Below are 42065 nucleotides of genomic sequence, written 5' to 3' on the forward strand. Positions count from 1 at the left end.
GCGGCAGCTCCTACACCGATCTCTGTAGGAGCTGCCGCAGGCTGCGATCTTTTGCTTTTTAAAGGGCGAAAGGCAACGGCGTATTGACCGTCTGCCGCTGCGCCAGGCGCAGCTGGAATTCCATCGGATCGTGAATCAACACGTCCTGCCCGGCGAACGACTCCGCCGCGATCAAGCGTGACAACCAGAACCGTACGCAAGCCACCCGCAGCATGGTCGGCCACAACTCGGCTTCAGCAGCGGTGAACGGTCGCAGGGTGGCATAAGCGCCCAGCAAGGCCCGTGCTCGCGGTCCATCGATCACGCCTTCGTCGTCCGAGCACCAGTCGTTCAAGGCAATTGCCACGTCGTAGAGCATCGGCCCGGAGCAAGCATTGTAGAAGTCGATCAGTCCGGTCAGGTGGGTGCCTTCGAACATCGCGTTGTCGCGGAACAGGTCGGCGTGAATGTTCGCCCGCGGCAGAGCGAGGATTTTTTCTTTCTGTCGGGTGATTTCTTCCAGCGCCCGTTGCAGCAGGTCTTTCTGTTCGGCACCGAGGTGCGACAGGAACTGCGTGCCCTCTTCCAGCATCCAGTCCAGGCCGCGATCGGTTTTGCGCTTGATCATGTTGGCCTGGGTCGCCAGGTGTAGATGGCCGAGCAACTCACCGACCTGTGCGCAATGTTGCGCGTTGGCTTGCTTGATGTGCTTGCCGGCCAGGCGTGGTTGCAGCAAAGCAGGTTTGCCCGCCAGTTCGCGCAAGGCCACGCCGTCGGTGGTGCGCAGGGCATAAGGCACTGGCAGGTCGGCGCCGTGCAGCACGTCGAGCAGTTCGATGAAAAACGGCATTTCCTGAACCGGACCGCGTTCGACCAGGGTCAGGACAAATTCGCCCTGCTCCAGGCTGATAAAGAAATTGGTGTTTTCGCTACCGGCGGCAATCCCCTGGAAATCAAGCAGGCGGCCAAGGCCATAAGGGGCGAGAAAAGCTTCCAGCTCGGGCCGAGCCAGGGGGGTGAACACAGACATGTTTAAACTGCCAGTACGGGCGCCGCTGTTGAGCCAGCGCCGATTAAAGTTAAGGACGACTTACCACTTAAAAATTTCCCACGCCGGAATCAGCATATCCGGGTAATCAGAGCGGATGAAGTTACCTTCTGATCCGTCGGCGCGTACCAGGAAATACGGCTTGCCGCCTTTGGGCGTGACTTTGATCGCATACAGAAAACCGTTTTGGCGGTATTCCTGGATGACCTTGTCCCCTTCCGTGCGGATCGTGACATCTGGCTCCGGTGTCGGCGCATCGTCCGCTGCCATGACGGCCAGTGGTGTGATTGCAAACAAGCCAGCCAGCAACAGGCGATTTAGTGTGCGCATGATAACCTTGTCCCTTTGTCGTCAACGGTCCCGCTATTCTAGCGCCGGACCCGCCGAAAAGGTTGATCCTGCACATGAGCCAAGCCCCCCTCGTCCTGGTGGACGGTTCTTCTTACCTGTACCGCGCCTTTCACGCGCTGCCACCGCTGACCACGTCCAAAGGCCTGCCGACCGGTGCGGTCAAGGGCGTGTTGAACATGCTCAAGAGCCTGCGCAAGCAATATCCGAACAGTCCGTTCGCCGTGGTGTTCGACGCCAAGGGTGGGACTTTTCGCGATGACATGTACGCCGAGTACAAGGCCAACCGTCCGAGTATGCCTGACGACATGCGCGTGCAGATCGAGCCGCTGCACCAGAGCGTGATCGCCCTGGGCTTCCCGCTGCTGTGCGTCGAAGGCGTCGAGGCCGATGACGTGATCGGCACCCTGGCCCGCAGCAGCGCGGCGGCGGATCGTCCGGTGATCATCTCCACGGGCGACAAGGATATGGCGCAACTGGTCGATGGTCACATTACCTTGGTCAACACCATGACCGGTAGCAGCATGGACGTGGAGGGCGTGAAGGAGAAATTCGGCGTCGCTCCGGAGCAGATCATCGATTATCTGGCGCTCATGGGCGATTCTTCCGACAACATTCCGGGCGTTCCGGGCATCGGTCCGAAGACCGCTTCCGGCCTGCTGGTCGGTGTGAACGGCGGCCTGACCGAACTCTATGCGCAGCTCGACATCGTGCCGACCCTGCCGATTCGCGGTGCCAAGACCCTGCCGGCCAAGCTCGAAGAGCACAAGGAAATGGCCTTCCTGTCCTATCAGTTGGCGACCATCAAGGTCGACGTGCCGCTGGACATTGGCCTCGACGACTTGCAAATGGGTGCGGAAGATCCGGCGAAACTCTACGAGTTGTACAGCCTGCTGGAGTTCAAGAGCTGGCTGAACGACCTTGATCGCGACGCCAAACGCCTGGAACTGAGCGCTGCCGCCGAGCCTGCACCGGCTGCCGATCTGTTCAGTGAACCAGAGGCCGAAGCACCGGCCGTCACTGCTGAAGCCGCCTACGAAACCATCCTCGATCAGGCGCGTTTCGATGCCTGGCTGGAAAAACTGCACAACGCCAAGCTGTTCGCCTTCGACACTGAAACCACCGGCATCGACGCGCAGCAGGCGCAACTGGTGGGTTTGTCGTTCGCGGTTCAGGCTAACGAAGCGGCCTACATCCCGTTGACCCATTCCTACATCGGCGTGCCGCAGCAGCTGGACCGCGACACGGTCCTGCGCGCGCTCAAGCCGATTCTGGAGGACCCGAACAAGCTCAAGGTCGGGCAGCACGCCAAGTTCGACATGAACATCCTGGCCAACTGCGCCATCGGCGGCGTACAGGACAACGGCATCACCGTGCGCGGCATAGCCTTCGACACCATGCTTGAGTCCTACGTGCTCAACTCCACGGCCACGCGCCATGACATGGACAGCCTGGCGCAGAAGTATCTGGACCACACCACAGTGAGTTTCCAGGACATCGCCGGCAAAGGCGTGAAACAGCTGACGTTCGATCAGATCGCCCTTGAGCAGGCCGGGCCTTATGCCGCCGAAGATGCGGACATCACCCTGCGTCTGCACCAGGCCCTGTTCGAGAAGCTCTCGGCCATTCCGAGCCTGGCCAGCGTGCTGACCGACATCGAAATCCCGTTGGTGCCGGTGCTGGCGCGCATCGAGCGCCAGGGTGCATTCGTCGACGCCGCCCTGCTGGGTGTGCAAAGCATCGAACTGGGCGACAAGATGGTCGCACTTGAGCGCGAAGCCTTCGAGATTGCCGGCGAGGAATTCAACCTCGGTTCGCCCAAGCAGCTCGGCGTGATCCTTTACGAGAAACTCGGCCTGCCGGTGCTGAAAAAGACTGCCAAGGGCCAGCCGTCCACGGCCGAAGAGGTGCTGGCCAAATTGGCGGAAGACGACTATCGATTGCCGAAAGTGCTCATGGAATATCGCTCCATGAGCAAGCTGAAAAGCACCTACACCGATCGTTTGCCGGAACAGATCAACCCTCGCACCGGGCGGATCCATACGTCGTACCACCAGGCTGTCGCCTCCACCGGGCGCCTGTCCTCCAGCGATCCGAACCTGCAGAACATCCCGGTGCGCACCGCCGAAGGGCGTCGTATCCGCCAGGCCTTCGTGGCCCCGACCGGTTACAAGCTGCTGGCGGCGGACTACTCGCAGATCGAGTTGCGGATCATGGCGCACCTGTCACGGGATGAAGGGCTGATGAATGCCTTCCGCCACAATCTGGACGTGCACACCGCGACCGCCGCCGAAGTGTTCAAGGTCGAACTCGCCGATGTCACTTCCGACCAGCGCCGCAGCGCCAAGGCGATCAACTTCGGCCTGATCTACGGCATGGGGGCGCAGAAGCTCGGCAAGGACATTGGCGTCGACACCAAGACCGCCAAGGCCTACATCGATACCTACTTCGCCCGATACCCCGGTGTACGCCAATACATGGACCGCACGCGGGCCCAGGCCGCCGAGCAAGGTTATGTCGAGACGTTCTTCGGTCGTCGCCTGTACCTGCCGGACATCAACTCCAACAAGCCGCAGGAGCGCGCCGCCGCCGAACGCACGGCGATCAACGCACCGATGCAAGGCACCGCTGCGGACATCATCAAGAAAGCCATGGTTGCCGTGGATAACTGGCTGACCGCGTCCGGCCTCGACGCCAAAGTCATCTTGCAGGTGCACGACGAACTGGTGCTGGAGGTGCGTGAAGACCTGGTCGACCAGGTTCGCGATGAGATTCGCGTACACATGAGCGAAGCCGCGAAACTGGATGTGCCGTTGCTGGTCGAAGTGGGTGTTGGAAACAACTGGGATGAGGCTCACTGAGCCTTCCTGTAGGAGCGAGCTTGCTCCGGGCGGCGTTCCGACGATGGAGTGTCAGGTACATCGATTTCGACTGAAATTCCATCGCTAGCAAGCTCGCTCCTACAGAAAAGAGTCGTGTTCTGCTGCGGCATGGTGCCGCGGCAGAAGGGCGCAAACAACTTAGTCCGCAAGGCTATCGGAGTTATTTCAAAGCTATTTGAAAAAAATCTGAACTAATCTTGCGAAGCACCACTCAGAGGTACTGAATGGCTGGTGAAGCCCTTCGATGCTCCTATGTTGTGTTAAGTGTTGGCAGATATCTGGACCCCGCCCTAGCGGTCTAGAGCTTGAACCCCGGAACTTCTCCCTCCCCATATGAAGTCCGGGGTTTTTTTTGCCTGAAAACTGCCTGTGGCACGCTCATGCTGCGTTAAAAGCGCGGCTCGAAATGCTCATTTAGGCCCCTAAAGTCGAGCGCGCCCCCGGCCGTTTCGAGCCGCGCTTTTGCCTTGCCTGAGCGCACCACAAACAGTTTTCGATTTTTATTGGGCTTCTGCCTCGACACCCTTGTCCGCCAGCTCCATCCAGCCTGCCAGTACGGTATAGGCTTCTTCCAGGCCCATGCGTTTCGGGGCCGAGAACAGCTGAATCGTCACCAGATCGCCCCAGCCCTTGCGGATTTCCGCCTGAACCTTGAGCAGTGTGTTCTTGGCCGCGCCATAGGTCAGCTTGTCCGCTTTGGTCAGCAGAATGTGCATCGGCATGCCGGCAGCCACGGCCCAATCGAGCATCAGCAGGTCGAAATCGGTCATCGGATGGCGGATGTCCATCATCAGGATCAGGCCTTTCAAACTCTCGCGGCCACCCAGGTACGCTTCCAGGTGACGCTGCCAGTGTTGCTTGAGTGGGATCGGTACTTTTGCATAACCGTAGCCCGGCAGGTCGACCAGACGGCGTTCATCGTCTAGCTTGAAGAAATTCAACAGTTGCGTGCGCCCCGGGGTTTTCGAGGTGCGCGCCAGGCTGGCGTGGGTCAGGGTGTTCAGGGCACTCGACTTGCCGGCGTTGGAACGCCCGGCGAAGGCGACTTCGAAGCCCTCGTCATCCGGACATTGGTCGACTTTGGCGGCGCTGAGCATGAAGGTGGACTGTTGGCACAGACCGAGGATGGGATTCTTGAGTTGCATGGGATTTCCGATGTGGGCGGCGCCAGGAATGGGTGCGGCAAGCAGTGTCGCTTCCGTTTCAGTGACGCCAGTATATAATGCCGCAGATTTTGTGTGCGCTTTGTCCCAGCGTAGGATGAAGTTCACGAGAGCGACAGACCTTGATTGCGCACTAGAACGCAGCACGCTCTCAACCCTGAAAAGGTCGTTTTATGACGAAATGGCTGCTAGCTGCCGGTGTCTTGATACCGCTTTACAGCGCTCAGGCTACACAGGATCCGGAAGCTGTGTACAACCGTGTTTGTGGTGCCTGTCATTCCGGCCAATTACCCATGGCGCCAAAAAAAGGCGATCAGGATGCTTGGACGCCGAGGTTGGCGAAAGGTATGGAGACGCTGGTGCAACACGTGACCCAGGGTTTCAAGGCGATGCCGCCGCGTGGTTTGTGCATGGACTGCAGTGCCGAGGATTACCAAGCCATCATCCATTGGATGAGCGAGTAAGCCCGGTCCATAACTCTTAACCCTTAGCCGTAGTTGGATTAGCTGATGAAGAAATTGATCGTGAGTCTGCTGTTGACCGTGGGCATCTCCGGCATAGCCCATGCTGCAGGTGAGGCAGTACAACCGGGTGATGCTAAAGCTGGCCAGGCCAAAGCCGCCGTCTGTGGCGCCTGCCACGGCCCGGATGGCAACAGCATGGCGCCAAACTTTCCAAAACTGGCGGGTCAGGGTGAACGCTACCTGACCAAGCAATTGCACGACATCAAGTCGGGCAAGCGCACCGTTCTGGAAATGACCGGCCTGCTGACCAACCTGAGCGATCAGGACCTGGCGGACATCGCCGCCTACTTCGCCAGCCAGAAAGGCAGCGTCGGTGCCGCCGATCCTAAAGTCGTCGCTCGCGGTGAAGCCTTGTTCCGCGGCGGTGACCTGGCCAAGGGCCTGCCATCCTGCACCGGCTGCCACTCGCCAAATGGCGCAGGTAACGCCCCGGCGGGCTTCCCGCACCTGGGTGGCCAGCACGCTCAATACATCGCCAAGCAACTGACCGATTTCCGCAAGGAAGACGGCGGCCGTACCAACGACGGCGATACCAAACCTATGCAGAGTATTGCCAAGAAGCTGAGCGACGAAGACATCGCCGCTGTGTCCAGCTACATCCAGGGCCTGCACTAAGGCCGGCGGATCGGGCGTTGAACGGGGGTACATATCGCCTGCAACGTTAACGCTCGATTAATCCGTTGCAACGAGTATAAAAAGGGTGGCTTTGGCCGCCCTTTTTTGTGGCCGCTGCCGTTACACTACAGAACTCAAGCCCGCCAGGACCTGTCTGAAAACACGTCGCGCGAGGCGAAAAATTTGTCCAGGAGTGAAGCATGCGTAATCTGATCATCAGCGCCGTTTTTGCCGCTGCCAGCCTGTTCGGCATGACTGCCCAGGCTGCTGAAGCCCCCGCCGCACCTTATGTCGAACTGAGCAATCCGGTTCCGGTCGCCGTGCCTGGCAAGATCGAAGTGGTAGAGCTGTTCTGGTACGGCTGCCCGCACTGCTACGCCTTCGAACCCGTGATCAACCCCTGGGCCGAGAAGCTGCCTTCGGACGTGAACTTCGTGCGCATTCCAGCCATGTTCGGTGGCCCGTGGGATGCTCACGGCCAGATGTTCCTGACCCTTGAAGCCATGGGTGTCGAGCACAACGTTCACGCCGCGGTGTTCAATGCGATTCAGAAAGAACACAAGAAACTGACCGACAAGGACGACATGGCCGACTTCCTCGCTACCCAAGGCGTGGACAAGGACAAGTTCCTCGCGACTTTCGACTCTTTCGCTATCAAGGGCCAGATCGTCAAGGCTCGAGAGCTGGCCAAGAAGTATGAAATCTCCGGCGTTCCAACCATGATCGTCAACGGCAAGTACCGCTTTGACGTAGGCTCCGCCGGCGGTGCCGAACAGGCCCTGCAACTGGCCGACAAACTGATCGACAAAGAGCGAGCGGCTAACAAGGCTGCCGCCAACTAAGGGCAGTCACTGCCATGCGCCGATGGGGTACTGAACGCATCGTTGGCCTGCATGATCCGCGGGTCAACGAGCATCATCTGGAATCCACGGGCCTGCCCGCAGACAGTCGTCTGCGCTTGCTCAGTTTCAATATCCAGGTCGGCATCAGCACCGAGCGCTACCGGCATTACCTGACCCGGGGCTGGCAGCATCTGCTGCCGCACACCGGGCGTGCCGACAATCTGCAGAAAATCGGCAATCTGCTGGGCGACTTCGATCTGGTCGCCTTGCAGGAGGCCGATGGTGGCAGCCTGCGTTCAGGCTACGTCAATCAGGTTGAGCATCTGGCCCAGCTCGGTGCCTTCCCCTACTGGTATCAACAACTCAATCGCAATCTCGGTCGCCTGGCCCAGCACAGCAATGGCGTGCTCAGCCGATTGCGCCCGTGGGCCATTGAAGATCATCCGTTGCCGGGCCCAAAGGGGCGCGGAGCCATCCTGGTACGGTTCGGTGAAGGCCCGGAAGCACTGGTGGTTGTCATGATGCACCTGGCGCTGGGCGCCCGGGCGCGCAGCCTGCAACTGGCCTACATCCGCGATCTGATTGGCGACTACAAGCATCAGGTACTGATGGGCGACATGAACACCCATGCCAGTGACCTGCTGCAAAATTCCGCGTTGCGCGATCTCGGCCTGCTCGCGCCGCAACTGGAAGCAACGTTCCCCAGCTGGCGCCCCCAGCGCTGCCTGGACCATATCCTGCTGAGCCCGAGCCTGACCCTGGAAAAGGTCGAGGTGCTGGCACAGCCCATTTCCGATCACCTGCCGGTCGCGGTAGAGATTCGTCTGCCGGGTTCGCTCACGGCCGATGCATTGCCCGCGTTGAGTCCTGCCCCCTCGCGGAACCCATGAATGAGCGACGAAGCACAGCGCTGGAAAGAGAAATACCTCCAAAGCATCGAACAACAGGAAAAGCTCGAACGTCGCTGGGACGCGCGGCTCGACTTGCTGCGCCGAGGGCTGGTGCGCAGCACCCTGGCGGCGGAAGGTACTGACCGCGCGGTTGACCAATGCATGAAGGAAATGCGCGAGGTTGTGCGCACCGATGACATGGACGCCGGCCTGGCCGCGCTGATTCCTCGCCTGGAAAAAGCCGTGCTCGACTCCGAACAGCGTCGGGAAACCCGGATCAACCAGACCAGTGCCGCCCTGACTGCACTGGTCACTCAACTGCAAACATTGCCGCTGCCACGGGATGTGAGCCGGCCACTCAAGAGTTTCGCCAAGCAACTGGATGCGCGGGTCAGTCAGGCGCGTGAGATGCCCTTGTTGCTCAGCGAGCTGAGTGGCTTGCAAGGCAAGGCCCTGAGCCAGCTGGAGACCCCGACGGAACCTGATCGGCCGGGCTTGCTGCAGCGATTGTTCGGCGGTCGTGAAGCAGAAGAGCTGGTGGCATCAACGACTGCTTCTCCTGCGCCGGCGGCCCCCGTAGCCGAGAGCCCTGCGGCGATTATCGAGTCGGCCCCGGTCGCGCTTGAGACGGCAATCTGCGAAGCGCCCATGGCCAAGCGAGTTGCAGAGGAGTCCGCGTCGACCGGGCCAGTCGAGGCTTCCCCTGCTCCGGCAGTCGTGGCCCTGGCACCTGCCGTCGCGCAGCCTCAGCCCGCCATGGCAGGCGCGGCAGAAACCAGGTCGGCCGAGAAGCCGACGCCGGAAACACCTCTTGAGTCGCAAGTGAACCCCGACGAGCTGACCGTGCCAGCATCGCCGGATAGCCAGGTGTTGCTTGCGATTCCGACAGCGGAGGTGGCCGCCGCAGATCAGCCGCTATCCGGGCACGACACTTTCTACGCACTCCCGGATTCCCCAGAGCCCTCCTACAGCTCGGTGGCCAGCCACATCGAACACACGCTACTGGGGCTGCTCGAAGACCTGACATTGCCCGAGCGTCATCGCCCGCAAGCCGAATCCATGCGCGATCGTCTGAAAAACGGTTTGAACTGGTACGAACTGCTACCGATTCTCGACGACTTCGCCACATTGATGCTGGCCATTACCGACAGCGGCCAGCATGAGTTCGAAGCCTACCTGCAACGACTGAACGAGCGCCTCGAATCGTTCCAGAGCAACTTGCAGGCCGCCACCGCAGGACACGCCGACAACCGTTCGGCTGCGCGGCAGATGGACACGCAGATCCGCGAACAGGTTGATGGCTTGCAAAGCAGCATGCAGGAAGCCGCGGACCTGGAAGATCTCAAGCACGTTCTGGAAAACCATCTCGAAGGCTTGCTGGGCACCATGGACCAGCACCAGAAGCAACGCGATGAGCGCGAGCAAGAGGTCGCTGCGCGCCTGCACAGCCTGGCCGAGCGCGTCGCCCATATGGAGCAGGAGGCCCAGGGTTACCGCGAGCATCTTGAAGAGCAACGGCAGAAGGCATTGGTCGACCCGTTGACCGGCCTGCCCAACCGCGCAGCCTGGAGTGAGCGCCTGGACCATGAAGTCAAACAATGGCAGCAACATGGCAATACGCTTTTGCTGGCCATGCTCGACCTCGATCACTTCAAACGTATCAACGATAACTACGGGCACCTGGCCGGTGACAAAGTGCTGAAGATCATTGCCAGCGTGTTGCGCAAGCGTCTTCGCGGAACGGACTTCATTGCCCGGTTCGGTGGCGAAGAGTTTGTTCTGTTAATGCCATCCACGGTGCCGGCGGCGGGGCTGAAGTTGCTGGAAAGCCTGCGTGCCGCCATCGAGGCCTGTCCGTTCCACTTCAAGGGAGAGCCGGTGACCATTACCGTGTCTGCCGGAATGTCGGCGTTCAGGCCCGGTGAGCACAGCGATCAGGTGCTTAAAAGAGCCGATCAGGCGCTGTACCGTGCAAAAAATGCCGGACGCAACCGCGTGGAGCCGGGCTGAGCATTATTTGCTCCATTTTGTTTAATTCGCGGCGATTGCCGTCAGCCCGCAAGGCATTACGTTACACTGTTGCATTATTGTCTTGTGTGTACTGCCTTTCGCCATGAAATATCTTGCTCTGATCGTCTCACTTGCTCTGCTGGCCGGCTGCGCCAGCGGTCCCCGTTTTGACACCAGCCATCCTTCAACCAATTACGACAGCCGTGTGCAGTTCGTGGTGGTGCATTACACCAACGCCTCGCTGGAGCGTTCGCTGCAACTGCTGACCCACGGCGAGGTCAGCAGTCATTACCTGATCGGTGACGACAAGGGCGCCACCATCTACAAGCTGATGGATGAAAACGTTCGCGCCTGGCACGCCGGGGAGAGCGAATGGGATGGCCGGACCTGGCTGAATTCCAGTTCCATTGGTATCGAAATCGTCAACCCGGGGTTCAAGGACACTCCAACCGGGCGCGTGTGGTACCCCTACAGCGAAGATCAGGTTCAGTCCTTGATCGTATTGCTCAAGGACATCAGCAAGCGTCAGGGCATCAAGCCTCGCGACATCATCGGCCATAGCGATATTGCACCGTTTCGCAAACTGGACCCGGGGCCGCTGTTCCCCTGGAAGCGTCTGGCTGCCGAAGGTCTGGGTATCTGGCCGAACGAACAGGCGGTCGCGCGCCAGCAAATGCTGTTCGCCGATCAGTTGCCGAGCATCAGCTGGTTTCAGGCGCAATTGGCCCGCCTGGGTTATGCCGCGCCACAAACCGGCGAGCTCGATGTCGCGACACGACATGTGATAGCGGCCTTCCAGATGCACTTCCGCCCGGCGCGCTTCGATGGCACTCCGGATGCGCAAACAGCCGCGCTGCTTTTGGTGTTGAATCAGACAAAATAATGGCGCCCGCCCGGCGGTCAGGGCTTTTTCCCAATCAGCAGCTATAACTCATTGGTAATCCATCGGATATTGCGCAATGACTGCTGCTCGAGAGACCTTCCGTAGTTGGTTCCATCGCCCCTGGTTCCTGGGGCTGATGTCGGCTGTCTTGAGCGCAACGTTATTGATGGCCGGCAGCCTGTTTGTCGCCATTCATCAGGTCGAGCAAAACGAAAGCGAAGAAATGAATGCTCAGGGTGAGCGCTTTCTCGCCCGCCTGGAGCAGCTCTTCGGGCAACTGCGTGAAAGCCTGGACGACCTTGAAGCGCAACCGTTGCGCGGTTGCGATGCTGAAATGATCGCGACCTTGCAACAGGTTACGTTCAATTATCGCTTTGTCTACGAAGCCGCCTACATGGACTCCTCGCGAATCTGCTCCAATCGCCCTCGCCAGGAAGGGCTGTCGCTGATTCGATCGCCAGACATCAAGGGCCCGACCTACAGCTATTGGCTCAATACCACCACCGAACCCGATGAAAACCGCGCCGCCCTGATGCTGGGGCGCGGGAATTTCCGGGTCGCGACCTCTCGCGGGCATTTGACCGATATGGTCGACCTGTCGCCGGGCAGCAGCCTGCTGGTAGTCCTGGACCATGGTACGCGCGCGATTCCGGTATTGGGCTCTTCCCAGATCTGGCCGCCGGTCGAGGCCTGGCCGCCGAAAAACCGCGATGCGCTGCAGATCACCCAGACACGCCTGATTTACCGCATGCCCACCGACAACCCGGAGTATCAGTTGGTGTTGATCAGCCTGCGTACGGGCATGCATATCCCGTCGGTCTGGTGGTGGCTGCTGCCGGCCAGCCTGGCGCTGGGCATATGCGTCGGGTTCCTGGTGTTCCTGCTGGTACAACAGCGACAGTCGCTGGATGCCGAGCTGGCCGGGGCGATTCGCCGGGGCGAGTTGCAGGTGCTGTATCAACCGATCTTCGACCTCGATAGCCGCAACTGTGTCGGGGCTGAAGCGCTGCTGCGCTGGCGCAGGCCGGACGGTACCCTGACCAGTCCCGACCTGTTCATTCCGATGGCGGAGGACACCGGGCAGATTCGCCAGATGACGGATTTCGTCTTGCAGCGCTTGCTCGAGCAACTCGGCCAGCTGCTGCGTGCCAACCCGCAGTTGTACATCTCGGTCAATCTCGCGGCGTGTGATGTGATGGTTCCGCGAATCGGCCAGGTCATGGCGAGGCTGCTGACCCTGCACCGCGTTGCTGCGCGGCAAATTGCCTTCGAGGTCACCGAGCGTGGGCTGGTCGATGTGGTGGTGGCCCGGGAAAACCTGCAATCGCTGCGGGATGTCGGGCACCAGGTGTTGATCGACGATTTTGGCACCGGCTACTGTAGCCTCGCCTATTTGCAAACCCTGCCGGTGGACTGCCTGAAAATCGACAAGGCGTTCATTGATGCGTTGGGCCATGACGCCGCCAGCAGCGGTGTGGCCCCGCACATCATTCACATGGCCCAGTCGCTGCATTTGAAGGTGATTGCCGAGGGCATCGAACATGAGGCCCAGGCCGAGTTCCTGAGCAGTGAAGGCGTGAAGTTCGGCCAGGGTTGGCTGTTCGCCCACGCACTGAGCGCGGTTCAGTTCATTGAATTGATCACCCGGGGCCGACGTCGGGCCGGCCGGCGGCTGGATGACGAAGCGTGACCGCGATTTAAACCGTCAGCGCCATGTAGAACTGAGTGCCCTGCCCCGGCCGTGAATAGACGCCCATCCGCCCGCCATGCAATTGCACGATTTCCTTGCACAATGCCAGGCCGAGACCGGCTCCGCCTTTCTTGCGTCCGACCTGCACGAACGGCTCGAAGATCCTCCCCTGTTGACCATAGGCAATGCCTTCGCCGTTATCCTCGACACTGATGATGACCCGGTCGCCGTGGCGCCGGGCGTGCAGGCGTATCCGCCCGCCGGGACCGGTGTGACGCAAGGCGTTGTCGAGCAAATTATCGAGTACCCGCTCCAGTTGTGGCTGATCGGCCTGCAAGCGCGGCAAAGGCCCCTGCACTTCCACCAGCAGACTGATTTCCTTCTCGGCGGCCGATGCGGCAAAGCGTGACTGAGCCTGTTCCAGCAGCACCTCGATGGAACACGGCGCCAGGGTGAGTTTTTGCAAACCGTTCTGGTAACGGGAGAAATTCAGCAGGTCATTGATCAGCTGCATCAGCCGCTGCATCTCTTCATTCACGGTATCGAGCAGGTCGGCTTCCCGGGAGTCCGGGGCAAAGTGCGCGCGCTCGCGGAATAATCCGAAGGCCATGTGCATGCCGGTGACTGGTGTGCGCAATTCATGGGAGGCGCGCAATACAAACTCGCTGCGTACCCGTTCGAAGGCACGCTGCTCCGTGACGTCATGCAGCACCATCACGGCGCCGAGAATATGGCCCTGGGTGTGGCTGACCGGAGTCAGGCTATAGGTCAGCAGTCGCGACTCGCCGTCGACTTCGACACTCAAGTCCTCCGGTGCCCGCTCCAGGGTGCCGCCGCGCAGCACCAGTTGCAGCTGCTCATCGAGTTCAGGGCGCTCCAACGCTGTGCCCAATCCCTGTCCCAGGCGATCGGACTCCCAGCCCAACTGACGCTGGGCCACAGGGTTAAGGTGTTCCAGATGGCCCTGACGATCGATCATCAGCAGCCCGTCGTCGATGCTGTCGAGCACGGCCTGCAAACGTTGCTGGCCGGCCAGCAACTCATCGACGTTGGTGGCCTGATGTTCACGCAGCGCCTGGGCCATGATCCCGAAACGCCGGGTCAGCTGGTTGAGTTCCACTGCCGAGGAGATCGGCAGGGTGACATCGAAATTGCCTTGGCCGATATTGTCCGCTGCCTTGGCCAAGGCTTCGATGGGCGCCCCGAAACGCCGGGCAATGGCCTGTGCGGTCACGAAGCCAATGACCAGCACCGCCAGTCCCACCAGGGCAAGTAATCCTGCAATCAGCAGTGCCCGCTCCCGGGCCTGGCGCTCGGTATCGTTGATGTTATCCAGCGCGCGCTTGTGCTCGGCGATCAGGCCATTGCGCAGTGCGTTGAATTTTTCCGTCAGGTTGTCATGACTGCTGAGCACAGTCGAAGGGTCCGGGGACGCCTCATAAGCTTCGATAAAGCGCTCGTAGTCAGCCTTGGCTTTTCTGAAGCCGTACTCGCTTGTGTTCTGTGCGGGCTCCTGGGCGATGCCTTCCTCCAGCAATTGGAAGTAACGCTGCTTCGAGGCGGCGAAAGCGGCGGAGTCAGGCTTCTCGCTGAGCATGATGATCAGCTGATCACCCAAGGTCTGGCGCAGCTTGAGTCCCAGGTCCAGGGTGATGAAGTTACTGCGGGTCAGTGCTTCCTGGCTGCCGGCCATCTGCATCACGCTGACCAGCCCGAGCAGGAGCCCGAGCAAGGCGACGGTGATCAGTGCGGAGATACTCAGGAAAAGCCGAGTCTGCAATTTCATCGCCAGTTTCATCGGCTATTGCTCACAAGTTGTACTGCTTGCGTTTGCGGTACAGCGTCGAGGCATCGATACCCAGGGTTTTGGCCGCTTGATCCAGCGTGTCGGCAGTGGCGAGGACCGCGCCGATGTGGGCTTTTTCCAGCTCGTCCAGGCTCAGCGCCGCGCCGATGCGCGGTGCATTGTTGACCGCGGTTTCGGCCATGCCCAGATGACTGATCTCGACCCGCTCCTGCGGACAGATGATGCTTGCGCGCTCGATCACGTTGCGCAGCTCGCGGATGTTGCCCGGCCAGCGATAGCCCAGCAACGCTTCCCGGGCCTCGTCGCTCAACGCGCGCGCGGGACGGGCATACTCCTTGACGAAACGCGCCAGGAAACGATCGGCCAGGTTGAGAATATCTTCACGGCGTTCGCGTAGCGGTGGCAGGTGCAGGGTAATGACATTCAGGCGATAGAGCAGGTCTTCACGGAAACGACCATCGCGGACCATGTCCTCGAGGTTGAGGTTGGTGGCTGCAAGGATGCGCACATCGGCACGGCGGGTCACCGGATCACCGACGCGCTCATATTCTTTGTCCTGAATGAAACGCAGCAACTTCGGTTGCAATGTCAGCGGAAAATCGCCGATTTCGTCGAGAAACAGCGTCCCGCCGTCCGCCTGGTTGACTCGGCCCAGGGTGCTTTCGCTGGCGCCGGTGAAGGCGCCACGACTGTGGCCGAAGAGTTCGCTTTCCATAAGCTCGGCGGTCAGCGACGGGCAGTTGATCGTGACGCAGGATTTCTTCGCGCGTTTGCTCCAGCCGTGAATGGCTTGGGACAGTTCGCCCTTGCCGGTGCCGGATTCACCGAGAATCAGGATATTGGCATCGGTCGTGGCCACCTGGCGTGCGGTTTCGAGGACCACTTTCATGGCCGGGCTGTGGGAGTCCAGACCATCCTTGGGTTTGCGCACTTCACCTTCCAGGGCTTCCAGCCGCGCCGACAGCTGCCGCACTTCCAGTTGCTTGGCGGTTGCCAACCGCAGTTGATCGGGGCTGCACGGCTTGACCAGATAGTCGGCGGCACCGGCCTGAATCGCATCCACCGCCGTGTCGACGGCTGAGTGCGCAGTGACGATCACCACCCGCATCCAGGGCGCCTGGATACGCATCTGGGCCAGCACATCGAGGCCGTTGTCTTCACCCAGGCGCAAATCGAGGAAGCACAGGTCGAAGACCTGGCGCTGCAATAGGGCTTCTGCCTGCGCGGCGCTGGTGGCGGTGGCCACGCTGTAGCCTTCATCTTCGAGGCAGTAACGGAAAGTACGCAGGATGGCGGACTCATCATCCACCAGCAGAATGCGGCCTTGGTGCTCAGTGGCTGATTCCATTTTCCTACGCTCCTTAATGAATGATCTTGATTTAGTCCCGGAGAAATCGGGCAAGTTGCATGATTGATTCTGAGCCATTCCTGTCATGGCAGGGTAGCTTTCATCCGATGTATCGGTTTGCCGGCTGATGTAGCGGGTCTTTTAATAGATGCCCGGTTTCCGACAGCGGCCAGCGTGTATTTCTGACATCCGCGTCCTCCTCTCAATTCAAAAAATTTACGCCTTCCTTCAAATGAATCGTGCAATACGCACGACCGCACAGGTGGCATCGTGCAGGATGCGTACGACGTGATTTCTTTGTTGATCTTAAGATATTGATATTAAAGGGAATTAATTCAATTCAATGCTGGCATGCAGGCTGCAATTGTCTGGTTAACCAGGGCATTCAAAAACAAACGCCCGCTATCGAATACCGACTCGAGTGGTAGGAGCTCCAGGATGAACCGTCAACGTGCCGCCCACCTGCACCTCTCGCCTGTGCACATTCAGCAAGGACTGTTTGCTGTTCTGGCGCTGTTGCTCACCCTTATCGGCGGCCAACAGTTTCTGCGCTGGGAGCAGAGTCAGCAGCCGCAAGCGCCACAACTGTCGATTCAGCCTCCGACCCAAACTCATTTCAGCGCTGTCGGCAGCCTTCAGGCCGATAGCACCCCGATGCGCATGATGGACGTCGACCAAGCCGGGTCTGCAGGTGAGATACGTCATCAGGAGCGCTGGGTGTTCTAGGTAATAAATTTCCGCCGCAGCGATGTGCCGGGAAACGCAACACCTCTAAATAGAAGCGTAAGGAGAATCACCATGTTGAGCTGGGCAATCACATTCCTGATCATTGCCATCATCGCCGCAGTACTGGGCTTCGGTGGTATCGCGGGCACCGCCACGGGTATCGCCAAGATTCTGTTTGTCGTGTTCCTGGTGATGTTCATTGCTTCCTTCTTCTTTGGCCGTCGCGGTCGAGGCTGACATGAACGGTTTGTTCAAGACGCTGGCAGCCGCCCTGCTATCGGGGCGGTAGTGCCATGGCATGCGGGCTGAGGATTCCCCGGCCTGCCTGAGGCCCTCATGCAGGGCTTGTCGATGGAACAGAATTTGTACACGAAGGAGGTCACAGCGCCTCTTTCTATCTGCGTCACCTGAGGAAGGCTGGCGCATGACCAAGGGGTCGGGACGTTCTGCCTGTTTCAGGGGCGGAGTGACCTACGGGTACAGGGAGTACCTGCGTAAGGGCCGGGTCAGGAAAAGCTGCTGCGCAAGTTCGCCGGACCCCCATGGCTCGACGAGCTTGCGAAGGGCTGGATCACGCAACACGTTGAAATAGAGCGCTCGTCTCGATTTCATCACTGTTATCGCGTCCTTGTCCCTGTTACGTCGGAAATTACTTTTCCCGGTGTTTCACAGGCGACCGTATATCGAGAAAAATCCCTTTTTTTTGGCCGCGATTTTTCGCTTTGTCCTACGGGATTCTGCTTAAAAATCAACGCTCGGTCACTGCTCAAAAAACATTCAATCTGCTCTGTGATGACCGGTTCACGGCACTTATGCCCGCCGAAATGTCGCATTCGAACCGATTGCGACGTCGCATTCAGTGAAAAAACCTCATGCCGATTCGGCATAGGGTAGGCGTTTACGGCATTAGACGGCGCTTCCTTGCATCGGAATAGTTGCGCCTTTTTTCGCCTGCCAGAGAGCCGCAAACACGCGCTTCGGGGCACCTTATACGGGGGGTAGATGCACTAGACTTTTTCGCCACGAGCGTTCCAGTTCGCGCATCTCCCTGAGTCAAACGCAAGTAAGGGTAAAGATATGAAGAAGGCAAAGCTCAGCCTCGCCTGGCAGATCCTCATCGGTCTGGTATTGGGGATAGCAATCGGTGCGCTGCTCAACCATTTCAGTGCCGAAAAAGCCTGGTGGATCAGCAACGTCCTGCAACCGGCAGGCGATATCTTTATCCGTCTGATCAAGATGATCGTGATCCCGATCGTCATCTCCTCTTTGATCGTCGGCATTGCCGGCGTCGGTGACGCCAAGAAGCTGGGCCGCATCGGCTTCAAGACCATCATCTACTTCGAAATCGTCACGACCATCGCCATCGTGGTCGGTCTGCTGCTGGCCAACCTGTTCCATCCGGGTGCCGGCATCGACATGAGCACCCTGGGCACTGTGGACATTTCCAAGTACCAGGCGACGGCGGCCGAGGTCCAGCATGAACACGCGTTCATCGAAACCATCCTCAACCTGATCCCGTCCAACATCTTCGCGGCCATGGTTCGCGGCGAAATGCTGCCGATCATCTTCTTCTCCGTATTGTTCGGTCTCGGGCTGTCGAGCCTGCAGGCGGACCTGCGCGAGCCGCTGGTGAAGATGTTCCAGGGCGTGTCGGAAAGCATGTTCAAGGTCACTCACATGATCATGAACTACGCCCCGATCGGCGTGTTTGCACTGATCGCGGTGACCGTGGCCAACTTCGGCTTTGCGTCGTTGATACCGCTGGCCAAACTGGTGATCCTGGTTTACGTCGCCATCGCCTTCTTCGCGTTCGTGATCCTGGGCCTGATCGCTCGCCTGTTCGGCTTCTCGGTGATCAAGCTGATGCGCATCTTCAAGGATGAGCTGGTACTGGCCTACTCCACCGCGAGCTCCGAAACCGTGCTGCCGCGCGTGATCGAGAAGATGGAAGCCTACGGCGCGCCGAAAGCCATTTGCAGCTTCGTGGTCCCGACCGGTTACTCGTTCAACCTCGACGGTTCGACCCTGTACCAAAGCATTGCAGCGATCTTCATTGCCCAGTTGTACGGCATCGACCTGTCGATCAGCCAGCAACTGCTGCTGGTCCTGACGTTGATGGTCACCTCCAAAGGCATCGCCGGCGTACCGGGCGTGTCCTTCGTGGTCCTGCTGGCTACCCTCGGCAGCGTCGGTATTCCTCTGGAAGGCCTGGCGTTCATCGCCGGTGTCGACCGCGTCATGGACATGGCCCGTACCGCACTGAACGTGATCGGCAACGCCCTGGCTGTTCTGGTGATCGCTCGTTGGGAAGGCATGTACGACGACGCCAAGGGCCAGCGTTACTGGAACTCCCTGCCGCACTGGCGTAGCAAGGAAAAGCTGCCAGCGGGCGAGATTTCCAAGAACTGATGCAATACCCCTTGTAGGAGCGAGCCTGCTCGCGATGGTGGCAGGAGCACCGCGCTTATCCAGAATGCCCGCGTCATCGTTGGCGTCCATCGCGAGCAAGCTCGCTGCTACGACAAACCCCGGAGAAATCCGGGGTTTGTCGTTTCTGGCCACCCCGCTATCATTCGCGGATCTTTTGGGGGATTTGACTGATGCTCAATGGCCTGTGGCTTGGCTTCTTCATCGTGGCAGCCGTTTCGGCGCTGGCGCAGTGGCTGATTGGTGGCAACGCCGGGATATTCGCGGCGATGGTGGAGAGCATTTTTGCCATGGCCAAGCTGTCGGTCGAGGTCATGGTGCTGCTGTTCGGCACCCTCACCCTCTGGCTGGGTTTTCTGCGCATTGCCGAGAAGGCCGGCATCGTCGAATGGTTGGCCAGGGCCTTGGGGCCATTGTTTTTGCGCCTGATGCCTGAAGTCCCGCCTGGTCATCCGGCCATCGGCCTGATCACCCTGAACTTCGCCGCCAACGGCCTCGGTCTGGACAACGCCGCCACGCCTATCGGCCTCAAGGCCATGAAAGCACTGCAAGAACTCAACCCCAGCGCTACCGTTGCCAGCAACGCACAGATCCTGTTCCTGGTGCTCAACGCCTCTTCGCTGACCCTGCTGCCGGTGACCATCTTCATGTATCGCGCCCAGCAAGGCGCGCCTGACCCGACGCTGGTGTTCCTGCCGATCCTGCTGGCAACCAGTTGCTCGACCATTGTCGGCTTCCTGTCGGTGGCGTTCATGCAGCGCCTGCGCGTCTGGGACCCGGTGGTGCTGGCCTACCTGATCCCCGGCGCCCTCGCCCTCGGTGGTTTCATGGCGTTGCTGGCGACCCTTTCAGCGACCGCGCTGGCGGGCTTGTCATCGATCCTCGGCAACCTGACGCTGTTTGGCCTGATCATGCTGTTCCTGCTGATCGGCGCGCTGCGCCAAGTGAAGGTCTACGAGGCCTTTGTTGAAGGTGCCAAAGAAGGTTTCGACGTCGCCAAGAACCTGCTGCCCTATCTGGTGGCGATGCTCTGCGCGGTGGGTGTCCTGCGGGCCTCCGGGGCACTGGACTTCGGCCTGGACGGGATTCGTCATCTGGTGGCGTGGGCCGGTTGGGACACGCGCTTCGTCGATGCGCTGCCGACGGCGATGGTCAAACCCTTCTCCGGCAGTGCCGCCCGGGCGATGCTGATTGAAACCATGAAGACCTCGGGCGTGGACAGCTTCCCGGCGCTGGTCGCGGCGACAATCCAGGGCAGTACCGAAACGACGTTCTATGTGCTTGCGGTGTACTTCGGTGCCGTGGGCATCCAGCGTGCACGCCATGCGGTTGGCTGCGCATTGCTGGCGGAGCTTGCCGGGGTGCTGGGTGCAATCGGCGTTTGCTACTGGTTCTTTGGTTGATCGGTGCCGTCAGCCAGCGTCTTGAGCGCGGCCTTGCGCTCTTCCGTCGGCAAGCCACCGAGCTTTTCCACGGCGACATAGAACCTGGGCCAATCGCCATCCACCTGATGGAACAGCGCATCAAATGCCGGTACCCACTGGTCGTACAAGCCAAACGGCAATAGCCGGGCATTGTTCATGGGGGCATGGATCCAGGCGTCGTAGCGTTTGTCTCCAGCCCACTGGCTGTCGCGCAGTTGCCGGTATTCGTTGCGCAGTCGCTCGAACTCGGCCGCTTTGCGCTGGCGCATCTGTTCGGTTGGCAACGGCAAGGCGTAGAGCTTTTCCAGCCGGGCGCGGGTTTCCAGCACCAACGCCGTGAACTGGTCGCGCTGACGCGCCTGCGCATTGTTATCCGGTGGCAGGTGGCGATAGGCCCGCCATTGGCGGGTACCTTCCTGCTCGACGAAGGTGGCAAAGGACTCGTTGAACTCGGTGTCGTCCTTCACATAGACGCGCTGGTGGGCCAGTTCGTGAAAGATCAGCGTGGCCAGTCGCTCATCCCCCCAGCCCATCATCGAACTGATGATCGGGTCGTTGAACCAGCCGAGTGTCGAATAGGCCTCGACGCCGCCAATCGACACGTCCATGCCCTGCAAGCGTTGCAAGGCTGCTTCACCGCGAGCTGCGCTCTGAGTGTAGTACCCGCGATAGGCCACGCAGCCGGCGATGGGAAAGCAGTGGTTTACAGGCTTGAGGGAAAATTCTGGCGTGACGAAGACATTCCAGACGACGAAGGGACGGCCAATGTCCGCGTACAAGCGGTAACTTTGGTTCTCCGGCAGGTGCAATTGCCGGCTGGCGAACGTTCGAGCCTTTTGTGATTGCTCCAGGTGCATACGCAGTTTTTGCTCGCGCGCCGGGTCGGCAATCACGCTGGAAACCGGTTCCCTGGCCTGCAGCAACTGCATTTGGCCGCTGGCCAGTTGGCTGTAATAGCTGATGCTGGTGCAACCGTTGAGCAACAAAAACAACACGCCCGGAAACAAAACGCGAAAAACGCGATCAAGTAACCCAAGGCTAGGAAGCGGCCTGATCACAATAATTCTTCCTTGGAGAGTCTTCCCGCAAGACTATCCCGCCTCACTGGAGCTCCGCTATGCGCACGATGATACTGACAGGAAGTCTGCTGTTGCTGGCCGGCTGTGCCGGATTCGGATTACCCCGCCATGATCCTGCGCAAGCCTGGATCGACCTGGACTCGAAGCAGGAAGATACGGCGTTGCAGGCATTGGAGGTCGATGACAAGGCCACCGACGACAAGCGCTACTTCGAGGTTCAGCCCGGTAGCCATGAATTGACAGTCCGCTACCAGTTTCCGGTGCAGCCCACCAACATCGGCCCCGACGCCGAGCCTTTGTGGCGCGATTGTCAGTTGAACGTGAAATTCAAGGATTTCAACGCCGGCGAACGTTATCAACTGCAAGCGGGCAATATCGGTTTTCGGCCGTGGGCCAAACTCTATGATCAGCAGCGAAAAGTGATCGGCCATGGCACCCCTGCGGGCTGCCAACGAACCTGATCGGCGTTATGCTGGATGAATATCCCCTGGGACATCCATCATGCGCAGGTTGATGCTGTTACTCGCCGTCGGTGTCGTCGCGGGCTGTCAAAGCCCGATGCCGACACCTGATCCAAAAATGGCCTGGGTTGATTTTTCGACGCCCTTCCCCAACGACAAGTTGTTGATGGCTGAACGCCTGGACAAACAACGATTGCGCGATGGGCGTTATTTCGAAGTGACGCCCGGCAGCCACGAACTGATCGTGCGTTTCGACTTTGAAGTCCCCGGCGGCGGTGGCTTGAGTATGATGAGCGGGCCCTCTGAGCGGCTGTGCTACCTGACCATCCGTTATGATCATTTCGAAGCCGGTCAGCGTTATGTACTCGAAGGCCGCTCCATAGCGTTTACCCCCGGCGCCCGTCTGTACAACGCCAAGCGCGAGATCGTCGCTGAAGACCGGGAAGCCTACTGCCTGATGTGAGATGTCAGCGGTCGTTCTTCTGGTAGATGATTTTTTTGGTGCCGTTTTCGCACGAGCCAACGACCATGTTCTGGTCGTGCACTTCGTCGTTGGTGACGATTTCAAGCGTGTAGGAAGTGACGCCACTGGCCTGGATCTTGGCTTCGATCTCGGCCTTGAGCTCTTCGCAGGGCTTCGGTGCTGCAAGGGCCGACGTGGCCAGCGCGCAACAGATAACCGCCAGGGCAAAACGTTTCATGGTTGAAGCTCCTTTGAGGCAGCACGCCTATTCACAGGTTTTCGCTGCTGTCATTTATTCGACCATATTATTAGCGGGCAAATCTGTCACGACGCAAAAAAGATCGCAGCCTTGGGCTCCTCTTGCCGAATGATCCCGGCAAGTTGCGCAAGGCTGCGAACTTTTCTTTTCAAAAATGAAGATCTAGCTGACCAATGTTGCCTCCAGGCTGATCTTGGCATTCAGCACTTTGGACACCGGGCAGCCCTCTTTGGCCTTGTTGCTGAGTTCTTCGAACTGCACCTGGCTTGCTCCGGGGATTTTCGCCTGCAGAATCAATTTCACTGCGGTGATAGCAAAACCGCCGTCCATTTGATCCAGAGTGACTTCCGCCTGGGTATCGATGCTATCGGCCTTCAGGCCGGCGTCACCGAGAATCATGGAGAACGCCATGGAGAAACAACCGGCGTGGGCAGCGCCGATCAACTCTTCCGGGTTGGTGCCCCGGCCGCCTTCGAAGCGCGCCTTGAAGCCGTAGGGGGCTTCCCGGAGCACGCCGGTTTCTGTGGAAATCGAGCCGATGCCGGTTTTCAGATCACCTTCCCAATGGGCCGATGCTTTCTTGACGATAGCCATGCCAGTCTCCTGAAGGTCGGCGCGAAAGGTCGCGCCTGTGGGGTTTTCGGTTGCCAGGGTTGTGAGGATAGACGAAGGGGCAAAGTTCACTTCGTCCGATCAATCTGCTTTTTTCGCGGGATTTTTTACCGGGCTATTGAAACTCGGGTATATGCCCACATTGCATGAACACGCTTTTGGATTCGGCAGGTTTGCGTTCGCAAGAACAAACCTGCGCCCTCAATTGGAGAAGCAGGTTTATGAAACGACTGTCCGATATCAAGTTCTCTACCCTCGATCTGGTGCCGGTGCGCGAGAACGGCAGCGCGGCCCAGTCGCTGCGCAACTCGCTTGACTTGGCGCAGCATGTCGAGAAGTTCGGTTACAACCGCTTCTGGGTGGCTGAGCACCACAACATGGACGGCATCGCCAGTTCCGCGACTTCGGTTCTGCTCGGTTATCTGGCCGGTGGTACATCGACCATTCGAGTCGGTTCAGGCGGGGTGATGCTGCCCAACCATGCCCCCTTGGTGATTGCCGAGCAGTTCGGCACCCTGGAAAGCCTTTATCCGGGCCGGATTGATCTGGGCCTGGGGCGCGCGCCCGGTTCCGACCAGATGACCGCACGTGCCTTGCGCCGCGAGCGCTCCGGCAGCGCCGACGACTTCCCGGAAGATGTGGCGGAACTGGTGCGCTACCTCGGGCCACGTACCCCGGATCAAAGGATCATCGCCATGCCGGGAACCGGGACCCATGTGCCGGTCTGGTTGTTGGGGTCGAGCCTGTTCAGTGCACAGCTGGCCGGTGAGCGCGGTTTGCCCTACGCCTTCGCTTCGCATTTCGCACCGCGCTACATGCATGAAGCGATTCGGGTCTACCGCAATCACTTCAAGCCCTCAGCCGTTTTGGATAAACCCTACGTAATGCTCGGCGTGCCATTGGTGGCAGCCGATACCGATGAGCAGGCCGATTACCTGGCGACTTCGGTGTTCCAGCGGATTCTCGCCCTGATGCGCGGCCAAAGTCTGGTACAGCGTCCGCCGGTGAAGACCATGGACGGCCTGTGGCTGCCCCATGAGAAAGAGGCTGTGCACGATTTTCTTGGTCTGGCCATGATTGGCAGCCCACAGAAAATCCGCGCCAAACTCGAGGTCCTGATCGAACAGACCCAGGCTGACGAGCTGATTTTCACCTGTGACCTGTACGAACATTCGGATCGCGTGCACTCCTACGAGCTGCTGGCGCAGGTCATGCGAGGCTGATACTCAAACGGCAGGCATGAAAAAGCCGGCGCCAGGGCGTCGGCTTTTTCAATCAGGCGAGGACCGGCCTACTTTTTGTAGACGATCACTTTGGCGCCCTTTTCGCATTTACCAACAACTTTTCCGCCAGCGGCGCTACCTTTATCGACAATCTCCAGCGAATAACCGGAAACGCCCTTGGCATCAAGTTTCGCTGCGATTTCGGCTTTCAGCTCTTCGCATGGCTTGCCACCATCTGCCAACACGGTCCCCGCAAGGCTCAATAAACCTACCGCCAACATAAACTTCTTCATCGGTTGCATTCCCTGGTCGGATCATAGGGGTAACCAGCCGTCAGCCGGACGCACTCATGCAGCGCTGTGCCATTCCCTATGGCATTCGGCCGGCGTGCAAGTTCAGAAGACTAGCCCAAAGTCAGCTGCTGGCAATCCGGAATCCGACTTTCAGGGTCACCTGAAAGTGCGCGGCCTTGCCGTCCCTGATGTGCCCACGGGTCTCGGTGACTTCAAACCATTCCATGTACTTGATGCTTTTGCTGGCTTCGGTCAGGGCGTTGTTGATCGCATCCTCGATACTGCTGGTGGACGAGCCAACCAGCTCGACTTTCTTGTAGGTGTGATGGTCAGACATGGCGTTCTCCTTGGCGTGTGAATTACAGCCTAGCAGTGATTTTTCCTATTTCTTCTGTTGGCCGTACTGAGAGTGAAGTTCAGATTTTCTGCACTTTCTCGAACCCCTGAAGTCCCAACCAACACACGCCACTCATCACCAATGCAGGAGAGCCACCATGGCCAACACCTCGTTACGCAAAGCCTCATTGCAAAGCATGGAAGCCGAGATCGAGAGTCTGCTCAAGTCTTTGGAAAACCTGAAGGACGACGCCTCGGACGAGTCGCGTAAAACCCTCAAGACCCTGAAAGGCAACGCCGAGAATGCCTTGAAGCACTCGCGTCATCTGCTGGCCGACGCTTATGAAGAGGTCAAGGTCAAAACCCGTGAAACCGGGATTGCCACCCGAGACTACGCCCAGGAGCACCCCTGGACTACAGCCGGTGTCGCCGTGGGCGCATTGGGCCTGCTGGCCGCTTATCTGTTGTGCAAGCGTGATTAATCCGCCCGGCGCAGCTCGTTTTTAAGCCACTGCGCCAGTTGCCGGGCGCGCCCGTCCGCGGCGCGCTTGGGTAGCCACAACGCCAGTTGTGCCGGGGTTTCACTGAAGCCCCATGGCGCAACCAGGCGGCCGGCCTTCAAGTCCTCCGCCACCAAGGGTTCGGGGGCAATCGCGACGCCCAGACCTGCGACGGCGGCTTCCAGCAAGTAATACAAATGCTCAAATCCCTGACCGAACTTCAGCGCCCCGGCGTCGAGGCCGCATTGTTGCGCCCAGTTTGGCCAGGCTTGAGGACGTGAGGTGGTGTGCAGCAAGGGTTCGTTCTGCAGTGCGCTTCCCGGCGCTTGCTTGAGCCGCTCATAGCCGGCGAACCGAGGGCTCATGACCGGACCGATAGTTTCGCTGGCCAGCTCGAAAACCTGCATGTCCGCCGGCCAGGGTGGCTCGGCAAAGACCAGCAAGGCATCCAGTCCCGGTCTTCGCGGATCGAGATCGCCTTCTCCGGCCGACAGGTGCAGGCGCAGGTCAGGCAAGTCGGCATTGAGTCTCCCCAGTCGCGGGATAAACCAGCGCGCCAACAGGCTTCCCGAGCAACCGAGCACGAACGGGGCGTCGGCCGTGCTTTGTGTGAGTTCGGCGCAGACGCTGCGCAGGCGCTCGAAGGCTTCGCTGCTGGCGTCACGCAGGCGTAAGCCGGCATCTGTGAGTTTCAGGCCGCGACCGTCCTTGATGAACAGGCTCACGCCGAGGTGTTCTTCAAGCACCTTGAGCTGCCGGCTGACGGCACCATGGGTGACATGCAGCTGCTCGGCCGCCTGACTGACGCTGTTCAAGCGGGCAGTGGCTTCGAAGGCGCGAAGCGCATTCAGCGGAGGAAGGTCATGGCTCATGGAATCTGTGAGTTTTCCTGACAGGTTGTGGCGATCTTATCGGTTTTCAGGCCGGGGCGTCAGGGGTAGAGTGAAGCCCACTATCTCTTTATGCATCACTTCACGCATTCAACTGGAGCGCCAAATGACCCAGACTAATCTGCGCAACGGCCCTGATGCCAACGGCCTGTTTGGCGCGTTCGGTGGCCGCTACGTTGCCGAAACCCTGATGCCGTTGATCCTCGACCTGGCCCGTGAATATGAATTGGCCAAGGAAGATCCTGCATTCAAGGAAGAACTGGCCTACTTCCAGCGCGACTACGTCGGACGTCCAAGCCCGTTGTACTTCGCCGAGCGTCTGACCGAGTTCTGTGGCGGCGCGAAGATCTATCTCAAGCGCGAAGAGCTGAACCACACCGGCGCACACAAGATCAACAACTGCATCGGCCAGATCCTGCTGGCGCGACGCATGGGCAAGAAGCGCATCATCGCCGAGACCGGCGCCGGCATGCACGGCGTGGCGACTGCCACCGTGGCTGCGCGTTTCGGCCTGGATTGCGTGATCTACATGGGCACCACTGACATCGAACGCCAGCAGGCCAACGTGTTCCGCATGAAGCTGCTGGGCGCCGAGGTTATCCCGGTGGTCGCCGGCACCGGCACGCTGAAGGATGCAATGAACGAAGCCCTGCGTGACTGGGTGACCAATGTCGACAGCACCTTCTACCTGATCGGCACCGTGGCCGGTCCGCACCCTTACCCGGCGATGGTCCGCGACTTCCAGGCCGTGATCGGCAAGGAAACCCGCGAGCAGTTACAAGCCCAGGAAGGTCGCCTGCCGGACAGCCTGGTGGCGTGCATTGGCGGTGGCTCCAACGCCATGGGCCTGTTCCACCCGTTCCTCGACGACAAGAGCGTCGAGATCATCGGCGTTGAAGCGGCCGGTTACGGCATCGAGACCGGCAAGCATGCGGCCAGCCTGAATGGCGGCGTTCCAGGCGTGCTGCACGGCAACCGCACTTTCCTGCTGCAGGACGACGATGGCCAGATCATCGATGCCCACTCGATCTCCGCCGGCCTCGACTACCCGGGCATCGGCCCGGAACACGCCTGGTTGCATGACATCGGCCGCGTTCAGTACACCTCGGTGACCGACGACGAAGCCCTCGCCGCATTTCACCAGTGCTGCCGCCTGGAAGGGATCATCCCGGCCCTGGAAAGCGCCCATGCCTTGGCTGAAGTATTCAAGCGTGCACCGACCTTGCCAAAGGATCACCTGATGGTGGTCAACCTGTCCGGCCGTGGCGACAAAGACATGCAGACCGTGATGCACCACATGGAACAATCTAAGCAGGAGAAACACTGATGAGCCGCCTGCAAACGCGTTTTGCCGAACTCAAGGAACAGAACCGCGCCGCCCTGGTGACTTTCGTGACCGCCGGCGACCCGGGCTATGACACCTCCCTGGCCATCCTCAAGGGCTTGCCGGCGGCTGGTGCCGACGTGATCGAGTTGGGCATGCCCTTCACCGACCCGATGGCTGACGGCCCGGCCATCCAGCTCGCCAACATCCGTGCGTTGGGTGCCAAACAGAATCTGGCGAAAACTCTGCAAATGGTTCGCGAGTTCCGCCAGGACAACAACGAAACGCCGCTGGTGCTGATGGGGTACTTCAACCCGATCCACATGTACGGTGTACCGCGCTTCATTGCTGAGGCCAAAGAGGCCGGCGTTGATGGCCTGATCGTGGTCGACCTGCCGCCGGAGCATAACGGCGAGCTGTGCGACCCGGCCCAGGCTGCGGGTCTGGACTTCATTCGCCTGACCACGCCAACCACCGACGATGTGCGCCTGCCGACCGTTCTCAACGGCAGTTCCGGTTTCGTCTACTACGTGTCGGTGGCCGGTGTGACCGGCGCCGGTGCCGCCACGCTGGAACACGTCGAGGAAGCGGTCGCCCGTCTGCGCCGCCATACCGACCTGCCGATCAGCATCGGCTTCGGTATCCGGACTCCGGAACAGGCAGCGTCCATTGCACGCCTGGCTGATGGTGTGGTGGTGGGCTCGGCGTTGATCGATCACATCGCCAATGCCACGTCGCCGGAACAAGCCGTGGATGGCGTGCTGAGCCTGTGCTCGGCATTGGCCGAAGGCGTGCGTAAGGCCCGCGTCAGCTGAAGGCAGCGTTCCTGATTCAGAGACTGAACAGCAAAACGCTGTAAACCTTGTGGGAGCGAGCTTGCTCCGGGCGGCGATCCGACGATAGCGGCGTGTCAGCCAACATCAATGCTGGATGTGCAGCCCTCATCGCGAGCAAGCTCGCTCCTACAGGTTGCGGGTCAAGGCAACTCTATGCCGCCTGCTGCCTTGTGCAGTTTGCGCAAATGCTCGCCAATCTGCTTTACGTTGGCTTCGTTGGCGGCCATTTCGGCGGCACGACCCGGTTCGAGCAACGCTCTCACTTCCTTGTCCAGGTCCCCGGACAGCGCCAGGAGCTGCTTCTGGCGCTGGCTGCTTTCCGATTCCAGATGCTCCCACTCGCTCGGCTGTGGCAAGCCATAACCGTTGGTGCCCAGCAGTTCCGCCGGACGGCTGAGGAAGCCGCTGTTGGCGAGAATGTCCTTGAGCGTCTCGTTGGCCTTGTCCATGCCGCCATTCTGCAGTTCCCGGGCGCCCAGATAGCGCTGCTTCACTTCATCCTGAGCCAGCAGCAACTGCTGACGGAAACTGGCCTGTTCCAGCAGGAGCAACGCCGCGCTGGTGCGCAGGTCGGCCTGCTCGAACCATTGCCGACGTTCCGCGGCTTTCAAGTCCAGCCACTCTTCGACGGTTTCCTGTTTGATCGGCAAGTGCTTTTTCAGGATTTCGAACATCGCCTGATAGCGTTCGCGGAAGGAATCGAAACGATAACCCAGGCGCAAGGCTTCCCGCGGATCGTCCAGCACACTGGTGTCCGCCAGCCCTCGACCTTTGAGCACTTCCAGCAAACCGTTGGGCATGATGTTGTCGAGCCCTACCAATTTCGGGTTGTTGGTGCCGCCACGCAGCAATTTCAGTTCTTCCACCGCGCAGTTGTTCGACAGGAAGAAATAGTTGCCGTCGTAGCTCCAGTGCATCTCGGCGGCACGTTCCACCACGTCTTCAATCTCTGGGCGCGACAGGTTCAGGGGCACGGAGGCCAGGCTGCGCAGTTCGGTCTTGGTATATTCGTCGATGACCTGGGACAGCGGCAGGATAAACAGCCGCGACGGGTATTTGCCGACCAGGCCATCCCAGCTCGACAACTGCACGTCGCCGACGAAGGCGCGATACGACAGCACCAAGTGCTGGTCCAGGTCCAGTCGACAATCCGGGCCACGGGGGCGGCCCGGCGCGCAGATCACCAAACGCAGCATGCTGTGGCCCCAGCGGCTGAACAGGTTCTGGTTAGCCTCGGCCAGCAGGTAGTCAACGGCATAGACCCGCTCCGGATCGACCTGCCCCAGTGGTGTCTTGGCGAAGTCGTTGCCGGCATTGAGGAACGCGACGGTTTTGCTGCAGGTGTCACTGGCGGCGGGCGCCCAGCCGAAATGCTCTTTGTAGTAGCGGTACAGTGCGGGACGGCGGCAGGCGTAGCTCGGGTCGAGGAGGAAATACTCCATGTTGACCGCGACGAACTCCTTGGGGCTGCTGGTCTCGTAGATATCCGGACTGCGGGCGATCTGGCGATTGTGCTGTTCGCGTTCTCCCCGACGGCCTACGTATTGCTGCCAGCCGGCCAGGTCGAGCAGGCGCGGATCATCGCTGAGGGTAAAGCGCCGATCGGACTGGCCCCGACATTGGTCGGGTATGCCAACCAGCCCTGAGCTGTTGTTGCGCCGGGTGCAGCGCTGAATCAGCTTGCGCTCGTCATCCGGCCACAGGCGCGAACGGTCGTAGATGTGAGTCAGCTCGTGCAACACAGTGGCCAGCATTTCCCGGCGCACGGTGCCATGGGGGCGATGGGTTTTTTTGCTCGCGGCGCTGCCATCGGTGAGGCCGGCCAGCAGGTTGCGGTTCAGATCGAGCTCGGACACCAGCGATGCCTGGCCGTAGGCATTGCGCGGCATGTCATCGGTCCAGCCGACGACGATACGTCGGTCCAACTGCTCGATGAAGCGTGGCGGTAGCGCCTGCATGGCTTCATCAAGCAACGCCTGGCTGGCTTGCTGTTGCGCGGGCGTCAGACCTTCGGTCTTGAGTTCTAACTGAAGGCCTGCGTGGGCCGTGTTGCCGAGCAGCAACAGGGCCCAGGTCAGCAGCCAGGCGCGTGGGCACCTCACAGTGCGAGGATGGCTTCGGCGAGATCCTGATCGCTGGCGTCGCGCGCTTCGGGCACGCGGGTGCGCAGCAAGTTGAAAGCGGACTCCAGGTGAGCGCCACGAATGTCGCCATTGCTGGCGACGAAACTGGCGGCGTCGTCCTGGGCTTCGCGCACGATTTTCGAATCGCGAATGGACGTGGTGGTGTCGGAGGTGAAATCGAGGGTGCGCTGGGTCGCACGGATCAGGATGTTACTGGTGGCAACCAGAGTATGCGCCTGGGCCACATCGGCCAACAGCAGCAGGCCGAGGATGGCAGCAATCAGCGGGTTACGCATGGAACGAACTCCAGAAAAGCAGGGATAACTATTGGACGAGAATTGCTTGCGCCAGTTCAAGGTCGCTGGCATGAAGTTTTGCCTGGGTCTGGCGCAGATACCGAAGGGCCGACTCCAGTCGTGCGCCTCTCAGTTGGCCGTCACTGGCAATGAATGCCGCGGCGTCATCGTGGGCGGCGAGCAGTAGTTTATGGTCGAAGGGGGCTGAGGTCACGAGGCTTGTGGCGTAACCACTGGCGACGGTGCCCTGGGTGGACAGGTTGAAGGCGTCATAAGCGTGGGCTGATGCGCAGTAACCCAGGATGAGAAAGGCTGGAGTGATCAGGAAGCGGGAAGGAAAACGCATGAGACTCGACAGTTGAAAGTGAGTCCCAAGGCTAGCGCAAGGGCCCGTCTAGAGCCAGTACCGAAACATTGGGGCACGCCGGGCGTGCCCCATGTCTGTACCGCCGTTTAGATGGTCAGGATCGCCTGAGCCAGTTGTGCGTCTGTTGCACTCAGTTGCGGCGCCTTATGGCGAATGTGATCAAGGGCGCTTTCCAGCTTCACACCGCGGATGGAGCCTTCGCTGGCGACGAAGCTGGCGGCGTCGTCACGGGCGGCGAGGACGATCTTGTCATCCTTGAACGACGACGAAACGATGTTGGTGGTCGCATCGGACGTGGCCTTGAGTGCGTTGACCACTGCATCCGTGGTCACGATGAAGCTGGAGGCTTGGGCACCGGCAGCCACGGCAAACAGGGCCGCGGCGCTAAGCAGGCGAAGACGGGACATGGGGTAACTCCTTTTGGTAGACCATTTGAAATATGGCGCAGTGTCTGCAAAGTCAGACGCCAGGCACTCGGCGTTCGCCACGTTCTGAAGTGATATTAGGCCTGTCTGTGTCGGTTCGAACAGTCCTGACCCTGCGTGCAGGAAGTCAGCGCCAGAACGGCTTATCCAATTCATTGCTGCGGTCGGCGTGGCTGATACCCAGATCCGCTAGCTGGCGATCATCGAGTTGAGCCAGCAAACGTCGCGTTCTCGCCCTTTCCAGGCCAGCGCAGAGCCGCTTCAGCAGCCCTCGGAGCCTCTGCTGACAAGGTCTCGATTGAACCGAGGGAATGGAAAAATCCTGTACGTTCGTCATGGCACGGTCCCTGTCCTGATAAGTAGAGAGCTCCATGCTGACACCTGCCGAATATCTACTACAGACACACAGTAGCGATATTGTACTCATGCAGTTTTAGATTTTTGCAAACTGTACTGGTTATCAGGTTTCTCTTCTGTAAGACCAGGTTTGCCAAGCCAAAACGACAAAACCCGTCGTGGTTGCCCACGACGGGTTTTGTTTTTTCAATTCGGGTTGCTGGCGGTGGACCTTAAGGTCAGAGCCAGCGACGCTAACTTAGCGCCAGAACGGCTTGCTCAGCTCTTCGTAGCGTTGTGCTTCGCTAATCCCGGCGTCAGCCAGCAGACGCGAATCCAGGCGAGCCAGTTGATGGCGGCTGGTAATGCGGCGCTGCCACAACATCAGGTTGGCGATAACGCGCAGAGGCAGGGAAGCCTGGGTTTTTGCAGCAGTGTCTTCGAAGAACAGATCGGAACTGAGTGTACGTTCCATGGTGGTCATCCTTCCGCTTGTGGCGGGATTAGGTAGTGGTTTAACTGGTGCCCATGATCCTCTTGTTTGCCTAGTCTCTGTAGATACAGTTCATCTGTATTGTGAGAGCTCAGTTAACTGTTTATAGGGGGTGTACTGGTCGAAATTGAGGCAACTGTACCTGTCTGCACTGTTTGAGTGCAAAATTGCTGTTTTACCCCGATGAGGTAGGAATTTTCTGTAGGAAATGACCAGTACAGCAGTACAGTTTTTTTCATATTGCGAGGGTGGCAATAGCAAGCTGGCGAAACTGTGTTTGCGCCAGCTGTTATCTGTAGCAATTACTTCTTCAGCATGTGCCCGGTTTCTTCCAGGTTTATGTGCCAACTGAGTGCGTCACGCAGGATGTGCGGGGTGTGTCCGCCGATGGCGCACGCTGCAGTGAAGTAATCATTCAGCGCCTGGCGGTAATTCGGGTGCACGCACTTGTCGATGATGACCCGGGCACGCTCCCGGGGCGCCAGGCCTCGCAAGTCTGCCAGGCCCACTTCGGTCACGAGGATGTCGACGTCATGTTCGGTATGGTCAACATGGCTGACCATCGGCACCACGCTGGAGATTGCGCCGCCTTTGGCGATCGACTTGGTCACGAACACGGACAGGTGTGCGTTGCGTGCGAAGTCGCCCGAGCCACCGATGCCGTTCATCATCCGGGTGCCGCAGACGTGGGTGGAGTTGACGTTGCCGTAGATGTCGAACTCCAGCGCCGTGTTGATGCCGATGATGCCGAGGCGGCGCACGACTTCAGGGTGGTTGGAGATTTCCTGCGGGCGCAGGACGAGTTTGTCCTTATAGCGCTCCAGGTTGCCGAACACATCGGCGTTGCGCCGGCTCGACAGGGTGATCGAGCTGCCCGAAGCAAAGCTCAGCTTGCCGGCGTCGATCAGGTCGAAAGTCGAGTCCTGCAGCACCTCGGAATACATCGTCAGGTCTTCGAACGGCGAGTCGATCAAGCCACACATCACCGAATTGGCGATGGTGCCGATACCGGCCTGTAGTGGACCGAGCTTGTTGGTCATGCGTCCGGCAGCCACTTCCTGTTTGAAGAAGTCGATCAGGTGGTCGGCAATGGCCTGGGTCTCGGCGTCTGGCGCCAGCACCGTGGAGGGTGAGTCAGCCTGGTTGGTGACCACGATGGCGACGATTTTTTCCGCCGGAATCGGGATGGCGGTGCTGCCAATGCGGTCATCGACGCTGACCAATGGAATCGGAGTGCGGGTTGGGCGATAGGTCGGGATATAGATGTCGTGCAGGCCTTCGAGGTTCGGATTGTGTGCCATGTTGATCTCGACGATCACGTGCTTGGCGAAAATCGCGAAGCTGGCCGAGTTGCCTACCGAGGTGGTCGGCACGATATGCCCTTGCTCGGTGATCGCAACGGCTTCAATCACGGCAATGTCCGGCAGTTTCAATTGCTGGTTACGCAATTGCTCCACGGTTTCCGACAAGTGCTGGTCGATGAACATGACTTCACCGGCGTTGATCGCCTTGCGCAGGGTGCTGTCGACCTGAAACGGCATGCGTCGCGACAGCACGCCAGCTTCGGTCAACTGCTTGTCGAGGTCGTTGCCCAGGCTTGCGCCGGTCATGAGGCTGATCTTCAGCGGCGTGACCTTGGCGCGCTCGGCCAGCGCCTGAGGAACGGCCTTGGCTTCGCCGGCGCGAGTGAAGCCACTCATGCCGACGGTCATGCCGTCCTCAATCAGAGCGGCAGCGTCGGCAGCGCTCATCACTTTGTCCAACAACGAAGGCAGGCGAATACGGTCACGGTACATGGATTGTTATCTCGGGCAACAGGTAGCAGGACGTGCAGTCTAGTGAATTGCGCCGACTTCTGTCCCGCTACCAAGGTCGCAATCGAGGCGTCTATTCCGGGCCTTTCAAGCAAAACACCGTTACCGGATCGGTAACAAAAGCATAGTTTGTCCGACGATTTGCGCAAACAAAAACGCCCCGACGAGTCGGGGCGTTCTGTGTACCGCAGAGGATTAGTCGACGGCTTTTACCATGTCTTCGATGACCTTTTTGGCGTCACCGAACACCATCATGGTTTTGTCCAGGTAGAACAGTTCGTTGTCCAGGCCGGCATAGCCGCTGGCCATCGAACGCTTGTTGACGATGATGGTCTTGGCCTTGAACGCTTCGAGGATCGGCATGCCGGCAATCGGCGATTTCGGATCGTTCTTCGCGGCCGGGTTGACCACGTCGTTGGCGCCCAACACCAGCACCACGTCGGCCTGACCGAACTCGGAGTTGATGTCTTCCATCTCGAACACCTGGTCGTAAGGCACTTCGGCCTCCGCCAGCAACACGTTCATGTGCCCCGGCATACGACCGGCAACCGGGTGGATCGCATACTTCACGGTCACGCCGCGATGGGTCAGCTTCTCGGTCAGTTCCTTCAACGCATGCTGCGCCCGTGCTACCGCCAGGCCATAGCCCGGTACGATGATCACGGTGTCGGCGTTGGTCAGCAGGAAAGTCGCATCGTCAGCCGAGCCGGATTTCACCGGACGGGCTTCCTTGGCGCCTGCCGGACCTGCGTCGGCTGTATTGCCGAAACCGCCGAGCAGTACATTAAAGAAGGAGCGGTTCATCGCCTTGCACATGATGTACGAGAGGATCGCACCGGACGAACCTACCAGCGAACCCGCGATGATCAGCATCGAGTTGTTCAGCGAGAAGCCGATACCTGCCGCTGCCCAGCCGGAGTAGCTGTTGAGCATCGACACGACCACTGGCATGTCCGCGCCACCGATCGGGATGATGATCAGCACACCCATGATGAAGGCCAGGGCCAGCATCAAGGCGAAGGCGCTGAGGTCGCCGGTCAACATGAAGGTGATGCCCAGGCCCAGGGTGGCCACACCGAGCAGCAGGTTCAGTTTGTGTTGACCGGTGAACTGTACCGGTGCGCCCTGGAACAGGCGGAACTTGTACTTGCCCGACAGCTTGCCGAAGGCGATTACCGAGCCGGAGAAGGTGATCGCACCAATGGCGGCACCGAGGAACAGCTCCAGGCGGTTACCGGCCGGGATCGCGTCACCCAGTTGTGCAACGATACCCAGCGACTGCGGCTCGACGACCGCTGCAATGGCGATGAACACCGCGGCCAGGCCGATCATGCTGTGCATGAAGGCGACCAGTTCGGGCATCTTGGTCATTTCAACGCGTTTGGCCATGATCGAACCGGCGGTGCCACCGATCAGCAGGCCGACGATCACGTAGACGATACCGTCATGGGCCAGCTCGGCACCGAGCTTGTAGATCAGGCCGACCGTGGTGAGGATCGCCAGGCCCATGCCGAGCATGCCGAACAGATTGCCGCGACGCGACGTGGTGGGATGCGAAAGGCCCTTGAGCGCCTGGATAAAGCACACCGAGGCGATCAAATACAGGGACGTAACCAGGTTCATGCTCATGCTTGCTGCACCTCAGCCTTGACTGCTTCGGCCTTGGCAGCCGGAGCTTTGGCCGCTTTCTTCTTGAACATTTCCAGCATGCGCCGGGTCACCAGGAAGCCACCAAACACGTTGACGGCGGCCAGGGCCACGGCCAGGGTGCCCATGGTCTTGCCCAGCGGGGTCACGGTGAGGGCGGCGGCGAGCATGGCACCGACGATCACGATGGCCGAGATGGCGTTGGTGACAGCCATCAGTGGTGTGTGCAGCGCAGGTGTAACGTTCCAGACCACGTGGTAGCCGACATAGATGGCCAGCACGAAGATGATCAGGTTGTAGATACCGTGAGAGATCAGCATGTCTTCCATTGTTTTTATCCTCAGCCGTTCTTGCGCACGATCTGGCCGTCGCGGCACATCAGGCACGCGGCGACGATATCGTCTTCAAGGTTGATCACCAGTTGTCCTTCTTTATCGAACAACAGTTTCATGAAGTCCAGCAGGTTGCGTGCGTACAGCGCCGAAGCATCGGCCGCCACTGCGCCCGCCAGGTTGGTCGGGCCAACGATGGTCACGCCGTTTTCGACGACCACCTGATCGGCCACGGTCAGCGGGCAGTTACCGCCCTGGGCGGCCGCGAGGTCGATGACCACCGAACCCGGTTTCATCTGTGCCACGGTTTCTGCGCTGAGCAGCGTCGGTGCCTTGCGGCCGGGAATCAGTGCCGTGGTGATGACGATGTCTGCCTGCTTGGCGCGCTCGTGCACGGCCGCGGCCTGGCGCTGCATCCAGCTGGCCGGCATCGGCCGGGCGTAACCACCGACACCAACGGCGCATTCACGCTCTTCGTCGGTCTCGTAAGGCACGTCGACGAACTTCGCGCCGAGGGATTCGATCTGCTCTTTCACCGCAGGACGCACGTCAGAGGCTTCGATCACCGCACCCAGGCGTTTTGCCGTAGCAATGGCCTGCAATCCGGCCACACCGGCACCAAGGATCAGCACGCGCGCCGCTTTCACGGTGCCCGCAGCCGTCATCAACATCGGCATGAAACGAGGGTAATGGTGAGCGGCCAGCAAGACAGCCTTGTAACCGGCAATGTTGGCTTGCGACGACAGCACATCCAGGCTTTGGGCGCGGGAGGTACGTGGCGCAGCCTCCAGGGCGAAGGCGGTAATGCCGCACTCGGCCATCTTGGCGATGGTTTCGTTGTTGAACGGATTGAGCATACCCACCACAACGGTGCCGCTTTTAATCAGCGCCAGCTCGCTGTCGCTGGGCGCGACCACCTTCAAAATCAGCTCTGCTCCAAACGCATCATTGGCGCTGCCAATGGTTGCGCCTGCCGCTTCATAGGCACTGTCGACAACGCTGGCATTAATGCCGGCGCCGCTTTGTACAGTGACCTTATGACCCTGGCTGATCAGCTTCTTGATGGTTTCCGGGGTTGCAGCAACCCGTGTTTCACCGGTCTGGGTTTCGAGAGGAACACCAATGTGCACGTCAAATCTCCTGCGTGATCTTATTGAGTAAACCCATGCACTACGGATGGTGCGGCTGGGGCGGCCGATCAGCACGATCCCGCCAAATCAGGGCGGGGCGCGGCATTTTGCAGGCGAACTTTGTGCCCTTCAAGGGATTATGACGGGTGACGGAAAATTAACTACAAGTCACCCCGTGACCGAATGTCGCAACCAACCGGCTCAATCCCTTGCAGACCGTGCTTTACAAGGATTCTGGCCGAAATTGAAGAATTTACACATCGGCCGTATGAATGATGCGGCATCGCCTCGAAATAGTGGCGCAAAGCCGCATGATCAGGCGCTTGTGGGACGTTTGTACGACTTCTCGATACAGTTTGCTGTCATGCGACAAATACGTATATCTGTAGGGCTTTGTTTTTGCTGACTACGGGGTCAAGTAGCGCGGAGGAGCCTTTACTCCTCTAGGCTGTAGCTGTGCGCTTGGTTTACCAGCCAGTCACGAAATGCCCTTAATGACGCGGATTCGACCTTTCGCTCAGGAATCATCAGGTAATAAGCCTTGATGCTGGACAGTGCTTGCGGGTTGGCGATCACCAGGCGTTTTTCTTTCAACTCCCTTTGAATCAGGAACGGCGGAATCAGGGCAATGCCCATGTCATGCATGGCCGCTTGGGCGAGCATGGAGAATAGCTCGTAGCGGGGGCCTGTCATGTCTCGAGGGACATTCAGATGTTGGGAATCGAACCACTGGCGCCAGGCATAAGGACGGGTGGTTTGTTGCAGCAGGGGCAAATCGGCGATTTCGCCGGGCGTAAGGCTGGTCTTGTTCCCGAGCAGGTTGGAGCTGCAAACGGGCATCGGATTTTCACCCATCAGCCTGTGGGATTCCGTACCCGACCAATCCGCGTCGCCGAAGTAGATCGCGGCATCGAAATCAGTGTCGGCGAACAGGAACGGGCGTGTGCGGTTGGTCAGGTTGACCGTCACTTCCGGGTGCTTCTGCTGGAAGTCCTTGAGTCGTGGCAGCAGCCATTGGGTACCGAAGGTCGGAACCACGGCCAATTCGATTACGTTGGTGCCCTGCTGGCCCATCACGGACAAGGTGTCGCGCTCAACCGCATCCAGTTGAGTGGCGACCCGGCGGCTGTAGGAAAGCCCGGCCTCAGTCAGCTTCACTCCCCGCCGCGAACGTCGGAACAGTTCTACGCTGAGGAACTCCTCAAGGCTGGCGATCTGTCGGCAAATCGCCCCCTGGGTCAGCGAAAGCTCCTGGGCGGCCTTGGTGAAGCTTTCATGGCGCGCCGCGGCCTCGAAGCTGATCAGGGCGGTGGTGCTGGGTATCTTCCTGCGCATGTACGTCAACCTCACTAATGCATCGCATAAAAGCTCTTTTGCGACGTTTCGGAGTGAGAAATTAGCACAACAGTATGCGAAATCCTCGTTTGCCGTAGCGTCGATCCAGGCCTAGGATCAGTCCACGTTATTTGACCCGATTCGAGAGGACACACTCATGGGCGGTAAAGCTAGCTTCAACTGGATCGATCCCCTGCTGCTGGATCAACAGCTCACTGAAGAAGAACGCATGATTCGCGACACGGCTGCGCAGTTCGCTCAGCAGAGCCTTGCGCCGCGCATTCTTGAAGCTTTCCGCCATGAGAAGACCGACCCGGCGATCTTCCGCGAAATGGGCGAAGTGGGTCTGTTGGGCGCAACCATCCCCGAGCAATACGGTGGCAGCGGCCTGAACTACGTCAGCTATGGCCTGATCGCCCGCGAAGTCGAGCGTATCGACTCCGGTTATCGCTCGATGATGAGCGTTCAGTCCTCGCTGGTGATGGTGCCGATCAATGAGTTCGGTACCGAAGCGCAGAAGCAGAAGTACCTGCCGAAACTGGCCTCGGGCGAGTGGATCGGCTGCTTCGGCCTGACCGAGCCTAACCACGGTTCCGACCCGGGCGCGATGATCACTCGTGCGCGCAAGGTGGAAGGCGGCTACAGCCTCACCGGCAGCAAGATGTGGATCACCAACAGCCCGATTGCCGATGTGTTCGTGGTCTGGGGCAAGGACGATGCCGGCGACATCCGCGGCTTCGTTCTGGAGAAAGGCTGGAAAGGCCTGAGCGCTCCGGCGATTCACGGCAAGGTTGGCCTGCGGGCATCGATCACCGGTGAAATCGTGATGGACAACGTGTTCGTGCCGGAAGAGAACATCTTCCCGGATGTCCGTGGACTGAAAGGTCCTTTCACCTGCCTCAACTCGGCACGGTACGGCATCTCCTGGGGCGCACTGGGTGCAGCCGAGTTCTGCTGGCACACCGCTCGCCAGTACACCCTGGATCGTCAACAGTTCGGCCGTCCATTGGCAGCCACTCAGTTGATCCAGAAGAAGCTGGCCGACATGCAGACCGAAATCACCATGGCGCTGCAAGGCTGCCTGCGTCTGGGTCGTATGAAGGATGAAGGCACTGCTGCAGTCGAAATCACTTCGATGATGAAGCGCAACTCCTGCGGCAAGTCCCTGGACATCGCGCGCATGGCTCGCGATATGTTGGGCGGCAATGGCATCTCCGATGAATTCGGCGTTGCTCGCCACCTGGTGAACCTGGAAGTGGTGAATACCTATGAAGGTACTCATGACGTCCACGCGCTGATCCTTGGTCGTGCGCAAACCGGCATCCAGGCGTTCTATTAACAGGAGGACGTCCATGGGCGCGCTATCGCATCTACGGGTACTGGATTTATCGCGGGTGCTGGCCGGGCCTTGGTCCGGGCAGATCCTGGCCGACCTCGGCGCTGAAGTGATCAAGGTCGAGCGCCCCGGTAACGGTGATGACACGCGCGCCTGGGGGCCACCGTTCCTTAAAGATGCTTATGGGGAAAACACCAGCGAGGCCGCCTATTACCTGTCGGCCAATCGCAACAAGCAATCGGTCACCATCGACTTCACTCGCCCCGAAGGGCAGAAGCTGGTGCGTGAGCTGGCGGCGAAGTCGGACATCCTGATCGAAAACTTCAAGGTTGGTGGTCTGGCGGCCTATGGCCTGGACTATGAATCGCTGAAGGCGATCAATCCGGACCTGATCTATTGCTCGATCACCGGGTTTGGCCAGACCGGTCCTTACGCCAAGCGTGCGGGTTATGACTTCATGATCCAGGGGCTGGGCGGTCTCATGAGTCTCACGGGGCGACCTGAAGGCGAGGAAGGTGCGGGGCCGGTGAAGGTTGGCGTGGCGCTGACGGACATCCTGACCGGGCTGTACTCGACTGTCGCGATCCTGGCTGCGCTGGCGCATCGGGATCACGACGGCGGTGGTCAGCATATCGACATGGCGCTGCTGGACGTGCAGGTAGCCTGTCTGGCCAACCAGGCCATGAACTACCTGACGACAGGGAATGCACCTAAACGCTTGGGTAATGCTCATCCGAACATTGTGCCCTATCAGGATTTTCCTACGGCGGATGGCGATTTCATCCTTACCGTCGGGAACGACGGGCAGTTCCGCAAGTTCGCGGAAGTGGCCGGGCAGCCACAGTGGGCGGACGATCCGCGTTTTGCCACGAACAAGCTGCGGGTAGCGAACCGCGCGGTGCTGATTCCGCTGATCCGCCAGGCAACGGTGTTCAAGACCACCGCTGAATGGGTGGCGCAGCTGGAGCAGGCGGGCGTGCCATGCGGGCCTATCAATGACCTGGCGCAGATGTTTGCCGATCCTCAGGTCAAGGCGCGCGGGTTGGCCATCGAGCTGCCGCATGCGCTGGCGGGAATGGTGCCTCAGGTGGCGAGCCCTATTCGTCTGTCCGAAACTCCGGTGGAGTACCGGTTTGCGCCACCTCTGCTGGGTGAGCATACGCAGGAGGTATTGCATCGGGTCCTGGGGCTGGATGCAGGCTCGGTGTCTACGCTCAAGGCGTCTGGCGTGCTCTGATTGCTCTCTTCTATATAGGGAGGCGTTTTTGCTTCTCTATATAGGCCTCAAATCAGGCCTTTTAGCGCTTTCTGTAAGTTATTGATAGAAAAGCAAAATCAGTGCTTGACGGCAGATTTCAGATGTCTATAATTCGCCCCACTTCCGGCGCAGTCGAAACGGAAAACTCCTTGATAAACAAAGAGTTACGCAGTTTTCGGCAGCGGGTTGCTTCAGATCATCGAAGTGCCAAGGGAGTTGAAAAAGAGGTGTTGACAGCAGCGAGTAACGCTGTAGAATTCGCCTCCCGCTGACGAGAGATCGAAAGCGCAA

General features: G+C 59.5%; 42 protein-coding genes. 20 read left to right on the forward strand and 22 right to left on the reverse strand.

Annotated features, from left to right (window positions below; genetic code table 11):
* Positions 1-58 precede the first annotated feature (58 nt).
* A complete protein-coding gene (locus tag AC3WJW_RS28945; protein WP_493728393.1) occupies positions 59-1009 on the reverse strand; it encodes a homoserine kinase in 951 nt (316 codons plus the stop codon).
* Between the two features lie 60 nt (positions 1010-1069).
* A complete protein-coding gene (locus AC3WJW_RS28950; RefSeq protein ID WP_102701556.1) occupies positions 1070-1357 on the reverse strand; it encodes a DUF2782 domain-containing protein in 288 nt (95 codons plus the stop codon).
* A gap of 74 nt (positions 1358-1431) precedes the next feature.
* On the opposite strand from AC3WJW_RS28950, the gene polA reads away from it, so the two are divergent.
* Positions 1432-4236, forward strand: coding sequence for a DNA polymerase I (gene polA, locus AC3WJW_RS28955; protein WP_493728394.1), 2805 nt, complete (start codon positions 1432-1434; stop codon positions 4234-4236).
* 521 nt (positions 4237-4757) lie between these two features.
* On the opposite strand, the gene yihA is transcribed toward polA, so the two are convergent.
* On the reverse strand, positions 4758-5402 hold the full coding sequence (gene yihA / locus AC3WJW_RS28960; RefSeq protein ID WP_493728395.1) for a ribosome biogenesis GTP-binding protein YihA/YsxC: 645 nt from the start codon (positions 5400-5402) through the stop codon (positions 4758-4760).
* A 191-nt stretch (positions 5403-5593) separates the two neighbouring features.
* Between yihA and AC3WJW_RS28965 the strand changes: the two genes are divergently transcribed.
* From AC3WJW_RS28965 to AC3WJW_RS28995, 7 genes are all read left to right on the forward strand, one after another.
* The gene (locus tag AC3WJW_RS28965; protein WP_007969793.1) at positions 5594-5884 is read left to right on the forward strand and encodes a c-type cytochrome; all 291 of its coding nucleotides are present in this window, start codon (positions 5594-5596) and stop codon (positions 5882-5884) included.
* Positions 5885-5929: 45 nt separating this feature from the next.
* Complete coding sequence (locus tag AC3WJW_RS28970) at positions 5930-6559, forward strand: c-type cytochrome (RefSeq protein ID WP_493728396.1); 630 nt, start codon at positions 5930-5932, stop codon at positions 6557-6559.
* A gap of 200 nt (positions 6560-6759) precedes the next feature.
* On the forward strand, positions 6760-7401 hold the full coding sequence (locus AC3WJW_RS28975; RefSeq protein WP_493728397.1) for a thiol:disulfide interchange protein DsbA/DsbL: 642 nt from the start codon (positions 6760-6762) through the stop codon (positions 7399-7401).
* A gap of 14 nt (positions 7402-7415) precedes the next feature.
* The gene (locus AC3WJW_RS28980; RefSeq protein WP_493728398.1) at positions 7416-8291 is read left to right on the forward strand and encodes an endonuclease/exonuclease/phosphatase family protein; all 876 of its coding nucleotides are present in this window, start codon (positions 7416-7418) and stop codon (positions 8289-8291) included.
* A complete protein-coding gene (locus AC3WJW_RS28985) occupies positions 8292-10301 on the forward strand; it encodes a GGDEF domain-containing protein (RefSeq protein ID WP_493728399.1) in 2010 nt (669 codons plus the stop codon).
* Positions 10302-10404: 103 nt separating this feature from the next.
* Positions 10405-11184 (forward strand): N-acetylmuramoyl-L-alanine amidase, encoded by a 780-nt coding sequence (locus tag AC3WJW_RS28990; protein ID WP_493728400.1) that lies wholly within the window; start codon positions 10405-10407, stop codon positions 11182-11184.
* A gap of 76 nt (positions 11185-11260) precedes the next feature.
* The gene (locus AC3WJW_RS28995) at positions 11261-12874 is read left to right on the forward strand and encodes an EAL domain-containing protein (RefSeq protein ID WP_493728401.1); all 1614 of its coding nucleotides are present in this window, start codon (positions 11261-11263) and stop codon (positions 12872-12874) included.
* A 7-nt stretch (positions 12875-12881) separates the two neighbouring features.
* Here AC3WJW_RS28995 and AC3WJW_RS29000 read toward each other — a convergent pair whose 3' ends face one another.
* Entirely contained in the window at positions 12882-14672 is a 1791-nt protein-coding gene (locus tag AC3WJW_RS29000; RefSeq protein ID WP_493728402.1) for an ATP-binding protein, read from the reverse strand.
* A 10-nt stretch (positions 14673-14682) separates the two neighbouring features.
* Complete coding sequence (gene algB / locus AC3WJW_RS29005) at positions 14683-16029, reverse strand: sigma-54-dependent response regulator transcription factor AlgB (RefSeq protein ID WP_493728403.1); 1347 nt, start codon at positions 16027-16029, stop codon at positions 14683-14685.
* Positions 16030-16467: 438 nt separating this feature from the next.
* On the opposite strand from algB, the gene AC3WJW_RS29010 reads away from it, so the two are divergent.
* The 4 genes from AC3WJW_RS29010 to AC3WJW_RS29025 all read left to right on the forward strand — a co-directional run bounded on the left by AC3WJW_RS29010 (position 16468) and on the right by AC3WJW_RS29025 (position 20585).
* Positions 16468-16755, forward strand: a complete 288-nt coding sequence (locus AC3WJW_RS29010; RefSeq protein ID WP_493728404.1) for a hypothetical protein — start codon at positions 16468-16470, stop codon at positions 16753-16755.
* Between the two features lie 72 nt (positions 16756-16827).
* Complete coding sequence (locus AC3WJW_RS29015; protein WP_003177151.1) at positions 16828-16992, forward strand: DUF1328 domain-containing protein; 165 nt, start codon at positions 16828-16830, stop codon at positions 16990-16992.
* Positions 16993-17832: 840 nt separating this feature from the next.
* Entirely contained in the window at positions 17833-19164 is a 1332-nt protein-coding gene (gltP, locus tag AC3WJW_RS29020) for a glutamate/aspartate:proton symporter GltP (protein WP_429397189.1), read from the forward strand.
* Between the two features lie 191 nt (positions 19165-19355).
* Entirely contained in the window at positions 19356-20585 is a 1230-nt protein-coding gene (locus AC3WJW_RS29025) for a nucleoside recognition domain-containing protein (RefSeq protein WP_102701545.1), read from the forward strand.
* On the opposite strand, the gene AC3WJW_RS29030 is transcribed toward AC3WJW_RS29025, so the two are convergent.
* Positions 20567-21664 (reverse strand): aminopeptidase, encoded by a 1098-nt coding sequence (locus tag AC3WJW_RS29030; RefSeq protein WP_493728405.1) that lies wholly within the window; start codon positions 21662-21664, stop codon positions 20567-20569. The two genes, AC3WJW_RS29025 and AC3WJW_RS29030, sit on opposite strands and share 19 nt — an antisense overlap.
* Positions 21665-21723: 59 nt before the next feature.
* On the opposite strand from AC3WJW_RS29030, the gene AC3WJW_RS29035 reads away from it, so the two are divergent.
* Both AC3WJW_RS29035 and AC3WJW_RS29040 read left to right on the forward strand, forming a co-directional pair.
* Entirely contained in the window at positions 21724-22146 is a 423-nt protein-coding gene (locus AC3WJW_RS29035) for a PA0061/PA0062 family lipoprotein (protein WP_493728406.1), read from the forward strand.
* A gap of 40 nt (positions 22147-22186) precedes the next feature.
* On the forward strand, positions 22187-22609 hold the full coding sequence (locus AC3WJW_RS29040; RefSeq protein ID WP_102701542.1) for a PA0061/PA0062 family lipoprotein: 423 nt from the start codon (positions 22187-22189) through the stop codon (positions 22607-22609).
* A gap of 4 nt (positions 22610-22613) precedes the next feature.
* On the opposite strand, the gene AC3WJW_RS29045 is transcribed toward AC3WJW_RS29040, so the two are convergent.
* Entirely contained in the window at positions 22614-22847 is a 234-nt protein-coding gene (locus AC3WJW_RS29045; RefSeq protein WP_104450431.1) for a DUF1161 domain-containing protein, read from the reverse strand.
* A 183-nt stretch (positions 22848-23030) separates the two neighbouring features.
* A complete protein-coding gene (locus AC3WJW_RS29050) occupies positions 23031-23462 on the reverse strand; it encodes an OsmC family protein (protein WP_493728407.1) in 432 nt (143 codons plus the stop codon).
* 239 nt (positions 23463-23701) lie between these two features.
* On the opposite strand from AC3WJW_RS29050, the gene AC3WJW_RS29055 reads away from it, so the two are divergent.
* A complete protein-coding gene (locus tag AC3WJW_RS29055) occupies positions 23702-24703 on the forward strand; it encodes an LLM class flavin-dependent oxidoreductase (protein WP_095967837.1) in 1002 nt (333 codons plus the stop codon).
* A 68-nt stretch (positions 24704-24771) separates the two neighbouring features.
* Here the strand turns inward: AC3WJW_RS29055 and AC3WJW_RS29060 are convergent, their stop codons facing one another.
* Positions 24772-24996 (reverse strand): DUF1161 domain-containing protein, encoded by a 225-nt coding sequence (locus AC3WJW_RS29060; RefSeq protein WP_102701539.1) that lies wholly within the window; start codon positions 24994-24996, stop codon positions 24772-24774.
* A gap of 121 nt (positions 24997-25117) precedes the next feature.
* Positions 25118-25333, reverse strand: coding sequence for a dodecin (locus tag AC3WJW_RS29065; protein ID WP_015092929.1), 216 nt, complete (start codon positions 25331-25333; stop codon positions 25118-25120).
* Positions 25334-25490: 157 nt separating this feature from the next.
* On the opposite strand from AC3WJW_RS29065, the gene AC3WJW_RS29070 reads away from it, so the two are divergent.
* Positions 25491-25814, forward strand: a complete 324-nt coding sequence (locus AC3WJW_RS29070; protein ID WP_095967836.1) for an ElaB/YgaM/YqjD family protein — start codon at positions 25491-25493, stop codon at positions 25812-25814.
* On the opposite strand, the gene AC3WJW_RS29075 is transcribed toward AC3WJW_RS29070, so the two are convergent.
* Positions 25811-26704 carry a LysR family transcriptional regulator gene (locus AC3WJW_RS29075; RefSeq protein ID WP_493728408.1) on the reverse strand — a complete coding sequence of 298 codons (894 nt, stop codon included), beginning with the start codon at positions 26702-26704 and terminating at the stop codon, positions 25811-25813. The two genes, AC3WJW_RS29070 and AC3WJW_RS29075, sit on opposite strands and share 4 nt — an antisense overlap.
* A 124-nt stretch (positions 26705-26828) precedes the next feature.
* Between AC3WJW_RS29075 and trpB the strand changes: the two genes are divergently transcribed.
* Together trpB and trpA are read left to right on the forward strand one after the other, a co-directional pair.
* Positions 26829-28049, forward strand: a complete 1221-nt coding sequence (gene trpB, locus AC3WJW_RS29080; RefSeq protein ID WP_008002146.1) for a tryptophan synthase subunit beta — start codon at positions 26829-26831, stop codon at positions 28047-28049.
* Entirely contained in the window at positions 28049-28861 is an 813-nt protein-coding gene (trpA, locus tag AC3WJW_RS29085) for a tryptophan synthase subunit alpha (RefSeq protein WP_015092933.1), read from the forward strand. The genes trpB and trpA overlap by 1 nt, the downstream gene beginning before the upstream one ends.
* A gap of 161 nt (positions 28862-29022) precedes the next feature.
* Here the strand turns inward: trpA and AC3WJW_RS29090 are convergent, their stop codons facing one another.
* From AC3WJW_RS29090 to AC3WJW_RS29140, 11 genes are all read right to left on the reverse strand, one after another.
* A complete protein-coding gene (locus AC3WJW_RS29090; protein WP_493728409.1) occupies positions 29023-30984 on the reverse strand; it encodes a DUF7844 domain-containing protein in 1962 nt (653 codons plus the stop codon).
* A complete protein-coding gene (locus AC3WJW_RS29095; RefSeq protein WP_008045884.1) occupies positions 30981-31301 on the reverse strand; it encodes a DUF2388 domain-containing protein in 321 nt (106 codons plus the stop codon). Before AC3WJW_RS29095 ends, AC3WJW_RS29090 begins: the two co-directional genes overlap by 4 nt.
* Positions 31302-31329: 28 nt before the next feature.
* A complete protein-coding gene (locus AC3WJW_RS29100) occupies positions 31330-31647 on the reverse strand; it encodes a DUF2388 domain-containing protein (RefSeq protein ID WP_493728410.1) in 318 nt (105 codons plus the stop codon).
* 107 nt (positions 31648-31754) lie between these two features.
* Positions 31755-32075 carry a DUF2388 domain-containing protein gene (locus AC3WJW_RS29105; protein WP_015092936.1) on the reverse strand — a complete coding sequence of 107 codons (321 nt, stop codon included), beginning with the start codon at positions 32073-32075 and terminating at the stop codon, positions 31755-31757.
* A gap of 145 nt (positions 32076-32220) precedes the next feature.
* Positions 32221-32430 carry a DUF1127 domain-containing protein gene (locus AC3WJW_RS29110; RefSeq protein ID WP_493728411.1) on the reverse strand — a complete coding sequence of 70 codons (210 nt, stop codon included), beginning with the start codon at positions 32428-32430 and terminating at the stop codon, positions 32221-32223.
* 258 nt (positions 32431-32688) lie between these two features.
* On the reverse strand, positions 32689-32904 hold the full coding sequence (locus tag AC3WJW_RS29115; RefSeq protein ID WP_007969750.1) for a DUF1127 domain-containing protein: 216 nt from the start codon (positions 32902-32904) through the stop codon (positions 32689-32691).
* Positions 32905-33224: 320 nt separating this feature from the next.
* Positions 33225-34718, reverse strand: coding sequence for a succinyl-CoA:acetate CoA-transferase ScpC (gene scpC / locus AC3WJW_RS29120; RefSeq protein WP_493728412.1), 1494 nt, complete (start codon positions 34716-34718; stop codon positions 33225-33227).
* A 213-nt stretch (positions 34719-34931) separates the two neighbouring features.
* Positions 34932-36365: an NAD(P)(+) transhydrogenase (Re/Si-specific) subunit beta gene (locus tag AC3WJW_RS29125; RefSeq protein ID WP_007969748.1), complete on the reverse strand. Its 1434-nt coding sequence runs from the start codon at positions 36363-36365 to the stop codon at positions 34932-34934.
* A complete protein-coding gene (locus AC3WJW_RS29130) occupies positions 36362-36712 on the reverse strand; it encodes an NAD(P) transhydrogenase subunit alpha part 2 (RefSeq protein WP_053152987.1) in 351 nt (116 codons plus the stop codon). The genes AC3WJW_RS29125 and AC3WJW_RS29130 overlap by 4 nt, the downstream gene beginning before the upstream one ends.
* An 11-nt stretch (positions 36713-36723) precedes the next feature.
* The gene (locus AC3WJW_RS29135) at positions 36724-37845 is read right to left on the reverse strand and encodes a Re/Si-specific NAD(P)(+) transhydrogenase subunit alpha (protein ID WP_493728413.1); all 1122 of its coding nucleotides are present in this window, start codon (positions 37843-37845) and stop codon (positions 36724-36726) included.
* A 435-nt stretch (positions 37846-38280) separates the two neighbouring features.
* Positions 38281-39180 (reverse strand): LysR family transcriptional regulator, encoded by a 900-nt coding sequence (locus AC3WJW_RS29140; RefSeq protein ID WP_493728414.1) that lies wholly within the window; start codon positions 39178-39180, stop codon positions 38281-38283.
* 157 nt (positions 39181-39337) lie between these two features.
* Here AC3WJW_RS29140 and AC3WJW_RS29145 point away from each other — a divergent pair, with 157 nt between their 5' ends.
* Both AC3WJW_RS29145 and AC3WJW_RS29150 read left to right on the forward strand, forming a co-directional pair.
* Positions 39338-40519 carry an acyl-CoA dehydrogenase gene (locus AC3WJW_RS29145; RefSeq protein WP_007969743.1) on the forward strand — a complete coding sequence of 394 codons (1182 nt, stop codon included), beginning with the start codon at positions 39338-39340 and terminating at the stop codon, positions 40517-40519.
* Positions 40520-40532: 13 nt separating this feature from the next.
* Entirely contained in the window at positions 40533-41753 is a 1221-nt protein-coding gene (locus tag AC3WJW_RS29150) for a CaiB/BaiF CoA transferase family protein (protein ID WP_493728415.1), read from the forward strand.
* Positions 41754-42065: the final 312 nt, after the last annotated feature.

It is taken from the genome of Pseudomonas sp. GW821-FHT07G06 (assembly GCF_058986625.1).

What these genes read in the sequence shown, in the direction of transcription:
- scpC (WP_493728412.1), bottom strand. Translation starts at nt 34,718, where the DNA reads ATGTACCGTGACCGTATTCGCCTGCCTTCGTTGTTGGACAAAGTGATG.
- AC3WJW_RS29125 (WP_007969748.1), bottom strand. Translation starts at nt 36,365, where the DNA reads ATGAGCATGAACCTGGTTACGTCCCTGTATTTGATCGCCTCGGTGTGC.
- AC3WJW_RS28990 (WP_493728400.1), top strand. Translation starts at nt 10,405, where the DNA reads ATGAAATATCTTGCTCTGATCGTCTCACTTGCTCTGCTGGCCGGCTGC.
- AC3WJW_RS29095 (WP_008045884.1), bottom strand. Translation starts at nt 31,301, where the DNA reads ATGCGTAACCCGCTGATTGCTGCCATCCTCGGCCTGCTGCTGTTGGCC.
- trpB (WP_008002146.1), top strand. Translation starts at nt 26,829, where the DNA reads ATGACCCAGACTAATCTGCGCAACGGCCCTGATGCCAACGGCCTGTTT.
- AC3WJW_RS29145 (WP_007969743.1), top strand. Translation starts at nt 39,338, where the DNA reads ATGGGCGGTAAAGCTAGCTTCAACTGGATCGATCCCCTGCTGCTGGAT.
- AC3WJW_RS28950 (WP_102701556.1), bottom strand. Translation starts at nt 1,357, where the DNA reads ATGCGCACACTAAATCGCCTGTTGCTGGCTGGCTTGTTTGCAATCACA.
- AC3WJW_RS28985 (WP_493728399.1), top strand. Translation starts at nt 8,292, where the DNA reads ATGAGCGACGAAGCACAGCGCTGGAAAGAGAAATACCTCCAAAGCATC.
- yihA (WP_493728395.1), bottom strand. Translation starts at nt 5,402, where the DNA reads ATGCAACTCAAGAATCCCATCCTCGGTCTGTGCCAACAGTCCACCTTC.
- AC3WJW_RS29115 (WP_007969750.1), bottom strand. Translation starts at nt 32,904, where the DNA reads ATGGAACGTACACTCAGTTCCGATCTGTTCTTCGAAGACACTGCTGCA.
- AC3WJW_RS28975 (WP_493728397.1), top strand. Translation starts at nt 6,760, where the DNA reads ATGCGTAATCTGATCATCAGCGCCGTTTTTGCCGCTGCCAGCCTGTTC.
- algB (WP_493728403.1), bottom strand. Translation starts at nt 16,029, where the DNA reads ATGGAATCAGCCACTGAGCACCAAGGCCGCATTCTGCTGGTGGATGAT.
- AC3WJW_RS28965 (WP_007969793.1), top strand. Translation starts at nt 5,594, where the DNA reads ATGACGAAATGGCTGCTAGCTGCCGGTGTCTTGATACCGCTTTACAGC.
- AC3WJW_RS28980 (WP_493728398.1), top strand. Translation starts at nt 7,416, where the DNA reads ATGCGCCGATGGGGTACTGAACGCATCGTTGGCCTGCATGATCCGCGG.
- AC3WJW_RS29000 (WP_493728402.1), bottom strand. Translation starts at nt 14,672, where the DNA reads ATGAAACTGGCGATGAAATTGCAGACTCGGCTTTTCCTGAGTATCTCC.
- AC3WJW_RS28945 (WP_493728393.1), bottom strand. Translation starts at nt 1,009, where the DNA reads ATGTCTGTGTTCACCCCCCTGGCTCGGCCCGAGCTGGAAGCTTTTCTC.
- AC3WJW_RS29075 (WP_493728408.1), bottom strand. Translation starts at nt 26,704, where the DNA reads ATGAGCCATGACCTTCCTCCGCTGAATGCGCTTCGCGCCTTCGAAGCC.
- AC3WJW_RS29105 (WP_015092936.1), bottom strand. Translation starts at nt 32,075, where the DNA reads ATGTCCCGTCTTCGCCTGCTTAGCGCCGCGGCCCTGTTTGCCGTGGCT.
- AC3WJW_RS29070 (WP_095967836.1), top strand. Translation starts at nt 25,491, where the DNA reads ATGGCCAACACCTCGTTACGCAAAGCCTCATTGCAAAGCATGGAAGCC.
- polA (WP_493728394.1), top strand. Translation starts at nt 1,432, where the DNA reads ATGAGCCAAGCCCCCCTCGTCCTGGTGGACGGTTCTTCTTACCTGTAC.
- AC3WJW_RS29150 (WP_493728415.1), top strand. Translation starts at nt 40,533, where the DNA reads ATGGGCGCGCTATCGCATCTACGGGTACTGGATTTATCGCGGGTGCTG.
- AC3WJW_RS29050 (WP_493728407.1), bottom strand. Translation starts at nt 23,462, where the DNA reads ATGGCTATCGTCAAGAAAGCATCGGCCCATTGGGAAGGTGATCTGAAA.
- gltP (WP_429397189.1), top strand. Translation starts at nt 17,833, where the DNA reads ATGAAGAAGGCAAAGCTCAGCCTCGCCTGGCAGATCCTCATCGGTCTG.
- AC3WJW_RS29110 (WP_493728411.1), bottom strand. Translation starts at nt 32,430, where the DNA reads ATGACGAACGTACAGGATTTTTCCATTCCCTCGGTTCAATCGAGACCT.
- AC3WJW_RS29035 (WP_493728406.1), top strand. Translation starts at nt 21,724, where the DNA reads ATGCGCACGATGATACTGACAGGAAGTCTGCTGTTGCTGGCCGGCTGT.
- AC3WJW_RS29055 (WP_095967837.1), top strand. Translation starts at nt 23,702, where the DNA reads ATGAAACGACTGTCCGATATCAAGTTCTCTACCCTCGATCTGGTGCCG.
- AC3WJW_RS29025 (WP_102701545.1), top strand. Translation starts at nt 19,356, where the DNA reads ATGCTCAATGGCCTGTGGCTTGGCTTCTTCATCGTGGCAGCCGTTTCG.
- AC3WJW_RS29100 (WP_493728410.1), bottom strand. Translation starts at nt 31,647, where the DNA reads ATGCGTTTTCCTTCCCGCTTCCTGATCACTCCAGCCTTTCTCATCCTG.
- AC3WJW_RS28970 (WP_493728396.1), top strand. Translation starts at nt 5,930, where the DNA reads ATGAAGAAATTGATCGTGAGTCTGCTGTTGACCGTGGGCATCTCCGGC.
- AC3WJW_RS28995 (WP_493728401.1), top strand. Translation starts at nt 11,261, where the DNA reads ATGACTGCTGCTCGAGAGACCTTCCGTAGTTGGTTCCATCGCCCCTGG.
- AC3WJW_RS29015 (WP_003177151.1), top strand. Translation starts at nt 16,828, where the DNA reads ATGTTGAGCTGGGCAATCACATTCCTGATCATTGCCATCATCGCCGCA.
- AC3WJW_RS29040 (WP_102701542.1), top strand. Translation starts at nt 22,187, where the DNA reads ATGCGCAGGTTGATGCTGTTACTCGCCGTCGGTGTCGTCGCGGGCTGT.
- trpA (WP_015092933.1), top strand. Translation starts at nt 28,049, where the DNA reads ATGAGCCGCCTGCAAACGCGTTTTGCCGAACTCAAGGAACAGAACCGC.
- AC3WJW_RS29130 (WP_053152987.1), bottom strand. Translation starts at nt 36,712, where the DNA reads ATGGAAGACATGCTGATCTCTCACGGTATCTACAACCTGATCATCTTC.
- AC3WJW_RS29010 (WP_493728404.1), top strand. Translation starts at nt 16,468, where the DNA reads ATGAACCGTCAACGTGCCGCCCACCTGCACCTCTCGCCTGTGCACATT.
- AC3WJW_RS29065 (WP_015092929.1), bottom strand. Translation starts at nt 25,333, where the DNA reads ATGTCTGACCATCACACCTACAAGAAAGTCGAGCTGGTTGGCTCGTCC.
- AC3WJW_RS29060 (WP_102701539.1), bottom strand. Translation starts at nt 24,996, where the DNA reads ATGAAGAAGTTTATGTTGGCGGTAGGTTTATTGAGCCTTGCGGGGACC.
- AC3WJW_RS29140 (WP_493728414.1), bottom strand. Translation starts at nt 39,180, where the DNA reads ATGCGCAGGAAGATACCCAGCACCACCGCCCTGATCAGCTTCGAGGCC.
- AC3WJW_RS29045 (WP_104450431.1), bottom strand. Translation starts at nt 22,847, where the DNA reads ATGAAACGTTTTGCCCTGGCGGTTATCTGTTGCGCGCTGGCCACGTCG.